General features: G+C 65.1%; 52 protein-coding genes (1 of these 52 running past the window's edge). 31 read left to right on the top strand and 21 right to left on the bottom strand.

The window, feature by feature from the left end; translation table 11 throughout:
• From PCE31106_RS24170 to PCE31106_RS24030, 3 genes are all read left to right on the top strand, one after another.
• Positions 1-195: hypothetical protein (locus PCE31106_RS24170; protein WP_217425914.1), on the top strand; the 195-nt coding region annotated here is incomplete at its 5' end.
• A 416-nt stretch (positions 196-611) separates the two neighbouring features.
• On the top strand, positions 612-1421 hold the full coding sequence (locus PCE31106_RS16475; protein WP_150564018.1) for a MetQ/NlpA family ABC transporter substrate-binding protein: 810 nt from the start codon (positions 612-614) through the stop codon (positions 1419-1421).
• Between the two features lie 167 nt (positions 1422-1588).
• Positions 1589-1750 carry a hypothetical protein gene (locus PCE31106_RS24030; protein WP_017233377.1) on the top strand — a complete coding sequence of 54 codons (162 nt, stop codon included), beginning with the start codon at positions 1589-1591 and terminating at the stop codon, positions 1748-1750.
• 28 nt (positions 1751-1778) lie between these two features.
• Here PCE31106_RS24030 and prpR read toward each other — a convergent pair whose 3' ends face one another.
• The gene (gene prpR, locus PCE31106_RS16480; RefSeq protein ID WP_254441105.1) at positions 1779-3914 is read right to left on the bottom strand and encodes a propionate catabolism operon regulatory protein PrpR; all 2136 of its coding nucleotides are present in this window, start codon (positions 3912-3914) and stop codon (positions 1779-1781) included.
• 353 nt (positions 3915-4267) lie between these two features.
• Between prpR and prpB the strand changes: the two genes are divergently transcribed.
• From prpB to PCE31106_RS16505, 5 genes are all read left to right on the top strand, one after another.
• Positions 4268-5158, top strand: coding sequence for a methylisocitrate lyase (gene prpB / locus PCE31106_RS16485; protein ID WP_150564019.1), 891 nt, complete (start codon positions 4268-4270; stop codon positions 5156-5158).
• A gap of 28 nt (positions 5159-5186) precedes the next feature.
• Positions 5187-6338, top strand: coding sequence for a bifunctional 2-methylcitrate synthase/citrate synthase (gene prpC / locus PCE31106_RS16490; RefSeq protein ID WP_017233381.1), 1152 nt, complete (start codon positions 5187-5189; stop codon positions 6336-6338).
• Between the two features lie 143 nt (positions 6339-6481).
• Complete coding sequence (acnD, locus tag PCE31106_RS16495; RefSeq protein WP_150564020.1) at positions 6482-9082, top strand: Fe/S-dependent 2-methylisocitrate dehydratase AcnD; 2601 nt, start codon at positions 6482-6484, stop codon at positions 9080-9082.
• Positions 9083-9102: 20 nt separating this feature from the next.
• Entirely contained in the window at positions 9103-10293 is a 1191-nt protein-coding gene (gene prpF, locus PCE31106_RS16500; RefSeq protein WP_150564021.1) for a 2-methylaconitate cis-trans isomerase PrpF, read from the top strand.
• Positions 10294-10449: 156 nt separating this feature from the next.
• Positions 10450-11898: a bifunctional 2-methylcitrate dehydratase/aconitate hydratase gene (locus PCE31106_RS16505; protein WP_150564022.1), complete on the top strand. Its 1449-nt coding sequence runs from the start codon at positions 10450-10452 to the stop codon at positions 11896-11898.
• Positions 11899-12020: 122 nt separating this feature from the next.
• Here PCE31106_RS16505 and PCE31106_RS16510 read toward each other — a convergent pair whose 3' ends face one another.
• Positions 12021-13172, bottom strand: a complete 1152-nt coding sequence (locus PCE31106_RS16510) for a glycerate kinase (protein WP_150564023.1) — start codon at positions 13170-13172, stop codon at positions 12021-12023.
• Positions 13173-13556: 384 nt separating this feature from the next.
• Here PCE31106_RS16510 and PCE31106_RS16515 point away from each other — a divergent pair, with 384 nt between their 5' ends.
• The 4 genes from PCE31106_RS16515 (at position 13557) to glpK (ending at position 18282) form a co-directional block, all read left to right on the top strand.
• Positions 13557-14069 carry a hypothetical protein gene (locus PCE31106_RS16515; protein WP_150564024.1) on the top strand — a complete coding sequence of 171 codons (513 nt, stop codon included), beginning with the start codon at positions 13557-13559 and terminating at the stop codon, positions 14067-14069.
• A 130-nt stretch (positions 14070-14199) separates the two neighbouring features.
• Entirely contained in the window at positions 14200-15024 is an 825-nt protein-coding gene (locus PCE31106_RS16520) for a DeoR/GlpR family DNA-binding transcription regulator (RefSeq protein ID WP_017233387.1), read from the top strand.
• A 177-nt stretch (positions 15025-15201) separates the two neighbouring features.
• A complete protein-coding gene (gene glpD, locus PCE31106_RS16525; protein WP_150564025.1) occupies positions 15202-16740 on the top strand; it encodes a glycerol-3-phosphate dehydrogenase in 1539 nt (512 codons plus the stop codon).
• 30 nt (positions 16741-16770) lie between these two features.
• Positions 16771-18282, top strand: a complete 1512-nt coding sequence (gene glpK, locus PCE31106_RS16530; protein WP_150564026.1) for a glycerol kinase GlpK — start codon at positions 16771-16773, stop codon at positions 18280-18282.
• Positions 18283-18975: 693 nt separating this feature from the next.
• On the opposite strand, the gene PCE31106_RS16535 is transcribed toward glpK, so the two are convergent.
• Entirely contained in the window at positions 18976-19680 is a 705-nt protein-coding gene (locus PCE31106_RS16535) for a fumarylacetoacetate hydrolase family protein (RefSeq protein WP_150564027.1), read from the bottom strand.
• 110 nt (positions 19681-19790) lie between these two features.
• Positions 19791-20246: a VOC family protein gene (locus PCE31106_RS16540; RefSeq protein ID WP_437343827.1), complete on the bottom strand. Its 456-nt coding sequence runs from the start codon at positions 20244-20246 to the stop codon at positions 19791-19793.
• A 143-nt stretch (positions 20247-20389) separates the two neighbouring features.
• Between PCE31106_RS16540 and PCE31106_RS16545 the strand changes: the two genes are divergently transcribed.
• Positions 20390-21307 (top strand): LysR family transcriptional regulator, encoded by a 918-nt coding sequence (locus tag PCE31106_RS16545; protein ID WP_150564029.1) that lies wholly within the window; start codon positions 20390-20392, stop codon positions 21305-21307.
• Here PCE31106_RS16545 and PCE31106_RS16550 read toward each other — a convergent pair.
• From PCE31106_RS16550 to PCE31106_RS16565, 4 genes are read right to left on the bottom strand one after another with little or no spacing between them, the layout of a single operon-like run.
• The gene (locus PCE31106_RS16550) at positions 21304-22812 is read right to left on the bottom strand and encodes an efflux transporter outer membrane subunit (RefSeq protein WP_150564030.1); all 1509 of its coding nucleotides are present in this window, start codon (positions 22810-22812) and stop codon (positions 21304-21306) included. The two genes, PCE31106_RS16545 and PCE31106_RS16550, sit on opposite strands and share 4 nt — an antisense overlap.
• Before the next feature lie 7 nt (positions 22813-22819).
• On the bottom strand, positions 22820-23962 hold the full coding sequence (locus tag PCE31106_RS16555; RefSeq protein ID WP_150564031.1) for an ABC transporter permease: 1143 nt from the start codon (positions 23960-23962) through the stop codon (positions 22820-22822).
• Positions 23959-24942, bottom strand: coding sequence for an ABC transporter ATP-binding protein (locus PCE31106_RS16560; protein ID WP_254441107.1), 984 nt, complete (start codon positions 24940-24942; stop codon positions 23959-23961). The genes PCE31106_RS16555 and PCE31106_RS16560 overlap by 4 nt, the downstream gene beginning before the upstream one ends.
• Entirely contained in the window at positions 24939-25904 is a 966-nt protein-coding gene (locus tag PCE31106_RS16565) for an HlyD family secretion protein (protein ID WP_254441109.1), read from the bottom strand. The genes PCE31106_RS16560 and PCE31106_RS16565 overlap by 4 nt, the downstream gene beginning before the upstream one ends.
• 182 nt (positions 25905-26086) lie before the next feature.
• Here PCE31106_RS16565 and folE point away from each other — a divergent pair, with 182 nt between their 5' ends.
• A complete protein-coding gene (folE, locus tag PCE31106_RS16570; RefSeq protein WP_150564032.1) occupies positions 26087-26653 on the top strand; it encodes a GTP cyclohydrolase I FolE in 567 nt (188 codons plus the stop codon).
• Between the two features lie 78 nt (positions 26654-26731).
• Here folE and PCE31106_RS16575 read toward each other — a convergent pair whose 3' ends face one another.
• The 4 genes from PCE31106_RS16575 to PCE31106_RS16595 all read right to left on the bottom strand — a co-directional run bounded on the left by PCE31106_RS16575 (position 26732) and on the right by PCE31106_RS16595 (position 30877).
• Positions 26732-27310 (bottom strand): YbhB/YbcL family Raf kinase inhibitor-like protein, encoded by a 579-nt coding sequence (locus PCE31106_RS16575; RefSeq protein WP_254441111.1) that lies wholly within the window; start codon positions 27308-27310, stop codon positions 26732-26734.
• Between the two features lie 180 nt (positions 27311-27490).
• Entirely contained in the window at positions 27491-28489 is a 999-nt protein-coding gene (gene cydB, locus PCE31106_RS16585) for a cytochrome d ubiquinol oxidase subunit II (protein ID WP_150564034.1), read from the bottom strand.
• A 40-nt stretch (positions 28490-28529) separates the two neighbouring features.
• On the bottom strand, positions 28530-29975 hold the full coding sequence (locus PCE31106_RS16590; RefSeq protein WP_150564035.1) for a cytochrome ubiquinol oxidase subunit I: 1446 nt from the start codon (positions 29973-29975) through the stop codon (positions 28530-28532).
• A 230-nt stretch (positions 29976-30205) separates the two neighbouring features.
• Positions 30206-30877 (bottom strand): DUF1345 domain-containing protein, encoded by a 672-nt coding sequence (locus PCE31106_RS16595; protein WP_150564036.1) that lies wholly within the window; start codon positions 30875-30877, stop codon positions 30206-30208.
• A 471-nt stretch (positions 30878-31348) separates the two neighbouring features.
• On the opposite strand from PCE31106_RS16595, the gene PCE31106_RS16600 reads away from it, so the two are divergent.
• Positions 31349-32737: an MFS transporter gene (locus tag PCE31106_RS16600; protein WP_017233402.1), complete on the top strand. Its 1389-nt coding sequence runs from the start codon at positions 31349-31351 to the stop codon at positions 32735-32737.
• 173 nt (positions 32738-32910) lie between these two features.
• Here the strand turns inward: PCE31106_RS16600 and PCE31106_RS16605 are convergent, their stop codons facing one another.
• The gene (locus tag PCE31106_RS16605; RefSeq protein WP_150564037.1) at positions 32911-33735 is read right to left on the bottom strand and encodes an isocitrate lyase/PEP mutase family protein; all 825 of its coding nucleotides are present in this window, start codon (positions 33733-33735) and stop codon (positions 32911-32913) included.
• A gap of 255 nt (positions 33736-33990) precedes the next feature.
• Between PCE31106_RS16605 and PCE31106_RS16610 the strand changes: the two genes are divergently transcribed.
• The 4 genes from PCE31106_RS16610 to mnmH are packed head-to-tail and all read left to right on the top strand — an operon-like array spanning position 33991 to position 37845.
• Positions 33991-34623, top strand: a complete 633-nt coding sequence (locus PCE31106_RS16610) for a cytochrome b (protein ID WP_437343828.1) — start codon at positions 33991-33993, stop codon at positions 34621-34623.
• Positions 34620-36125 (top strand): glycosyltransferase family 2 protein, encoded by a 1506-nt coding sequence (locus tag PCE31106_RS16615; protein ID WP_174975243.1) that lies wholly within the window; start codon positions 34620-34622, stop codon positions 36123-36125. Before PCE31106_RS16610 ends, PCE31106_RS16615 begins: the two co-directional genes overlap by 4 nt.
• Positions 36126-36148: 23 nt before the next feature.
• Positions 36149-36793, top strand: a complete 645-nt coding sequence (locus PCE31106_RS16620) for a tetratricopeptide repeat protein (protein WP_150564038.1) — start codon at positions 36149-36151, stop codon at positions 36791-36793.
• The gene (gene mnmH / locus PCE31106_RS16625) at positions 36790-37845 is read left to right on the top strand and encodes a tRNA 2-selenouridine(34) synthase MnmH (RefSeq protein WP_150564039.1); all 1056 of its coding nucleotides are present in this window, start codon (positions 36790-36792) and stop codon (positions 37843-37845) included. The genes PCE31106_RS16620 and mnmH overlap by 4 nt, the downstream gene beginning before the upstream one ends.
• A 30-nt stretch (positions 37846-37875) precedes the next feature.
• Here mnmH and arsH read toward each other — a convergent pair whose 3' ends face one another.
• The 5 genes from arsH to PCE31106_RS16650 all read right to left on the bottom strand — a co-directional run bounded on the left by arsH (position 37876) and on the right by PCE31106_RS16650 (position 41443).
• Entirely contained in the window at positions 37876-38640 is a 765-nt protein-coding gene (gene arsH / locus PCE31106_RS16630; RefSeq protein WP_150564040.1) for an arsenical resistance protein ArsH, read from the bottom strand.
• The gene (gene arsC, locus PCE31106_RS16635) at positions 38637-39059 is read right to left on the bottom strand and encodes an arsenate reductase (glutaredoxin) (RefSeq protein ID WP_150564041.1); all 423 of its coding nucleotides are present in this window, start codon (positions 39057-39059) and stop codon (positions 38637-38639) included. Before arsC ends, arsH begins: the two co-directional genes overlap by 4 nt.
• Positions 39060-39068: 9 nt before the next feature.
• A complete protein-coding gene (arsB, locus tag PCE31106_RS16640) occupies positions 39069-40133 on the bottom strand; it encodes an ACR3 family arsenite efflux transporter (protein ID WP_150564042.1) in 1065 nt (354 codons plus the stop codon).
• Positions 40130-40465, bottom strand: coding sequence for an ArsR/SmtB family transcription factor (locus PCE31106_RS16645; RefSeq protein ID WP_150564043.1), 336 nt, complete (start codon positions 40463-40465; stop codon positions 40130-40132). Before PCE31106_RS16645 ends, arsB begins: the two co-directional genes overlap by 4 nt.
• A gap of 87 nt (positions 40466-40552) precedes the next feature.
• Positions 40553-41443 carry a LysR substrate-binding domain-containing protein gene (locus PCE31106_RS16650; RefSeq protein ID WP_150564044.1) on the bottom strand — a complete coding sequence of 297 codons (891 nt, stop codon included), beginning with the start codon at positions 41441-41443 and terminating at the stop codon, positions 40553-40555.
• A gap of 174 nt (positions 41444-41617) precedes the next feature.
• Between PCE31106_RS16650 and PCE31106_RS16655 the strand changes: the two genes are divergently transcribed.
• The 8 genes from PCE31106_RS16655 to PCE31106_RS16690 are packed head-to-tail and all read left to right on the top strand — an operon-like array spanning position 41618 to position 48785.
• The gene (locus tag PCE31106_RS16655; RefSeq protein ID WP_017233413.1) at positions 41618-42685 is read left to right on the top strand and encodes an ABC transporter substrate-binding protein; all 1068 of its coding nucleotides are present in this window, start codon (positions 41618-41620) and stop codon (positions 42683-42685) included.
• A gap of 23 nt (positions 42686-42708) precedes the next feature.
• A complete protein-coding gene (locus tag PCE31106_RS16660; protein WP_017233414.1) occupies positions 42709-43788 on the top strand; it encodes an ABC transporter ATP-binding protein in 1080 nt (359 codons plus the stop codon).
• Complete coding sequence (locus PCE31106_RS16665) at positions 43785-44723, top strand: ABC transporter permease (protein WP_254441113.1); 939 nt, start codon at positions 43785-43787, stop codon at positions 44721-44723. Before PCE31106_RS16660 ends, PCE31106_RS16665 begins: the two co-directional genes overlap by 4 nt.
• Before the next feature lie 5 nt (positions 44724-44728).
• The gene (locus PCE31106_RS16670; RefSeq protein WP_017233416.1) at positions 44729-45550 is read left to right on the top strand and encodes an ABC transporter permease; all 822 of its coding nucleotides are present in this window, start codon (positions 44729-44731) and stop codon (positions 45548-45550) included.
• The gene (locus PCE31106_RS16675; protein ID WP_369751573.1) at positions 45551-46654 is read left to right on the top strand and encodes an NAD(P)/FAD-dependent oxidoreductase; all 1104 of its coding nucleotides are present in this window, start codon (positions 45551-45553) and stop codon (positions 46652-46654) included.
• Positions 46632-46940 (top strand): (2Fe-2S)-binding protein, encoded by a 309-nt coding sequence (locus PCE31106_RS16680; protein WP_150564045.1) that lies wholly within the window; start codon positions 46632-46634, stop codon positions 46938-46940. Before PCE31106_RS16675 ends, PCE31106_RS16680 begins: the two co-directional genes overlap by 23 nt.
• Entirely contained in the window at positions 46937-48370 is a 1434-nt protein-coding gene (locus tag PCE31106_RS16685) for an FAD/NAD(P)-dependent oxidoreductase (RefSeq protein WP_150564046.1), read from the top strand. Before PCE31106_RS16680 ends, PCE31106_RS16685 begins: the two co-directional genes overlap by 4 nt.
• 58 nt (positions 48371-48428) lie before the next feature.
• On the top strand, positions 48429-48785 hold the full coding sequence (locus PCE31106_RS16690) for a RidA family protein (RefSeq protein ID WP_017233420.1): 357 nt from the start codon (positions 48429-48431) through the stop codon (positions 48783-48785).
• Positions 48786-48931: 146 nt separating this feature from the next.
• Here PCE31106_RS16690 and PCE31106_RS16695 read toward each other — a convergent pair whose 3' ends face one another.
• The 3 genes from PCE31106_RS16695 to PCE31106_RS16705 all read right to left on the bottom strand — a co-directional run bounded on the left by PCE31106_RS16695 (position 48932) and on the right by PCE31106_RS16705 (position 53283).
• Entirely contained in the window at positions 48932-50248 is a 1317-nt protein-coding gene (locus tag PCE31106_RS16695; RefSeq protein ID WP_150564047.1) for an MFS transporter, read from the bottom strand.
• A gap of 93 nt (positions 50249-50341) precedes the next feature.
• Entirely contained in the window at positions 50342-51532 is a 1191-nt protein-coding gene (locus tag PCE31106_RS16700; RefSeq protein WP_150564048.1) for a CaiB/BaiF CoA transferase family protein, read from the bottom strand.
• Positions 51529-53283 (bottom strand): acyl-CoA dehydrogenase family protein, encoded by a 1755-nt coding sequence (locus PCE31106_RS16705; protein ID WP_150564049.1) that lies wholly within the window; start codon positions 53281-53283, stop codon positions 51529-51531. The genes PCE31106_RS16700 and PCE31106_RS16705 overlap by 4 nt, the downstream gene beginning before the upstream one ends.
• Positions 53284-53425: 142 nt before the next feature.
• Between PCE31106_RS16705 and PCE31106_RS16710 the strand changes: the two genes are divergently transcribed.
• The 4 genes from PCE31106_RS16710 to PCE31106_RS16725 all read left to right on the top strand — a co-directional run.
• Positions 53426-54319 carry a LysR family transcriptional regulator gene (locus PCE31106_RS16710; RefSeq protein WP_017233432.1) on the top strand — a complete coding sequence of 298 codons (894 nt, stop codon included), beginning with the start codon at positions 53426-53428 and terminating at the stop codon, positions 54317-54319.
• A 186-nt stretch (positions 54320-54505) separates the two neighbouring features.
• A complete protein-coding gene (locus PCE31106_RS16715) occupies positions 54506-55015 on the top strand; it encodes a MaoC family dehydratase (RefSeq protein WP_150564050.1) in 510 nt (169 codons plus the stop codon).
• A gap of 112 nt (positions 55016-55127) precedes the next feature.
• Complete coding sequence (locus PCE31106_RS16720; RefSeq protein WP_150564051.1) at positions 55128-55451, top strand: hypothetical protein; 324 nt, start codon at positions 55128-55130, stop codon at positions 55449-55451.
• Positions 55432-56882 carry the 5' portion of an amidase gene (locus PCE31106_RS16725; RefSeq protein WP_150564052.1) on the top strand. 61 nt of this gene lie beyond the right edge of the window, so the window shows 1451 of its 1512 coding nt (coding positions 1-1451); its start codon is at positions 55432-55434; its stop codon lies beyond the right edge, outside the window. The genes PCE31106_RS16720 and PCE31106_RS16725 overlap by 20 nt, the downstream gene beginning before the upstream one ends.

The following is a 56882-nucleotide window of genomic DNA, read 5'->3' on the forward strand; positions in this document are numbered from 1 at the left end:
GGCGGTGGCAACGCCCCCGGCGGCAGTGCCGGCGCCAGCAGCGGCGGAGGCGTGGGGGCTTCCGGACCGGGCGGTCGTGGCATCGGTGGCGCGGCCGGCGGAAACGGGCTTGCCGCGTTCGGCGGCCCCAGCGGTTTTGGCGGTGGCGGTGGATGTTCGATGAACGGCTTGAACGGTGAGGAGACGTGCCCCTGAGTCAGTCCCGCGCGGGCCGTCCGCGTTCGGCACAACGCGGGCGGGCGCTTGCCTGCGGCATTTGCCGATGCCTGCCAACGTGCTTTGCAGGTTTATCGTCGGTTCCTGATGCGACCGGCTGACGGCCTCGCCGTCAGCCGTGCCACCCCCCCGGCCCGTGATCAGGCAGTTCTCCCGGCGACACGCCCCTTCGGATGACCGAAGGGGCGTTTTTTTATGCGACCGATGAATCGACGCGCGGAGGATATCGAAATGCCGATTGTGTATTTCGCGTAAACCCGTATCTATGGCAGCATCCTGGGTCTGGGCCGTGCAAGGGCGTTGCCGTCCCTTGTGCGACCGTTGTGGACCCATCAAGTCCGCCCCGTCGAACGGGCGCTCAACAGGCGCCAAATGAGCAATAGGAGAAATCGCACATGCTGTCCCGTCAACTGATTCACGCGTTCCTCGGCGCCACGTTTGCGCTGGCCTCTCTCGGTGCCACGGCCCAGACGGCCGCCAAGCCCCTGAAGGTCGGCACCATGGCCGGCTCGGATGCGCAGATCTTCGAAGTCGTCAAGAAGGTCGCCCATCAGCGCGGCCTCGAGATCAAGATCATCGAGTTCAGTGACTACGCACAGCCGAACGCCGCGCTCGACGCCGGCGACCTGGACGCCAACGGCTTCCAGCACAAGCCGTTCCTCGACAGTCAGGTCAAGGATCGCGGCTACAAGATCGTGAGCGCCGGTCTCACATACGTCTCACCGCTGGGCTACTACTCGAAGAAGTACAAGTCGCTGAAGGATCTGCCGAATGGCGCCAAGGTCGGTATTCAGAACGACCCGTCCAACGGCAACCGTGCGTTGCTCCTGCTGCAGAAGGAAGGCCTGATCAAGCTGCGTGCCGGTGCTGGCGTCAATGGCAAGAACGCGACCCCGCTGGACATCGCCGAGAACCCGAAGAAGCTGAAGATCGTGGAACTGGAAGCGGCGCAACTACCGCGTGCGCTGCCGGATCTGGATGCCGCCTCGATCAACACCAACTTCGCGGCACAAGCCGGTCTCGTGCCGAAGCGCGACGCGATCGCCATCGAAGATCTGAAGGGGCCTTACGCCAACCTGATTGCCGTGCGCGCACAAGACCTGAACAAGCCGTGGGTCAAGCAACTGGTCGACGCCTATCACTCCGACGAAGTGAAGGCATTCATCGAGACGCAGTTCAAGGGCGCGCTGATTCCCACGTGGTAATCGTCGGCGTTCCGTGCGATGCGCATCGCGCGCGTCGTTCGTCGTAGGTCATGGACCGGGGTTTCGACCCCGGTTTTTTTATGTCGTCGCGACGGACATATGGCTACGCAGGCATGACATCGTTTGACTAGAATGGAAAGTGAGATTCGGACCGACGGGAGGTCGCCATGTCCATGCTCAACGTTTCGATGATGCTTGTGGCGCTGCTTGTCGGCTTCGCCATCGGCATGTTCTTCGACCATTTCTGGGTAACGCATCACGACGAGCCGTCCCAGCACAGGCGCCTGGATTGGCACGAGATGTGGGACCGCATCCGTCACCAGCACTGACGAGCGGGCCGTACCTGAAGCGCAAGCCTCAGCCGTCGACCGTGTCGCGCAGTTTGCGCCAGAGCGTGGAGCGGCTGATGCCGAGTGCCTCGCAAGCGGCGCCGCGGTCGCCACCGCACGCCGCCAACGTGGCGTGAATGCGGGCAAGGTCTTCGGCTGCGCGACGGGCACGACCTGTCAGCGGCGCTGGCGCTGAGTGTGATGTTTCGACGCCCGCGCCGGGGACGCGGGCGCGATGGGTGTCGTGCGCGCCAAATTCGCGTCCGTTGGTCGTGTTGATGACATCGGGCGGCATCGGCGTGCCCAGTCCATCGGTCATCGCGCCCAACTCCGGGGCAATCTCGACCAACCTTGCACGGCTGATCTCGTGCGCGTCGACGACATCCGCGCATACGACGGCAATGCGTTCCAGCAGGTTTTCCAGTTCGCGGACATTGCCCGGCCAGCGATAGGTCGCGAGCAGCGGCATGAGCGACGCCTGCAGCGCGTCGACGCTCATGCGCGCTCCCGCGCGGGCGAGTGCGCGTTCGAGAAAGAGGGGGGTGAGGCGCGGCAAGTCCTCCATGCGTTCGCGCAGTGCCGGCAGCACCATGCGCAGGATGTTGAGCCGGTAGTACAAGTCTTCGCGGAACCCCCCGGCGGCCACCCGCTGGCGAAGGTCGCGGTGAGTGGCCGCAATCACGCGCACGTCGCAGGGCACGGGCTCGGTCGCGCCAAGTCGCAGCACCTCGCGCTCCTGCAGCACCCGCAACAGACGCGTTTGCAGCGGCATCGGCATTTCACCGATTTCGTCGAGAAAAATGGTGCCGTTGTGCGCCGTCTCGAACAACCCCGCCTTGCCGCCGCGCCGCGCGCCCGAGAAGGCGCCGTCCTCATAGCCGAACAGTTCGCTCTCGAGCAGCGTTTCCGGAAACGCCGCGCAGTTGATGGCGACGAACGGATAGTCGCGCCGTCGACTGGCATTGTGAATGCCTTGTGCGAGCAGCTCCTTGCCGGTGCCGCTCTCGCCGTGGACGAGTACGGTCGAGTCGGTCTGGGCGTAGCGGCGTGCCAATGCACGCACCTGCGACATCGCGTCGGAATCGCCGATCAGATCGTCGAGGCGATAGCGTGCCACGAGATGGCGTGGGCGATGGCGCGAGCGTAGCGAGCGATCCACGCGCGCAAACGACTGCGAGTCCTGGCACGTCAGCAGCGCGCCCGTGAGCGTGCCCTGGTCGAGCAAGGGAATGCGATTGATGACCCACGTTTTGCCAGCCATCGAGACAATGGCCTCGAGTTCGGCGCTCGCGCTCTCCAGCGTGCGCGCGATGTCGAGCGCCGGGGCGATGGCATCGAGCGGACGGCCGACCGCATCGGCAACGCTCACGCCGAGCATGCCCGCCATCGGGGCGTTGATCGCTTCGATGCGCCCGTTCAGATCGACGGCAGCGACCCCTTCGTGCAAGTGTCGCAGCACGGTATCGAGCCGCTCGCGGCGTTGCGCTTCGATGCGTCCGAAGCGCGCGACTTCGAGTGCCGTGTCGAACGCGGCGCGCACCGAATCCTGCGAATAGAGAAAGACGCCCGCGAGTCCGGCTCGCTCGGCCAGTTCAGTCACCAGCCCGGGGCCGACAATGACCTCGATGCCTTCGTCGCGCAGCCGGTGCACAAGGTCGTCCGCATCGTGGCGGTCAAAATAGGCGTGTTGCGAGATGTCGAGGTGGAACGCGCTCTTGAAGCGCTCAAATTCTGGCGCGGGTCGGGCATACGACACCAGCGCGATACGCGACGCGGGCGAGGGCGCAGGCCGCGCGCGGCGCGCCCGTGCCAGCGCATGCATCACGTCGAAGCCCGTCACTTTCACGAGCACCACGGGCAGGGCAAGGCGCTCGCGCAGGAAGGCACCGTTCGAACCAGCGGCGACAATGCCGTCAACACTGCCCGCGGGCAGGCGCTCCAACGCTTCGATGACGGCTTCATAGCCTTTGTCGATGATCTGCACCTCGGCTTGCGCGGCGTAGTCCGGCACGATGTCGCGGTACAACTCGCCGAGCTTGCTGATGCCCACGGCCCAGATCACGGGTTTTCGAACGGCGGTGACCGGTTGCGCAAACCCCGCGCGCGCGGCGCTCGGAGCCGCCGTCGACAGGCGAGGGGGTAACGCGGGGGAGAAATTTGGCATGACCGGACTCATCGATAGGTGCGGGCGGGTGCGCGGCGCACGGACGCGGGCCACCGCAGGAGACTGACTCGAATCGTAGCATAATGCAACTATACGTTTCATATTATGTTTCAATATGAAACGTAGTGCGACGAATGCCCGGCGCGAAGCGACGCATTCGACTTGACGCGCGCGTCACATCCGAGAAGAATTTCCGCTGCGAAATGAATGTCTTAGCGATGCGACGGTGCAGTTGGCGCGCGTCCGGATAGCGGGCTGGCACGGCCATTGCTAAGTACCTTGCCATCACTCAACCCATGTGCGATTTGGCAGCTTCCACCGCCGGCCGCACACGACACGATCGAGGCACTCACGTGACGCAAACCCATCGTTCGGCCGGCGCCGCTTTTCGCGAGGCCGTCAAGACCGAGCAACCCTTGCAGGTTGTCGGCGCCATTAACGCGAATCACGCCTTGCTGGCCAAGGCGGCTGGTTTCAAGGCGATCTATCTCTCCGGCGGCGGTGTCGCGGCGGGGTCGCTCGGCCTGCCCGATCTGGGCATCTCCACGCTCGACGACGTGCTCACCGACGTGCGCCGCATCACCGACGTATGCGATCTGCCGTTGCTCGTCGACGTCGATACCGGCTTCGGGCCGTCGGCGTTCAACATCGCGCGCACGGTGCAGTCGCTCATCAAGTTTGGCGCGGGCGCCATGCATATCGAGGATCAGGTCGGCGCGAAGCGTTGCGGCCATCGTCCTGGCAAGGCCATTGTGAGCCAGCAGGAGATGGTCGATCGCATCAAGGCGGCGGTCGACGCCCGCACCGACGAGAACTTCGTCATCATGGCGCGCACCGATGCACTGGCCGTGGAAGGTCTGCAGGGCGCCATCGATCGCGCATGCGCCTGCGTCGAAGCCGGCGCCGACATGATCTTCCCGGAAGCGATGACCGAGTTGCCGATGTACCGCCAGTTCGCCGATGCCGTGAAAGTGCCGGTGCTCGCGAACATCACAGAGTTCGGCGCGACACCGCTGTTCACTGTGGACGAACTCAAGAGTGCGCAGGTCGGTCTTGTGCTGTACCCGCTCTCCGCCTTCCGCGCCATGAACAAGGCGGCGCAGAACGTCTATCAGACGATTCGCCGCGACGGCACGCAAAAGGCCGTGCTCGACACGATGCAAACCCGCGCCGAACTCTATGAGAGCATCGGCTACCACGCTTACGAACAGAAGCTCGACGCGCTGTTCGCCCAACAGAAATAACTGAATCCCTGATCCTGGAGGAATGAGCATGAGCGAGACGACTGCCACCGGCTTCAAGCCAAAGAAATCCGTCGCCCTGTCGGGGGTGACTGCGGGCAACACCGCGCTGTGTACGGTGGGCCGTTCGGGCAACGATCTGCATTACCGCGGCTACGATATTCTGGATCTGGCCCAGACCTCGGAGTTCGAGGAAATCGCGTACCTGCTCGTCTATGGCAAGCTGCCGAGCGTGGCGGAGCTGCGCGGCTACAAGGCCAAGCTCAAGGCGCTGCGCGGCCTGCCGGCCGCTGTCAAGGACGCGCTCGAGACCGTACCGGCCGCCGCCCACCCGATGGACGTGATGCGCACGGGCGTCTCGGTGCTGGGCACCGTGTTGCCGGAGAAGGACGATCACAATGTGCCGGGCGCTCGCGACATCGCCGACCGTCTGATGGCCAGCTTCGGCTCGATGCTGCTGTACTGGTACCACTTCAGCCACAACGGCGTGCGCATCGATGTGGAGACCGACGACGACAGTATCGGCGGCCACTTCCTGCACCTGCTGCACGGCGAAAAGCCGTCGGACCTGTGGGTGCGCGCCATGCACACGTCGCTGATCCTTTACGCGGAGCATGAATTCAACGCGTCCACGTTCACCGCGCGCGTGATCGCGGGCACGGGCTCGGACATGCACTCCGCCATCACCGGCGCCATTGGCGCCTTGCGCGGCCCGAAGCACGGCGGCGCGAACGAAGTGGCGTTCGAGATCCAGAAGCGCTATGACTCGCCCGACGACGCCGAGGCCGATATCCGCCGCCGCGTCGAGAACAAGGAAGTGATCATCGGCTTCGGTCACCCGGTCTACACCGTGAGCGATCCGCGCAACAAGGTCATCAAGGAAGTCGCGCACGAATTGTCGAAGGATCAGCAGAATACGAAGATGTACGACATTGCCGAGCGTCTGGAATCGGTGATGTGGGACGTCAAGAAGATGTTCCCGAACCTGGACTGGTTCAGCGCCGTGAGCTACCACATGATGGGCGTGCCCACCGCGATGTTCACGCCGCTGTTCGTGATTGCGCGCACGTCGGGCTGGAGCGCCCACGTCATCGAGCAGCGCATCGACAACAAGATCATTCGTCCGAGCGCCAATTACACCGGTCCGGAAGATCAGCAGTTCGTGCCGATCGACAAGCGCTGAGTCTGCCTGCGTCGGGCCTTCCTTGCCCGGAAGGCCCCGGGGCGGCGGTCGCTTCGCCGCTGTCCCGCGCAGGCATCCGGCACGCAGGCGCATCGTCTGCCTACGGGTTACGCTGCCATCCACCGGGCCGATACTTTCCTCACATGATGAATTCCGAATACCGTAAATCCCTGCCCGGGACGTCGCTCGATTACTTCGACGCCCGCGCCGCTGTCGAGGCCATTGCGCCGGGCGCCTACGACACGCTGCCCTACACGTCGCGCGTGCTGGCCGAGAACCTCGTGCGCCGCTGCGATCCGGCGGCACTGACCGACGCCCTCAAGCAACTGATCGAGCGACGCCGCGATCTCGATTTCCCCTGGTTTCCTGCTCGCGTGGTGTGTCACGACATTCTCGGCCAGACCGCGCTGGTCGATCTCGCCGGGCTGCGCGACGCCATCGCGGCGCAAGGCGGCGATCCCGCGCTCGTCAATCCGGTCGTGCCGACGCAACTCGTCGTCGATCACTCGCTCGCCGTCGAGTGCGGCGGCTTCGATCCCGACGCGTTCGCCAAGAACCGCGCCATCGAAGATCGTCGCAATGAAGATCGTTTCGACTTCATCAACTGGACGAAGCAGGCGTTTCGCAACGTCGACGTGATTCCGCCGGGCAATGGCATCCTGCACCAGATCAATCTTGAGCGCATGAGCCCGGTGATCCAGGTCTCGGACGGCGTGGCTTATCCGGACACGCTCGTGGGCACCGACTCGCATACGCCGATGGTCGATGCGCTGGGCGTGATTGCCGTCGGTGTAGGCGGTCTGGAAGCCGAGAGTGTGATGCTCGGGCGCGCGTCGTGGATGCGTCTGCCGGATATCGTCGGCGTGGCACTGACGGGCAAGCCGCAGCCGGGGATCACGGCGACGGATATCGTGTTGGCGCTCACCGAATTCCTGCGCAAGGAGAAAGTGGTGTCCGCCTACCTGGAGTTCTATGGCGACGGGGCGGCAAACCTCACGCTGGGCGACCGCGCCACGATCTCGAACATGGCGCCCGAGTTCGGCGCCACGGCGGCGATGTTCTACATCGACGCGCAAACGATCAAGTATCTGAAGCTCACCGGTCGCGAGGACGCCCAGGTCGCGCTGGTCGAGACCTATGCGAAGCAGACCGGCCTCTGGGCCGACACGCTGACGCACGCGCAATACGAGCGCGTGCTTACGTTCGATCTGTCGAGCGTGGTGCGCAACATCGCTGGCCCATCGAATCCGCACAAGCGTGTGCCGACGAGTGAGTTGGCCGCGCGCGGCATCAGCGGCAAGGTCGAAAACGAACCGGGCCGGATGCCCGACGGCGCGGTCATCATCGCGGCGATCACGAGCTGCACGAATACCAACAACCCACGCAACATGATTGCGGCGGGATTGTTCGCGCGCAACGCCAATCGCGTGGGCCTCACGCGCAAGCCGTGGGTGAAGAGTTCGCTCGCCCCGGGGTCGAAGGCCGTCACGCTGTATCTGGAGGCCGCCGGGTTGCTGCCGGAACTGGAGGCCCTCGGCTTCGGCGTGGTGGCCTATGCATGTACGTCGTGCAACGGTATGTCGGGCGCGCTCGACCCGGTCATCCAGCAGGAGATCATCGAGCGCGACCTCTATGCCACGGCTGTGCTCTCGGGCAACCGTAACTTCGACGGTCGCATTCATCCGTACGCGAAGCAGGCGTTTCTCGCGTCGCCGCCGCTGGTGGTGGCCTATGCCATCGCCGGGACGATCCGTTTCGACATCGAGAAGGATGTGCTCGGGGTCGATGCCAACGGCAAGCCGGTGCGCTTGGCCGACCTTTGGCCGAGCGACGAAGAGATCGACGCGATCATCGAGCGCAGCGTCAAGCCAGAGCAATTCCGTCGCGTCTATGAGCCGATGTTTGCCGCGTCGGTCCACGCGGGCGAGACGGCCGATCCGCTGTACGACTGGCGCGAGATGAGCACCTATATCCGTCGTCCGCCGTATTGGGAAGGGGCGCTCGCGGGTGAGCGTACGTTGCGCGGCATGCGCGCGCTGGCGGTGCTGGGCGACAACATCACGACCGACCACCTCTCGCCGTCGAACGCGATCATGGCCGACAGCGCGGCCGGTGAATACCTCGCGAAGATGGGCCTGCCGGAAGAGGATTTCAATTCCTACGCCACGCACCGCGGCGACCACCTGACGGCGCAGCGCGCCACGTTCGCCAACCCCACGCTCAAGAACGAGATGGTCGTGGTCGACGGGCAGGTCAAGGCGGGGTCGCTCGCGCGTATCGAGCCGGAAGGCAAGATTACCCGCATGTGGGAAGCGATCGAGACGTACATGGCGCGCAAGCAGCCGCTCATCGTCATTGCCGGGGCCGATTACGGCCAGGGTTCGTCGCGCGACTGGGCGGCCAAGGGGGTGCGGCTGGCGGGCACTGAAGCCATCGTTGCCGAGGGTTTCGAGCGCATTCACCGCACCAATCTGGTCGGCATGGGCGTCTTGCCGCTCGAATTCAAGCCGGGCACGAACCGCAAGACGCTCGGCATCGACGGCAGCGAAACCTTCGACGTGACCGGTGAGCGCACGCCGCGCGCCGATCTCACGCTGGTCATCCATCGTCGCAATGGCGAGCGCGTGGAAGTTCCGGTGACGTGCCGTCTCGATACGGCCGAGGAAGTGTCGATCTACGAGGCGGGCGGGGTGCTGCAGCGCTTCGCGCAAGACTTTCTGGAATCGTCACAGGCGGCTGCCTGACCTGCCCGAGGAGAGACGTGATGGCGCATCAGCCACAAATTCGAATTCCCGCCACCTACATGCGTGGCGGCACCAGCAAGGGCGTGTTCTTTCGCCTGCAAGACCTGCCCATCGCCGCACAGGTGCCGGGCACAGCGCGCGATGCGCTGCTCATGCGCGTGATCGGCAGCCCGGACCCTTACGGCAAGCAGATCGACGGCATGGGCGGGGCGACGTCGAGCACGAGCAAGACGGTCATCCTCGCGAAGAGCGAGCGACCGGAGCACGATGTGGACTATCTGTTCGGGCAGGTGTCGATCGATCAGACGTTCGTCGACTGGAGCGGCAACTGCGGCAATCTGTCGGCGGCCGTCGGCCCGTTCGCGATCAGCGGCGGCTTGGTGGATCCGGCGCGGGTGCCGCGCGATGGCGTGGCCGTCGTGCGTATCTGGCAAGCCAACATCGGCAAGACGATCATTGCGCACGTGCCGATGACGGACGGTGCGGTACAGGAGACGGGGGATTTCGAACTCGACGGCGTGACGTTCCCGGCCGCCGAAGTCCAGCTCGAATTCCTCGATCCGGCCGCCGAGGACGACGGTGAGGGGGGAGCCATGTTCCCGACCGGCAACCTCGTCGATGACCTCGAAGTCCCCGGTGTGGGCACATTCAAGGCGACGATGATCAACGCCGGCATTCCCACCATCTTCCTCAATGCCGAGGACATTGGCTACCGGGGCACGGAGTTGCAGGACGCCATCAACAGCGACGCGAAGGCGCTGGCGATGTTCGAGACGATTCGAGCGCACGGTGCGATCCGCATGGGGCTGATCAAGGACGTGTCCGAAGCCGCGACGCGTCAGCACACGCCGAAGGTCGCGTTCGTGGCGAAGCCGGCGGGTTATACGGCCTCGAGCGGCAAGCAGGTGAACGCGGGCGATGTCGATCTGCTGGTGCGCGCGCTGTCGATGGGCAAGCTGCATCACGCGATGATGGGCACGGCAGCCGTTTGCATCGGTGCGGCAGCGGCGATACCGGGCACGCTCGTCAATCTCGCGGCTGGCGGCGGTGTGCGCGACGCCGTGCGCTTCGGGCATCCGTCGGGCACGTTGCGCGTGGGCGCGCAAGCGACGCAGGAAGGCGGCGAGTGGACGGTCACCAAGGCCCTCATGAGCCGCAGCGCCCGGGTATTGATGGAAGGATGGGTGCGCATTCCGGGCGACGCGTTCTGAGGGGGTAACCTTCGCCCCACGATGGGCGTGGGGCGGTGAGGCGATTCCGGCGGCCGGCGAGCGTTGCGCTCTCCGGCCGCTTATCATGGGAGGTCTCGGCAAGCCGCTTCGTCTTGACAGGATGGCGGCTTTCGTCAACGTCACAGGAGGCCGTCCATGTCCGCAGGCATCTCGAATGTGCGTCCCGCGCCCGACAAGGTGCTGACCGATATTGTCGACTATGTTCTCACCTATGAGATCCGCAGCGATCTCGCCTTTGAAACCGCTCGCCACTGTCTGATCGACACCCTCGGGTGCGGCTTCGAGGCGCTGTCCTATCCCGCGTGTACCAAGCTGCTCGGCCCCATTGTGCCGGGTACGGTCGTGCCGAACGGGGCAAAGGTTCCCGGCACGCCGTATCAGCTCGACCCGGTGCAGGCGGCGTTCAGCCTGGGCGCGATGATTCGCTGGCTCGACTTCAACGACACGTGGCTGGCGGCCGAATGGGGGCATCCGTCCGACAATCTCGGCGGCATTCTCATGACGGCCGACTGGCTCTCACGCACGGCGGTGGCGCAGGGGCAGCCGCCGCTGACGATGCGCCATGTGCTCGCCGCGATGATCAAGGCGCACGAGATCCAGGGCTGTCTGGCGCTGGAGAATTCGTTCAATCAGGTCGGACTCGATCATGTGGTGCTGGTGAAAGTCGCGTCGACGGCGGTCGTTGGGGAAATGCTCGGGCTTTCGCGCGATGAGCTGATCAACGCGCTCTCGCTCGCGTTCGTCGACGGGCAGAGCCTGCGCACCTATCGTCACGCGCCGAACACGGGCAGCCGCAAGTCATGGGCGGCGGGCGACGCCACCAGCCGCGCGGTGCGACTGGCCCTCATGGCACGTTCGGGCGAGATGGGCTACCCGTCGGTACTGACCGCCAAGACGTGGGGCTTCTACGACGTTTTGTTCAAAGGCCAGCCGTTCGCGTTCCAGCGGCCGTATGGCGAATACGTGATGGAGAACGTGCTGTTCAAGATTTCGTTCCCGGCGGAGTTCCATGCGCAAACGGCGGCAGAGGCGGCGATGACGCTGCACGCTCAGTTGCAGGCGATGGGACGCAGCGCGCAGGACATCCGGTCGGTGAAGATTCGCACGCATGCGGCGGCGATTCGCATCATCGACAAGCAGGGGCCGCTCGCCAATCCGGCGGATCGCGATCACTGCATCCAGTACATGGTGGCGGTGCCGTTGCTGTTTGGGCGACTGACCGCGGGCGACTACGAGGAGGCAGTTGCCACCGACCCTCGCATCGATGCGCTGCGTGCGAAGATCGTCTGCGAGGAAGATCCGCAATTCACGCGGGATTATCACGATCCCGACAAGCGATCGATTGCCAACGGGCTGACCGTCACCCTGAGCGACGGGACGGCGCTCGACGAAGTGCTGGTCGAATACCCCATTGGCCACAAGCGTCGCCGAGCCGAGGGCATTCCCCTGCTCGTAGAGAAATTCAAGACGAATCTGACGCGGCGCTTCGCGGCGCGCGCGCAGGCCCGCATTCTCGACGTCGCGCTCGATCAGCAACGACTCGAGGCGATGCCGGTGCATCAATTCGTGGATCTGATGGTGTGAGCGCCGGGAGGCGTGCGTCGCACGCGCTGTGTTGTGCTGCGGCGGCGCTCGGGGTGGCGGATGTTTGATTGACGAGCGCGCGAGCGGCCCAATGACTGTCGGGCCGTCGCGGCGACTCGGATTCAGCCCTTGTGCGTGTAACGCAGGCGCGTCATTTGTTCCGCGCTGTCGGCCAGCAGGCCGGCCGCATCGGCAATCGCCTTCTCCAGCGTGGTCGGGCCGAACGTCAGCGAGAAGCATCCCGAGAACACGCGCGACAGGCTGTCGAGCGCGCTACGGTCGATGGCGCCCGAGAGCAGCGAGGCCGTCGCCCCGGCCTTGATCGCCACCTGCGCGGCAATCATCGGGGTCTTGCCGGAGAGCGTCTGACCGTCGCTGCGGCCTTCACCGGTGATGAGCCAGTCGGCCCCTTCCACCGCTTGCGGCAGCCCGACGCGCTCGGCCACGACTTCCGCACCAGAGCGAAACTTCGCACCCAGCAGGTGCAGCGCAAAGCCCAGGCCGCCCGCCGCCCCTGCGCCCGCGCGGCTGGCGGCTTCATTGGCGTTGAACGCGCGATGCGCATGGCCGGCGAAATGCGCGATGGCACGGTCGAGCGGCTCGACCTGCGCGTCGCTCACGCCCTTCTGCGGCCCGAAAATCGCCGTGGCGCCTTGCGGCCCGTTGAGCGGATTGTTCACGTCGGACATGGCGATCAGTTCGCAGTCCTTCAGGCGGGCGTCGAGTCCGTTCAGATCGATCGACGCCACGCGATGCAGCGCGGCGGGCACAGGCGGCACCGCTTCGCCCGACGCGTCGAGCAATCGCGCACCGAGGCCGACGAGAAGGCCCGCGCCACCGTCGTTGGTGCTGCTGCCGCCCAGGCCGATGAGCACGCGGCGTGCGCCGGTATCCAGCAGTGCGCGCAGCAGTTCTCCCAGGCCGACTGTCGAGCGCTCGGCCACTGGCGTCTGCATTCCGACCGGGTCGGTAATGCTCACCACGTTGGCGCTTTCCAGCACACCCGTGCCGTCGGGCATGAGGCCATACTCGGCCATGACCGATGCCTGGCCGGCGCCACGCACCGAGAGTGGTACACGGCGTCCGCCTGCGGAGAGCAGGGCGTCGAGCGTGCCTTCGCCGCCATCTGCCATCGGACGCAAGCGCAGGTCGGCCTGCGGCAGTACCCGCGCAATGCCGGATGCGATGGCGCGCGCCACTTCCGGGGCACTCAGCGAACCTTTGAACGAATCGGGGGCGATGACGATGATTGGGGCTTGCGCATTGCTGGACATGGAAATCGGGACAGTCGCAAAAAGGTATACGGGTTGGCAGGATTCACGTGCGCGTCATGCCCGCGAGTTGTTATCGCTTATGACTTACCGGCCGGACGGTTGATCCTGGGCCCGGTAGACGGGATGGCACGTCGGCTCGCAGCAGGGTGGGGCGCGAGACGATGCGACGCAGTGTGACAGAAACCAGCAATATACGCGATTCGGGCCAGCGCGCATTGCGCGAATTGCCATGCTATGAATAACGCGGGTAAGATGAGCGCCAACTGACCGTGCGTCGCCCGAAAGGCCGCGCGGCCCGTGCAAGCCGGCGCCGACGCCTGGCTTGTTGCGGCAGAAGAACGACAATGCGTGTGCAACAGCCATTTGCGAGCGTGGAGCGGGGGCATGAACCGGGGCAAAGACAGGAATTCGGGCACGTCGCGCGTGTCGCGGCGCAGGGCGGCGCGCGCGATGGCCGCATCGGCCGCAGCGAGTATCGGGCTCGCCGTGTTGCTGGCTGGGTGTGCGCAAACGACGCCGGTCGTCGCGCACGACGATCCGCCGGTGGGCAGCGTGGCCGACGTTGCACCGGAAAATGTAAAAGTCGAGACGTTCCCCGCCTATCGCGACACCGTTGCGGATGCCCGTGGCAATGGTGCCGTCTGGCAAGGATCGTCGAAGAAGACCACCGCCCGCGTGAGTACCTGCACGGCGCATTTGTGGAAGCGGCAACTGCCGCATGCAAGGGTGCAACGCTCGAAGGCAGGCACGGGTCAGACCCTTGAACTCTCCTCCAGCAACGACGGCGTGCTCGCCGTGCTTGACCTGGCGCCGCACAAGCCGGGTAGCGAAGGCACGTTGTATCTCGGTTCGACTGCCTCCCAATCGCTGGCCGATGCCGTGCGCCGGTGCCTCTGACGGCGTCGCGCCAGGCGACGAGGCAGGCGCTCATGCGACGGTCACGATAACGTCATACCCCGTCGGGGTATCATGACGGCGAACGCGTGGCCGGCCGGGCCGCGCGAAGGCTTTTACTGCGTGCGTGCCGATGTCTCATACTGAACCGATCGACGTCTCCGAGGCGCAAACGAATGCCGGCGATGCCGAGCAGGCGTCGCTGAATCCGCGCCAACAGGCGCTTTTCGACGCCGTTCGTCGCGATGGCTTTCTCACGGTCGATGAACTCGCCGCACGCTTCGAGGTAACGCCGCAGACGATCCGGCGGGACATCAACTTCCTGGCCGAACGCAAGTGGGTGCGTCGCTACCACGGCGGCGTCGGGCTGCCGGGCGGGGCCGAGAACGACGCCTACGATGCCCGTCAGACCCAGTTGGCCGACGAGAAGCGACGCATCGCCGTACGTCTTGCCGAACAAATTCCCGATCACGCCTCGCTCTTCATCAACCTGGGCACCACCACGGAAGCCGTGGCCCGCGCACTGTCGCGTCATCGTGGGTTGCGCGTCATTACCAACAATCTGCACGTCGCTGCCATGATGAGCGGCTATGCGGACGCCGAAGTCATCATTGCCGGCGGCGTGGTGCGCGCACGCGACCAGGGCGTGACGGGCGAAGCGACGCTCGATTTCATCCGTCAGTTCAAGGTCGATTTCGGCATCGTCGGTATCTCTGCCATCGATGCCGACGGCACGCTGCGCGACTTCGACTACCGCGAAGTGCGCGTGGCCGAGGCGATCATCGCGCACTCTCGTACCGTCTTTCTGGCCGCCGATCACAGCAAGTTCGGGCGCCCGGCGCTCGTTCGCCTGGGGCACCTGTCACAGGTTGATGCCCTGTTTACCGATCGCCCGGTGCCCGCTGGCATGGCCGACGTGATCGCCGAGGCCGGTACTCTGGTACACGTCGCGGACTGACGAGGGGGCATCAACCCCCGTCAGGCGCGTATTCGCGCATCGGGACCGTAGAATGCGCGAATTCGAAGCTCCAGTACGCCAATCTGTTAGAATTCGAACATTGATGTTCGTAAACGAATATAAAGCGAACATTTTCGAACTTTTCCTGATTTGACGCTCAACCCCCGGAGTGACGACGTGCAGACACCCGCTCAATCGCCATCGGACAACACACGGCCTCCCTACGACCTGCTGGTCGTGGGCGGCGGGATCAACGGAACGGGCATTGCGCGCGACGCGGCCGGTCGCGGCCTGCGCGTGTTGCTCGTCGAGCAGGACGATCTGGCGTCCCACACGTCATCCGCGAGTACCAAGCTGATTCACGGGGGGCTGCGCTATCTTGAGTATTACGAATTCGGCCTGGTGCGCAAGGCGTTGCAGGAGCGCGAGGTGCTGCTGCGTGCCGCGCCGCACATCATGTGGCCGCTGCGCTTCGTGATGCCACACATGCCGAACCTGCGACCGGCGTGGATGATTCGCGCGGGGTTGTTTCTCTACGATCACCTCGCCCGGCGTGAAATCCTGCCCGGCTCGCGCGGTATCGATTTGCGCCAGCATCCGGCGGGCGCTCCGCTGCGTCGCGATTTGACGCGCGGCTTCGTCTACTCGGACGGCTGGGTGCAGGACGCGCGTCTGGTCGTGCTCAATGCGCAGGACGCGGCCGAGCGCGGCGCGACGATTCTCACGCGCACGCGGCTCACGGGCGCCGAGCGTGGCGAGCGCCTGTGGACGGCCCAACTCGAGACGTCCGAAGGTGCGCACCAGACCGTGCGTGCGCGCGCCATCGTCAACGCGGCCGGGCCGTGGGTCGGTCATTTGCTTGGCGACGTGTTGCACCAGCAGGCCACGCATCGCGTGCGCATGGTCAAGGGCAGCCACATCGTGACACGCAAGCTGTTCGATCACGATCACGCCTACATCTTCCAGAATCCCGACAAGCGCATCATCTTCGCGATCCCCTACGAGCGCGACTTCACCCTGATCGGCACGACCGACATCGAATATCACGGCGATCCGGCGAACGTCGCGATCAGCGACGACGAGATCGCCTATCTTTGCCAGTCCGCCAGCCAGTATTTCACCCGACAGATCGCGCCTGCGGATGTCGTCTGGACTTACGCGGGCGTGCGTCCGCTGATGGAGGAGGAAGTCTCCAACCCGTCGGCGGTCACGCGCGATTACAAGCTGGAACTGGACGCGCCCGGCACGCGCGCCCCGCTGTTGTCGGTGTTCGGCGGCAAGATCACGACCTACCGTCGACTCGCGGAAGAAGCGATGTTGCATTTGCGCGGCCCGCTGGGTTTCGCGCACGGCGATTGGACGGCGGGCGCGCCGCTGCCGGGCGGCGACATGGCCGAGCCGGATGCCGGTGCGTTCGAAACATCGCTGCGTGCGCAGACGCCGTGGCTGCCGCCGGCGCTCGCGCATCGATACGCACGCACCTACGGCACGCGCACGCATGTGCTGCTGGGCGAGGCGAATTCGCTCGACGGCCTGGGGCGGCGCATCTGCGGCGATCTCTACGAGGCCGAGCTGCGCTATCTTGCGCAATACGAATGGGCGCGCACGGCGCAAGACGTGCTGTGGCGCCGGACCAAACTCGGTCTGCATCTCGGCAAGGATGGCGAAGCCAGCGTGCAACAGTGGTTTGCCCAGCAGGCGGAAATGGCGGCCTGAGTTCCGCTGAATAAACAGGAGACAACGGCAATGTCAGGAGGCGCGTACATCCTCGCGTTCGATCAGGGCACGACCAGCTCGCGAGCGTTGCTGTTCCATCGCGATGGCCATGTCGTGGCGACCGCGCAGAAGGAATTCCGTCAGATTTATCCGCATCCGGGCTGGGTCGAGCACGACCCGCGCGACATCTGGGCGACGCAGGCCGGGGTCGCGGCGGAAGCGCTGACGCACGCCGGTGTGGGGGGGCGCGACATCGCGGCCATCGGCATTACGAACCAGCGTGAGACGACCCTCGTATGGGATCGTCGTACGGGCGAGCCGGTGTATAACGCCATCGTCTGGCAGGACCGCCGCACGGCGGATTTCTGCGATGCGCTGCGTGTGCAAGGGCACGATGATCTCGTCGCAAGCCGTACCGGGCTTCGGCTCGACGCCTATTTCTCGGGCAGCAAGATCCGCTGGATTCTCGACAACGTGGCCGGTGCGCGCGACGCCGCCAACGCCGGGCACCTGGCCTTCGGCACCGTCGATAGCTGGCTCGTGTGGCATCTGACCGGTGGCAAGTTGCATGTGACCGACGTGTCGAACGCGTCGCGCACGATGCTGTTCAACATCCACACGCTCGACTGGGACGACGAACTGCTCGCGCTGCTCGATGTGCCGCGCAGCCTGTTGCCGGAGGTTCGTTCATCGAGTGAGGTGTATGGACATACGGCCACGTCGCTGTTTTCCGTGCCGGTGCCGATTGCAGGCATCGCGGGCGATCAGCAGGCGGCGCTCTTCGGGCAGATGTGCCTCTCGCCTGGCATGGTGAAGAACACCTACGGCACGGGGTGCTTCATGGTGATGAACACCGGCAACAAGCCGCACGCGTCGCGCCATAACCTGCTCACGACGGTGGCCTGGAAGATCGGAGACCGCGTCGACTATGCCCTCGAGGGCAGCATCTTCATCGGTGGCGCGGTCGTGCAGTGGTTGCGCGACGGGCTGGGCATCATTCGCCATTCGCGCGATGTCGAGGCGCTCGCGACCAGCGTGCCCGACGCCGATGGTGTCGTGCTGGTGCCCGCGTTCGCCGGACTGGGCGCGCCGCACTGGCAACCGCGCGCGCGTGGCACGCTGTTCGGCGCAACGCGTGGCACGACGGCGGCGCACGTGGCCCGTGCCGCGCTCGACAGTATCGGATTCCAGACGCTCGATGTCTTGCGCGCGATGGAGGCCGACGCGGGGCTGCATGTGTCGGAGCTGCGTGTCGACGGCGGCGCCGCGGCCAACGATCTGCTGATGCAATGGCAAGCGGATCTGTTGGGCGCGGACGTGGTGCGCCCCAAGGTCATCGAGACGACGGCGGCCGGCGCCGCCTATCTGGCGGGGCTGGCCGTCGGCTTTTGGCCGGACATCGACACGTTGGCGCACCAATGGGAATTGCAGCAACGTTTTTCCCGCAAGCTGTCCGCGCAAGACGTCAGTCGTGCCGTCAGCGGCTGGCAACGCGCGGTGCGCGCGGCGAAGTGCTGGGCGGAAGACGGCGAGGCTCCCTGACGAGGGTGAGCCTCAGCGCAATGCCCGACCGGGCGCGACGTGGCGCCGATCGACGGCGGCGTCGTGTCGCCGATGACGCCAGCTCGCACACCGCTCGCGCGGATGACGGCGGGCCGATTTGGCAGGACTCGCGGGCGCGAGCGATCTGACGCAGGGACTTAGGGCGCAAGGCCCCGTGCGGCGCATTTGCATGATCCCCTCCCTGACGATTTCCCATCGTCTGAACCGAATCGATCATCGGTGCAATCCGTCCGCGCTCGGGGCGCTCCCAGCGAGGGATAGGCATCGGGCGTGCCGGGGCCATGTGGCGTGCATGGCGTGATTCCCGAGGCAGTTGGCCCTGGCGATGAGGCTTCCCTGAGGGCGGACGGCTTGCATCATTCATGACGCGAGAAGCGTGCCAGTGATAACAACGCCTTGAATCAAAAGGGAACTTGAACGCTCGACGCGAAGCGTATCTCGTCGTTCGATGAAAAACGTTTCAGGAATGAACGGCGGGGCGGGGAGGGCATGCTGAATGTGTCGCGGGTGACGGCAAATTAGGCAATGGACTTGACACCTAATGCCAGCGGGCGTTTGCGCCGTCGGCGGGACACTTATGCATAGGGTTATCAACAGTTGCTGTGGATATCCCGGTCGAGGTGTCCCGGCCGACGCACCGGTGCCGCGTTCGAAGCGATCGAACGACGCGCGTCAGGCGGCAGGCTTCTGGCCGATGGCGAAGGCGATCTCACCCACACCGGCCACACCGGCGCTGACCTTGTCGCCGGGTTCGAGCGGCCCGACGCCGGCGGGGGTGCCGGTAAAGATCAGGTCGCCCGCGGCGAGCTTCACGCTGCGCGAGATCTCGGCAATCAGATCGGGGACCGACCAGATCAGTTCGTTGAGATCACCGGTCTGGCGGTTCTCGCCGTTCACGTCAAGCCACACGCGGCCTTCCTTCGGATGGCCGACCTCGGCCACGGCGTGCAGCGGGCCGCATGGGGCCGACGCATCGAACGCCTTGCCCCAGTCCCACGGACGGCGCGTGTCCTTGGCTTGCTGTTGCAGGTCGCGACGGGTCAGATCGACGCCAACGCCATATCCCCACACCAGCGAGAGCGCCTGATCCGCATCGACGTTCTCGCCATCGGCGCCGATGGCGACCACCAGTTCAATCTCGTGGTGCAGTTCGCTCGTGAGCGGCGGGTAGGGCAGCGTGCCGTTGGCGGCCACGACAGCGTCGGCCGGCTTCATGAAAAAGAACGGCGGCTCGCGATCCGGATTGCTGCCCATCTCGCGCGCGTGCGCAGCATAGTTGCGGCCGACGCAGAACACGCGACGCACGGGGAAACGGGCATCGCTGCCCGCCACGGCGACCGACGCCTGGGGCGGCGCCGAAATAACGAATTGGCTCATGAGAAGACTCTCGGCTGATACGAAACAATGACGGAAAAACACAGGCGCCGACACGAGGCGGCGCCTTGCATGCCGTCGCGCCTGACCGCGCGAACGACGGCGCAACAGTATTACTTGGCAAAGACCTGCGACATATCCGAGAACGCTTTGAACTCCAGCGCGTTGCCGGCCGGGTCATAGAAGAAGAGCGTCGCTTGCTCGCCCACCTGCCCGGCGAAGCGAATATGCGGCTCGATCACGAAGCGGGTGCCCGCGGCACGCAGGCGATCGGCCAGCGCGTGCCATGCCGGCATGTCAAGGATAACGCCGAAATGCGGGACGGGAACCTCATCGCCGTCGACCGGGTTCGTGATTCGCTTGCCCGCGTCTTCCGGCGCGAGATGGGCCACCAGTTGATGACCGAAGAAGTCGAAGTCGATCCAGTGATCCGAACTGCGGCCTTCTGCACAGCCCATCACGTCGCCGTAGAAGCGGCGCGCCGCATCGAGGTTGTCGACAGGGAACGCGAGATGAAAGAGCGGTGTTGCCATAGGAAACTCCAATGCCATGCGGGGATGAGCGAGCACCGAATCCGGCGAGCGCTATCGGAAATGCTGTCCTGGGTCATCGGTGGCGTGAACGGCGTCACCGATTTGCGGTAAATTCTATCCATCAATAAAAACAATCCAAAACGAATAATTCGAACGCTCAGGCAGAAAATTTTCGATCCATGATCCGCTATCTGAAAACCTTCGTCACGGCAGCCGAAACCGCTTCGTTCTCGGCGGCGGGGGCGCGACTCGGATTGACCCAGTCGGCCGTGAGTGCGCAGATTCAGCGACTTGAAGACGATCTCGGTGTGCGACTCTTCGAGCGCACCGCCCGCGCCGTGACCTTGTCCGACGATGGCCGTCGATTGCTCGCCCAGGCGCAGGGCGTGATTGCCGGCTATCAGGCGATGCGCGGCGAGGCGGGCGCATACGGCGGGCAGGCGGCGCTCGCGCCGATCCACGTCGGCGCGATCCTCACGGTGCAACTGGGCCTCCTGCCCGGCGCGATGTCGCGCTGGACCGCGCTCGGCGCGATGCCGCATCTGAACATCGTGCCGGGCATGTCCGTGCAGCTGCTCGCGCAACTCGATGCCAAGGAACTCGATCTGGCGGTGATGATCCGCCCGCGTATCGGCGTGCCGGCCGATATGAAATGGCTCACCCTCATGCACGAGCCGTACGTGGCGATCGCGCCCAAAGGCACGGGCGGAACGGTGGCCGACTGGGCGCAAGCCCTGCCGTTCGTGCGTTACAACCGGCGCTCTTATGGCGGCGAGCTCGTCGAGCGTTATCTGCGACGTCACCGGCTCTGGGTGCGCGAGGGCGTGGAGCTGGACGAGCCCGAAGTCATCTTGCGCATGGTGCGGGCGCGACTGGGATGGTCGATCGTGCCCGCGACGCTCATCGGTTTGCCGGTTGGCGCCAACGCGGGGGCGAAGCTTGCCAAGGGCAGCGCAACGGGCGTTCAGGTCCTCGCACTCAGCGGCGCGCCGCTCACGCGCGAGTTGGGGGTGTTGGTGCGTCAGCCAGCGCTTGGCCGCCCACCGGTCGCCACGCTGATGAAGTGTCTTGCGGACGAGGCGCAGTCGCGCGGCTAGGGCGTCGCCTGAACACTGGACGGCTCGACCATCGCCCCGCCCAACGCTTGCCACAATGCGGCCGTGTCCGTCAGGCGAGCCCCTTGCGCGTCGAGTCGCGCGCGCGTGGCGTCGAGCGCCTGACGCTGCACGTCGAGCCAGGCGAGATGACTGATGCCGCCCACCCGATATCGCTCGCTTGCGATCCGGAGCGCGGTTTCCGCTCGCCGGGCCGCGTCGGCACGTGCGGTCAGGGTGTCGGCATCGGAGGCCAGCGCGCGCAGGGCATCGGCGACCTGCGCGAGGCCGAGCAGCACGGTGTCCTGATACGACGCCAGTGCGGCGTCGTATGCCGCGATGGCCGAACGCCGTTGCGCCTGCAATGCGCCGCCGCGAAAGAGCGGTTGCAGCAGGTTCATCCCGAGGTTCCAGATATTGATGCCATCGCCCAGATCGGCCAGTCGCATGCGCTGCGTGCCGAAGCTGCCGGAAAGTGTGAACTGGGGGTAGAGGTTCGCGGTGGCGACGCCGACATCGGCACTCGCCTTGTGCAACAACGCCTCGGCGGCGCGGATATCCGGTCGGCGCCGGGCCAGCGTCGACGGTAGCGAGACGGGAACCGTCCGCGGCAAATGCAGGGTGTCGAGATCGATGACGGGCGACGCGAACGCGCCCGGCGGCTGACCGGTCAAGCGTGCCAACTGATGATCGTATTGCGCGATTTGCGTGCGCAACGCGGGCAACTGGGCTTCAGTCTGGGCGACGAGTGTCGCCTGATTCTCGACGTCGAGCGTCGATACGCCCCCCGCGCGCTCGCGTGAGCGTGTGATATCGAGCTGCGCTCGTTGCGCCGCCACGATACCTTCGAGCGCCGAGAGCTGTGCCCGGGCACTGGCCTGGTGCAGGGCGGCCGTCACCACGTTGCCCGCGAGCGACAGCCTGGCGGCGTCCAGCGTGAAGCGTTGGTAGTCGATCTGGGCGGCGAGCCCTTCCAGCGCGCGGCGATTGGCGCCGAACACGTCGAGCGTGTAGGACACGTCGACGCTGGTGTTATACAAGGTGAACGGCCCGGGACTTGGCAAGCTCGTAATGCCGAACGACGCCGGATCGACCCGTTCGCGCGTGCCGGAGAGCTTCAGATTCGCCGAGGGCAGGGAGCGCGCGCCGTCTTGAGCACGAAAGTCCTCCTGCGCCTGACGCAGCTTCGCCTCGGCCTGACGTAGCGTTGGACTGTCGGTCAATGCCTGCGCGACGAGGGCGTTGAGCGCGGGCGAGCCGAAGCGGGTCCACCAGGCGGACGGCACGTCCTCGCCGGCGACGAAGATCTGCGCGGCGCTTTGCGCACCCGCCGCCCCGGCCGTCGTCGACGGTTGTGTGCCCGTGGTGTATTGCGCGACATGCGTAGCGTCGGGGGTGCGCCAGTCCGGTCCGAGCGCGCAGGCGGCGAGCATCGCGCTCAGCCCGAGCGCCAGCCACCGCGACCCGTAGGCGGGGCGGCGGCGATGCGCAAGTTGGGCAAATCGCATGAGCGCCTCAGTCGAGGGTACGTTTGTAGAACTTCACGGCCACCATCATGAGGATGGCAGAGAAGGCCAGCAGCGGCCACAGATCGTGCCACGCATCGGCCCAGCCGTTGCCCTTGAGCAGAATGCCGCGAATGAGCCGGTTGAAATACGTCAGCGGCAGCAGGTTGCCGATGGCTTGCGCCCACGCGGGCATGCCGCCAAACGGGAACATGAAGCCCGAGAGCAGCATGCTCGGCAGAAAGTAGAACACGGTGAGCTGCATGGCCTGCAACTGGTTCTGTGCAAACGACGATAACGCGATCCCGACGATCAGGTTGGCCGCGATAAACACCAGCGCGGCGAGATAGATCGCGACGACACTGCCTTCGAACGGCACATGAAAGGCGAAGCGCGCGGCGATCAGGATGATGGTCGCCTGAAGCAAGCCAATGGCGACGTACGGCACGATCTTGCCGGTCATGACTTCGATGGGCAATACCGGCGTGGCGAGCAGGTTCTCCATCGTGCCGCGCTCGCGCTCGCGCACGATGGCAATGCCGGTCATCATCGCAAGCGTCATCGTCAGAATCACCCCCATCAGGCCGGGAATGATGTTGTATTGCGTGATGCCCTCCGCGTTATAGAGACGATGCACCTGCACGTCGAACGCCGTCTGCGAGCCGGCCAGATTCGCAAGCGGCCCCGTCAGGTCCTTTTGCGCGACGGACTGGGCGATGGCTGGCAAGGCGCCGAGCGCGGAGGCCATTGCCATCGGATCCGTCGCATCGGCCTCGATGAGCACGGCGGGCCGCTCGCCGCGCAACAGACGGCGAGTGAAATCGGCAGGAATGTTCAGCACGAACTGCGCGCGCCCCTGCGCGAGAGCGGCGCGTCCGGCATCTTCGCTGGTCAACGCCTCGGTAAAGCGAAAGTATCCCGAATGCTCCATCGCGGCCATGAAGCTGCGCGTGAACTCGCTGTCGTCGGCCACGAGCGTCGCGGTCGGCATGTGCTTGGGATCGGAGTTGATGGCGAAGCCGAAGAGCGCCAGTTGCACAAGCGGCACACCCACGATCATCGCAAACGTCACGCGGTCGCGGCGCAGCTGCAGGAACTCCTTGCACACGATGCTCCACCACCGGGCGATCGAGAACCCGAGCGGCGCGCTCATGCCTTGTCTCCGAAGTTGTCTTTCGCGTGGCTCATCAGGTAAATGAACACGTCTTCCAGGCTCGTGTCGATGGGCGCGACCCGCAGCCCTCGTTCGCTGGCCAGGTCGTGGAGCAACTTGTCCAGGGCGGTGGCATCCCGCCCGCTCACATGCAGCGTATCGCCAAAGGCGACCGTCTGCGCCACGACGGGTTGCGCGCGCAGTTCGCGCGCCAGATCGATGAGGTTCGCGCCGTGCACCCGCCACGTCGACAGCTGCTGGCGAGCGGTGACCTCGGCGGCCGTGCCTTGCGCGAGCAGTTCGCCATACGAGATGTAGGCGAGCTTGTGACAGCGCTCGGCCTCGTCCATGTAATGCGTGCTCACGAGAACCGAGATACCGCGCGAGGCCAACTCGTGCAATTCCTCCCAGAAGTCGCGCCGGGCGGTCGGGTCGACGCCGGCGGTCGGTTCGTCGAGCAGCAGCACCTGCGGCTCATGCAGCATGCACGCCGCGAGCGCCAGGCGCTGCTTCCAGCCGCCGGAGAGCGACCCGGTCAGTTGCTTTGCGCGGCCCGTCAGGCCGAGCCGCTCGATGGCCCGCTCGACGGCGTCTCGCCGGTTCGGCATGCCATACACGCGCGCCACGAAGTCGAGGTTCTCGCGAATAGTCAGGTCTTCCCAGTACGAGAAGCGTTGCGTCATGTAGCCCACGTGACGCTTGATCTGCGCGCTCTCTCGCACGATATCGAAACCGAGGCACGTGCCGCTGCCCGAGTCGGGGGTGAGCAAGCCGCACATCATGCGAATGCAGGTTGTCTTGCCGCTGCCGTTCGGCCCGAGAAAACCGAAGATTTCGCCGCGCTGCACTTGCAGCGACACATCCTTGACAACATGCTTGTCGCCGAAGCGTTTGTTCAGACCCTTCACATCGATCGCGAGACGGCCCTCGTCGGCCGAGGGGGCGACAATCTCACGCGGGCGCGCATCGCGGCCGTTCATGGGCGCGTCACCTGCACCGGCTGCCCGGGATTGAGTTTGAGGGCGTCTGCCGCGGCGGGATGTGCTTCGATCATGTAGACGAGCTTGTCGCGCGTGTCGTTGCTGTAGATGACGGGCGGCGTGTACTCGGCCTGATGGGCGACGTACGTGATGCGGGCGGGCACGCCTGCGCCACATCCGTCGCAGGCGATGTGCACGGTCTGCCCCGCGCTCAGGGTACCCAAGGCGGTCTCCGGCACGAAGAAGCGCACCTTGATGTTGCCCGGCGGCAGCAGACGCACGACGGGGCTGCCCGCCGCGACCCATTCGCCGATGCGGTACATCGTGTCGTACACGCGCCCGGCGGCGCTCGCGACGGCATGCTTCTGCGCGAGTTGCCAGTCGGCCTGCGCAAGCGCCGCGCGTGCCACATCGACCTGAGCGGCTTGCGCCTGGCGCTGCGCGTCGCGGCCCGGCAGTCGCGCGACCGCCAGACTGCTCTGCAACTCCTGCACGCGGGCGCTGCTGCTGCGGGCGTCGGCGCGGCTGGCGTCGAGTTGTTCGCGGGCAATTCCGCCGGCGGCGTATTGCGCCTGATCTCGGTCGAACTGCGCAAGCGACTTGTCGCGCACGGCGACGGCTTGCTTGAGTTGGGCGGCGGCGACGGCGATCTCGTCGGGGCGCTTGCCGGTTTCGAGATCGCGCAGCTGGGCCTCGGTGCTGGCGAGCGTCTCGCGCGCGTGGGCCTGTGCGGCCAGTTCATAAGTGGCGTCGAGATCGAAGAGGGCCTCTCCCGCCTTGACCTCCTGGCCGCGGGTCACCGACAGCGTAATCAGGGTGCCGGCCTGCGACGAGGCGACATAGACGAATTCGCCCTCCACATAGCCTTGCCACGGCCGGGCGGAGTGGTCGCCGCAGCCAGCCAGCGCGGCCATGGCGGCAAGGGTGATCGCGTTAGTGCACATGCGGGGGCTTGCCGGCATGACGCGCCTCGTGCGTTGCGGTTGTTCGCTGCCACCTTAGCGCAAAAGCGGGGCAACGAGCAATCCGTCGCCATGCGCGGGCAGGGACTCTCTGCTATTGTGCGCACATGTCCGGCGGCGCACGGGGCGCGCGAACCTTAACAGCGCAGCGCACCGGACCTCATGCAAGGAGCTTGATTGATATGTCTCACGACACGTTCGACGAAAACGACTGGAAGCGATTCCTGAAACACATCGGCGAAGACCCGAACCGCCCCGGTCTTCACGAAACGCCGTCGCGCGTTCAAAAGGCCTGGCGTCAATGGACGTCCGGTTACGGCCAGGATCCGGCCGAAGTGCTCAAGGTCTTCGAAGACGGCGCCGAGCAATACAACGAACTGATCGTCGTACGAGGGATTCCCGTCTACAGCCATTGCGAGCACCATCTCGCCCCGTTCTTCGGCAAGGCGACCATCGGCTACCTGCCCAACGGCAAGATCGTCGGATTGTCGAAGCTCACGCGTCTGGTCGACTGTTTTGCGCGCCGCCTGCAAGTGCAGGAGCGCCTGACTACGCAGATCGCCGAAGCGCTGATGACGCATCTGCAACCAAAGGCAGTCGGGGTGGTGGTGTCGTGTCGTCACATGTGCATGGAAAGCCGGGGTATTCGCACGGCAGGGGAAGAGACTGTGACGTCGGCGATGCTCGGTGAGTTGCAGCCGAACCTGGCGTTGCGCACGGAGTTTCTCGCGCTCGCTCGCGACAAATAGTCGCAGGAAGGCGTACCCACGAAAAGCGCTGGCGGGGATGTCCCGCCAGCGCTTTTTTTGCTGTGCGACGGCGAGCGCTTACCGGCCGTACCGCGCCACGACGGTCGAGCCGTTCAACGTGTGACCGGCCAGCGCAGCAGTCAGACCGTTGGCGTCGAGCCCCGGTGGCAGACGGCCCGGTTCCAGATCGGTGGCCGTCACCGTAATGATGTAGTGATGCGGCGAATCGCCGACCGGCGGACACGCGCCGCGATAGGCCATTGCGCCGCTGACGTTCTTGCCCAGCGTGACGTGCTCGTTCGTTTCATTGCCCGCCCCGGCCGCGAGCGACGAGACGGTCGCCGGAATGTTATAGGCGAGCCAATGCACCACGCCGCCGCCTTTCGCGCCGTCCGGGTCCTTCATCGTGATGACCACGCTGCGCGTGGCTTGCGGCAGATGCTGCCACGCGAGCGGCGGGCTCACATTCTTGCCCCCGCACTCGCCCAGCCCGGCGTGGATCGCTGGCAGCATGCCGCCGTCGGCGAACGCGCTCGACGACACGCTCATGCCTTCGGCACAGGCCACCCCGGCGCCGGTGGCGAGCGTCACGGCCACGGCTGCCGCGCCGGCGATTCGCAACGATGGCTTTCCCGTAGCGGATGAAAGTCGATTCATAAGCACGCCTCCTATTTGGCAGATGCAATGATGAGCTTGAATGGTAGTGCAAGGAGGGCGGTGCCGGCCGCACCGGCGCACCAGAGCGCGACAAACCATCCCCAGCCAATCAACCGCGCCCGCCAGGCGGGGTGGGCGACGGCTCGCTCGCGCCGCTGGCGCACGGCGGGCCGCACGAGGTCAGTGATAGTGCGCATCGTGAGCCACCTTGCCGCGAAATACCCAGTAGGCCAGCATCGTATAGCCGAGGATCACCGGAATAATGAAGGCCGCGCCCCATAGCGTGAACGACAGACTCGACTGCGGGGCGGCGGCGTCCCACAGCGTGATGCCTGGGAGAATCGCGTACGGATACGCGCTGATCAGCAGCCCGCTGTACCCCAGAAACACGAGTCCGATGGCGAGCCAGAAGGGCGTGGCATCGTGCGAGCGGCGCAACACGCGGCGCATGACGAGCGTTGCGCCCGCCACGAGGAACGGCACCGGCAGGCAGCGCCAGAACCACTGGTCGGCGAACCAGCGATCTGCCACGAGCGGCACGCGCAGCGGTGTCCACAGCGACACGACGGCCATCGTGGCCACGAGCGCGAGCGTCAGCGGCCAGGCGAGCACACGCAAGCGTCGCTGCAGATCGCCCTCGGTCTTGCCGATCAGCCAGCAGGCGCCGAGCAGCGCGTACGTCACGACCAGGCCCAGCCCGGTGAACAGGTTGAAGGCGGTGACCCAGGCGAAGGCGTCGCCCGCGAACTGGCCGTTCTCCACCGGAATGCCCGACAGATACGCGCCGAGCGAGACGCCCTGAAAGAACGTTGCGCCGGCCGAGCCACCGATGAAGGCGAGATCCCACCACGGCCGGGTGCGCTGCGACTTGCCGCGAATCTCGAACGCCACGCCTCGGAAGATCAGGCACACGAGCATGAGCACGAGCGGAAGATACAGCGCCGAGAGGAGTACCGAATACACCATTGGGAACGCGGCGAGCAATCCGGCGCCCCCGAGTACGAGCCATGTTTCGTTGCCGTCCCAGACGGGGGCGACGGAGTGCATCATCGTGTCGCGTTCGCGCGCGTCGGGGAAGAACGGGAAAAGAATGCCGATGCCGAGGTCGAAGCCGTCGAGCACCACGTAGAGAAACAGGCCGAGCGCGATGATGGCGGCCCACGCCAAAGTCAGATCCATGAGAAATCTCGGTAACGTCGATGTCGTGATGGGGGGGCGATCAAGTGGCGTGCGCGCCGTCGGTGTCCATTCGTCCGGATAGCCCGGACAGGGCGGGGGCGGTTTGCGCCGCGAGGTGGCCGCGTGGCGACGTGTGATCGCTGCTGGACGTCGCCGACGGCTCGCCGGGCAACACCGGACCGACGCGCAGCCACTTGAGCAGGTAATAGATGCCCGTGCCGAACACGAGGCAGTAGGTGAGCACGAGCACCAGCAGCGAGACCTGCACCTGTTGGGCGCTCACCGGCGACACGGCGTGCGCGGTGCGCATCACCCCGTAGACGACCCACGGCTGGCGTCCGGCTTCGGTGGTGACCCAACCCGCCAGCAACGCAACGAAGCCGGTCGGCGATAGGACGAGCATGGCGCGGGCGAAGCGGCGCGACGTGAAGAGCGTGCCGCGACGGCGCAGCCACACGGCGGTTAGCGCAGCGGCGATCATGGCGAGGCCGAGACCGACCATGATGCGAAAACTCCAGAACACCAGCGGCACGTTGGGGCGTTCGTCCTTCGGGAATTCCTTCAGACCACGAATCTCGCCGTCCCAGCGATGCGTGAGGATGAGGCTACCCAGGTGCGGTACTTCAAGCGCATAACGCGTGGTCTCGGCGGCCATGTCGGGCCAGCCGAACAGGTTGAGCGGCGTGCCGCCGGTCTTCGTCTCCCAAAGCCCTTCGATGGCGGCGAGCTTGGCCGGTTGGTATTCACGTGTGTTCAGGCCATGAAGATCGCCGACGACGGCCTGCAACGGGGCGAAGATCAGCAGCAGCCACATGGCCATGGAAAACATGGTCTTGACGGCCGGGTCGCGGCGCCCGCGCAGCAGGTGCCATGCACCGGTGCCCGCCACGACCAGCGCGGCCACGACGAACGCCGCGATGCTCATATGCGCCAGCCGATACGGGAAGGACGGGTTGAAGATGACGTCCCACCACGACAGCACGACCACGCGGCCGTCGACGATCTCGACACCCTGCGGCGTTTGCATCCAGCTATTCGACGCGAGAATCCAGAACGTCGAAATCAACGTGCCGACGGCCACGCACAAGGTCGCGGCGAAGTGCGCACGCTCGCTGACGCGGTTCCAACCGAACAGCATGATGCCGAGAAAGCCCGCTTCGAGGAAGAACGCGGTCATCACCTCGTAAGTGAGCAGCGGCCCGGTGACCGCGCCGGCGAAACTCGAAAAGCCCGACCAGTTGGTGCCGAACTGATAGGCCATCACCACGCCGGAGACGACGCCCATGCCGAAGCACACCGCGAAGGCCTTCGACCAGAAGCGACACAGATCGAGATAGTGCGGCTGACGTGTTTTGAGCCAGAGACCTTCCAGCACGGCGATGAAGCTCGCCAGACCAATGGAGACGGCGGGAAATACGATGTGAAACGAGACCGTGAACGCGAATTGCAGGCGCGCGAGGTCGACAGCTTCTGGAGCGGCAGTCATGTCGTGATCAATGTAGGCAAACCAACCCTGTCTATAGGGCGACCCTCACTGCCGACCGCCCCTTGTTTGCCTGCATGGTAGGACGTGCTGCACCGCAGCACGCGTGACAAGACGTCACATGCGGCGCATTGACGCGGCATCAATTGCCACGTCGATTTGCGCTAGTGGCCTGTTTTTGTGGGGATTCGCGTCCTCGCCGGGTGCGACCTCATGTCACACGCAGGCGGGCGCTACGCGAGCAATCCGGCGCCGATATTGATCGACAGGCCGAGCACGGCGAGATTGAAGAAGAACGAGAGAACGGCCTGCGCGAGCGCGGTGCGTCGCATGCGGCGCGATGTCAGCGCGATGTCTGCGGTTTGCGAGGCGACGGCGATGGTGAACGAGAAATACAGGAAATCCCAGTAATCCGGATCGCAGTCGCGCTCGGGCCAGGCCAGCGCGAAGGGCGACTCCGTATCCGTGAAGTACAACCGCGCGTAATGCAGCGTGTAGATCGTCGGCACGAGGAACCATCCGGCGATGAGCGTGGCGGCCGCGAACAGCACATGCTCCGAGGCCTGATGCGGGGCGCCGGTCTTGGCGCTCGCCAGCACGTGGATGATGGCGGCCACACTGGCGATGGCCGACAGGCTGACCACGGTGAGCACGATGGCCGCGCTCTGGTCTTCCTGCTCGGCAAAGCGCTCGATGCTGCGCTTGGGGGCGGTGACCATCATGAGCCAGATCATCGCGAGATAGGACCAGGCGCCTGTGTTCCAGCCGATCAATATGCGCGTTATCGTGCTGGACTCCCCGCTCACGAAGACCTGGACGAAGAGTCCGGCAAGCACGCCGAGAGCGATGGCGATGAGCAGTCGCGGATGGAAGCGAAGCAGATGCGGGAAAAGCTTGGCGTTCATGAGCAATGTCTGGACGGTGGCGATAGGCGGTTCGATTATCCACCAACCCGGTCATTCACCGGTCGTGGGCGGAAATGCGGCCTGCTCGGCAGGCGGGCGGCACAGTTGTGGTGCGCCGCCGCATCGCGATGCGGCATCGTGCCCGTTGCGGTGTCACCGGGGGCGTCGCGAGCACAACGCCGCGCGGCCGATTGCGCGATTTTTCTGATGACCTCGACATCCTGCCTCGCCTTGTCCTGCGGGGCTCTGCCCAGTCTCGAGCCTATTCTGGCAAGCACATGGCACGCCATTTGCTAAGCAGTAGGCAAGGCCAACGACGGCCGAGAGAAGACAAGCGAATTTTCTGCACCGCATGTATGACTTCCGCGCGAGCGCGGACTTCGGGGCAACGGCGTCCCGAAGCCATAGGCCTGTTCACAGGCATACGGCTTCGGGGCGCTTTTTTTTTGGCATACGAATACGAGGGTATCCATGAGCACGCTCACGCAATCGTTGAAAAGTGGCAACTGGCGCGCGCTGGTTGCGTGTTTTCTCTACTTCGACACGGGTTTCACCGTCTGGGTGATGCTCGGCCCTCTGGCGCCGTTCATCAGCAAGGACATTGCGATGACGCCCGCACAAACGGGCTTTCTCGTGGCGGTGCCGGTGCTGGGCGCGGCGATTCTGCGCGTCACGCTGGGCAACCTGTATCAGGCCTACGACGGTCGCAAGATCGCGTTGATGGGGATCACCTTGTCGGCGATTCCGTCGGTCGTGCTGCTGCTGATGCCGGGTGCGCCGTCGTACACGCTGCTGCTCGTACTCGGTGTGCTCCTCGGCATCGGCGGCGCGAGCTTCGCCGTGGCGTTGCCGATGGCAGGCAGCAACTATCCGCCGAAGGTACAGGGGCTGGTGTTGGGTCTCGCCGCGGCGGGCAACATTGGCGCGGTGCTCGATGGCTTCATGTTCCCGGGACTGGCCGAGCACTACGGCTGGGCACGTGCGGCCGGTGCCGCCCTGCCGTTGCTCGCGCTTGCCGCGCTGGCGCTGGTGTTCTGGGCAAAGGATCAGGGTGTGAAGTCGGGCAGCGCGCCGCGCGCGTTCACGAGCTTCTTCATTACCGTGTTCGGTCTAATCGCGCTCGTGTTGTGCGTGCATGCCGGCGCATTCGGCGAAGGCAAGGCCGGTGTGTTGCTGCTGCCGGTGCTGGGCGCGTTGCTGGCGATTGCCGTGTTGCCGCGTCACTATCGCGGCGTGCTCGGCGAACGGGACACGTGGGTCATCATGCTGGTCTACAGCATCACGTTCGGTGGTTTTGTCGGCATGTCGTCGTATGTGACCACGCTGCTCATCTCGCTGTACAGCATGCCGCGCATCGAGGCGGGGCTGTTCATGTCGCTGCTCGCGTTCCTCGGTGCGCTGGTGCGTCCCATCGGCGGAATGGTGGCCGACCGAATCTCTGGCGTGCGCGCGCTGGTGCTGCTGCTCGCGGCGATTTCGGTCATCGATTTTGTCTTTGCCGCGTGGATGCCCCCGCAAGGTGCCGGTGTCGCTCTGCTCGTGCTGATCTACCTGTGCTTCGGTCTCGGTAACGGCGCCACGTTCCAGCTCGTGCCGCAACGCTGGCAAGGCAAGACGGGGCTGATGTCGGGCATCATCGGCGCGGCCGGTGGCATTGGCGGCTTCTACCTGCCGGTCATCATGGGCATGGCCAAGGAATCGACGGGCAGTTACCAGATGGGCTTCGCCACGTTCGGCGCACTGGCGGCGCTGGCGTTCTTGCTGGTCGTCGCCCTGCGCACGCGCTGGATGTCGTGGGCACTGCCCGCGGAGATGGTCGGTGGCGCGGTCCTCGCAGGCGGCGTGGCGCACGTCGAGTAAGCGAAACGCGTCCGCGCACTCGCGGCCCGTCGATGCTTCGGCACGACGGGCCGTTTGGCTTTCTGGCGCAGCTTCGCACTCGATGTCTCAATCCAGACCGGCCGGCGCGTTTCCCCATCCATCGGCCCCTGTAGCCCAATGGCACCGTGCCTGTGCGCCAGAAGCATCACACGTCACACGCCCTGCCGGAACAGCCCGTTGAGCGTGGCGCCGCTGGCGGCGCCGTCGAACCCGTCGAAGCGTCCTTGGGCGAGCGCCTGCGCGGCGTGCATGAAGCCTCCCCATGCCGCGCGAGCCAGTGCACCGCCCACGCTCACGCGCCGCACGCCAAGTTCGGCAAGCGCCTGCAATGTCATCGGCGACGTCGCGCCAATCAGCACGTTCACCGGTTTGGGCGCCACGGCCGTGACGACGGCCCGGATTTGCTCGACCGATTGAATGCCCGGTGCGTAGAGGCAGTCGGCACCTGCCTCTGCATAGGCTTGAAGGCGTGCAATGGCGTCGTCGAGATCGGGCACGCCCGCGAAGAAATTCTCCGCACGACCGATGAGGAGGGTGTCGCCGCCCGTCTCGTCGATCGCCCGGCGCGCGGCTTTCATGCGCGCGACGGCTTCGTCGAGCGGGAAGAGCGGCGCGTTGACGTCGCCCGTCGAGTCTTCGATCGACAAGCCGGCGACGCCTGTTGCCACGGCCATCTTGACGCTGTGCGCGACTTCTTCCGGCGTGCTGCCGAAGCCGCTTTCGAAGTCGGCATTGACGGGCAGATCGGTGGCGTCGACGAGCGTGCGCAAATGCGCGAGTACGGTGTCGCGTGTCACGCCATTGTCGGGTTGCCCGGTCGACCAGGCGAAGCCCGAGCTGGTCGAGGCAATCGCCTTGAAGCCCGCGTGTTCGAGATACCTCGCGCTGCCGGCGTCCCAGGGGTTCGGGATGACAAAGCAACCGGCGAGGTGGAGTTCGCGAAACGCGACGCGTTTTTCGGCCGTACTACGTGACATGGTGTGTCTCCTGTAGGGGGCGCAGCTCCGCTCACGCCGCGCACGCAAGCCCGATCATCGCGGTTTTGCACCGGCCTCGCAAGGCAGCCCCAAGGCGATCCAAGGCGTAATATCGACCGTCAGATGTTTTTATCTCGTACACCCGCGCGCAGCATGTAATCCCGTGTAACAAGTTTTTCGGGGGAACTTCAGGAATAAGCGCGATTCCATTGGCGTTATGTAATCATCCTCTTCTGTATTGTCAGGATCACCGACGTGAATTCTCAGCCCCCCTCCGCGACGTCCGCGTCTGCCCCCCCGCGCGGCGTGGCCTTGCACGACGACGCCAAGTACACCCGTGTGGCGATGGTATTGCACTGGGCGGTCGCCTTGCTGATGCTCGGCAACATCGCGATCGGCCAGACGATTGCCTTGCTGTCCGACGCCACGCTCGAAAAAATCGACGTGCGCTTCTGGATCGATCTGCACAAGTCCATCGGCATTACCGTGCTGGGGCTCGCGGTTCTGCGCGTGCTGTGGCGCGCGACACATCGTCCGCCCGCGCTCTCGCACGTGTTTGCATCATGGGAGCGCACGGCGGCGCATCTCGCGCATTGGCTGCTTTATGTCTTGATCGTCGTGCTGCCGCTCACGGGCTGGGCGCACGATTCGGCGTGGGTCGCCGCCTCGACCCATCCGCTGGTGCTGTTCGGCATCGTGCCGTTCCCGCGCATGGGTTTTCTGATGGCGTTGAGCGATGCGAGCAAGGACTACTGGCACACCTTGCTGGGTAACGTCCATACCTACTGTGCTTATGTCTTGTACGTGCTGCTGGCGTTGCACATTGGCGGGGCGCTCAAGCATCAGTGGATCGACCGCCACCCGGTGCTTGGCCGGATGCTGCCGTGAGCGCGGAAACAACGGGGAAGGCGTCGCGGCTCGAAGTGGCCCGCGAGATTCACTCACCGCGCTTCACGCGACCGCCGACGCCGCTGGCCAGTTGGCTGGTGCATACGGGCGTGGCAGCGCTGTGGTGTCTGTTGTTCGCGCAGGCATTCTTTCTCAAGGGCGTGTTCGCGTGGGGCACCGGGGTCGCCTATGTCGCGTACGACACGGTGCTGCTGGCATTCGTATTCTGGCAAGCGTGGCGTCTGATGCGCCCCGACCCCGACGAGACTACTTCTGGCGCAGGTCATGAAGGCGCCGCCGTTCGATTGACGCTCGGCGTGGTGGTCGCGGCGCACAACGAGGCGGCGGCGTTGCCGGTCACGTTGCGCGCGCTGATGGCGGGGCGACGGGTCCCGGACGCCATTGTCATCGCCGACGACGGCTCGCGCGATGGCACGTTCGCATTGCTCACGGGCGAGTATGGGCTCATCGACCCCGGCGAAGGCGGGCTGAGCGCACCGAGTGCGCGCTATCCGAATCTGCAATGGCTACGCGTGCCGCACGGGGGCAAGGCGCGTGCGCTCAACGCGGCGCTCGTGGATATCGATACGGACATCGTGATGACGGTCGACGCCGACACATTGCTCGATGCCGAGGCGTGCGCCGCGATGCACGCTGCGTTTGCGCGGCGACCCGGGCTCGTGGCCGCGACTGGCGTGCTCACACCGGTGTGCGGCCGCACGGCGAGCGCGCGCGTGTTGCAGCTTTTCCAGACGTACGAGTACATCCGAAACTTCATCTCGCGTTATGCCTGGATGCACGCCGACGGCCTGCTGCTGATTTCTGGCGCGTTCGCGTGTTTCCGGCGCGAGGCGGTGCTGGCTGTTGGCGGATTCGATCCGGCATGTCTTGTCGAGGACTACGAACTGATCCATCGCCTGCGTCGCTATTCGGTCACGCATGGGCTTGGATGGGAGGTGCGCGTGGTGGGCGGTGCGCAAGCGATCACCGATGCGCCGAGCACGCTCACGAGCTTCCTGCGTCAGCGTCGCCGCTGGTTTGCGGGGTTTCTCCAGACGCAATACTGGTATCGCGATATGGTCGGCAACGGCCGCTATGGCAATCTCGGACGCTGGATGTTGCCGGTAAAGGCATTCGATACGCTTCAGCCGATCTACGGGCTCACCGCGTTCGCGCTGCTCGTCTCGTTCGCCTTCGACGGTCATGTCGGCGTGCTGCTGCCGGTCTCGGGCATCATTCTCGGCAAGATCGGCATCGATCTCGGCTTTCATCTCTGGTCGGTGCATGCGTACCGCCGCTGGACTGGACACAACACCGGTACGAGCTTCGGATGGGCGCTTGTCGCGGCAGTATTGGAGCCGTTTTCGTTCCAACTGATGCGACACACGGGCGCCGCGCTGGGCTGGGGGCACTTCCTGACCGGACGCCAGCGTTGGGGCGTTCAGGTGCGACGCGGTATCCTGTCGGGCGAGCGCGGGACGGGGGTGTCCCGCGACGAATGATTTTCCGGCAGCGTTTTCTTCAAATGATTCGATTTTCAACGGGGTGGGTGATGGGATGCGCGCTCAGCGGTCTGTTGAGCGTGGCCGGGTGTAGTGTCCCCGAGCGCAAGCCGTCCGGTCCCGACTACGCTGCGCTGGGGGGCGCGGCCGAGGTGCGCGGCGACTGGGACGGCGCACGCCGGGCCTTCGGGCAGGCGGTGCTTGTGGCGGACCAGTCGGGCTGGCCGGCGTCGCATCGCGCGGCCATGCACTTCGACTATGGCCGGGCGCTGGGGGTGACCTGCTACTACCCCGAAGCCGAACGCGAGCTCAGCCTCGCGTACGATCTCGATATCCTCACCGGGCACTACCGGTATCCGGCGTTGATCGAGTTGGCGCGACTGTCGCTGGTTCAGCGGCAGTACGCCGCGTCGGTGAAGTACTTCAGCCGGGCGCTGGACGCGCTCGATCGCATGGAGCTGGCCCGCAAGGTGCCGTTCGCTTACGCCGAGGTGCTCGACGACTACGCGCTGGCCCTGGGGGGCGCGGGCGACGCCGACGCCGCCACTCACATCATCGATCGCGCCGCGAAAGTGCGCGCAGGCCTGGACGAGGCCGTGCGTGCGCAGGCGACATCGCGCACCCCGTACGGGAAGCACTGCGGGCAACTGGCGGCGGGGGCACGATGAACCCGATGCGCGTTTCCCTGGAAAGCGCGGGCGACTTCGACGACATCATTGACGTTCGCACACCGCTCGAATTTGCCGACGACCACATTCCCGGGGCGATCAACGCGCCGGTGCTCAGCAATGAAGAGCGCGTCATCGTCGGTACGATGTACAAGCAGGTATCGCCGTTCGATGCTTCGCGCGTGGGGGCCGCCATGGTGGCGCGCAACATCGCTGCCCATCTCGATACGACGTTCGCCGACCGGCCGCGCAATTGGCGGCCGCTCATCTATTGTTGGCGGGGCGGCAAGCGATCGGAGTCGATGACTCTCATCATGAACATGATCGGCTGGCGTGCGCGCCAGCTCGACGGCGGGTACAAGGCGTACCGGCGCGACGTTGTGGCGTCGCTCGGCACGCTGCCCTCGACGCTCGATTACATCGTGCTGGCCGGGCATACGGGCAGCGGCAAGACCCGTCTGCTGCACGCGCTGGCCGGCGTGGGTGCCCAAACGCTCGATCTCGAGGCGCTGGCGAAGCATCGCGGGTCACTGCTTGGGGCAATGCCGGGCGTCGCGCAGCCGTCGCAAAAGGCGTTCGATACCTCGCTGATCGGCGCGTTACGCGGGCTCGATCCGACGCGGCCGGTGTTCGTCGAAGCGGAGAGCCGCCGGATCGGACTGATTACGCTGCCCGAGTCGTTGATGTCGTCGCTGCGCGGGGCCACGATGTGTGTCGAGGTTCGCGTGGCGCTCGACGCGCGGGTCGACCTGTTGATGCAGGAGTACGGCCATTTGCTGGCGCGGCCGGAAGACTTTCGCACGCAGCTTCTCCGGCTGGTACCGCTGCATGGACGGGCGGTCATCGACCAATGGCTGACGTTGCTCGACGAGGGGCGGCAACGCGAACTCTCGGAGGTGCTCATTACCCGGCACTACGATCCGGCGTATTCGCGAAGCTCGCGCAAGATGTTGCAGGGGGTGCGCAACGCCCTCCCGTTTCCGTTTCATCCGACGGCGCAAGATCTGGGCGCACAGGCGCGGGCATTGCTTACGCAGTGCGGGATGGCTTGACCCCATCGTTCGCGCCTTGCTTGACGTCGCCTATTCGACTTCGCCGCTGTCGGTGTCGCCGATCTGCGCGTCTCGCTCATGAGACATGGCGGCCGCGGCGAGTGCCGTCGCGGTGGCTGGGGCTGCGTCCTTGCGCTCGCTATACCGGTTCGTGAGGTATTCGGTGCGGTCCCTGACCAGAAGGGTGAACTTGTACAGTTCTTCCATCACGTCGACGACCCGATCATAGTAGGACGATGGCTTCATGCGGCCCGTCGTATCGAATTCCTGATAAGCCTTGGCAACCGAGGACTGGTTAGGGATCGTCACCATGCGCATCCACCGGCCGAGTATGCGCAGCGCGTTGACCGCGTTGAAGGATTGCGAGCCGCCGCAGACCTGCATCACGGCGAGCGTGCGCCCCTGTGTTGGCCGAAGGCTGCCGATCTCCAGCGGCAGCCAGTCGATCTGGTTCTTGAAGACGGCGCTTAGCGTGCCATGGCGCTCCGGGCTGCACCATACCTGGCCTTCCGACCACGCCGAGAGCTTGCGAAGTTCGACGACCTTCGGATGATCGGCCGGCACGCTATCGGCCAAGGGCAACCCCTTGGGATCGAAGATGCGCGTTTCGGCCCCGAAGTGCTGCAGCAGGCGCTCGGCTTCCTGCACCAGCAACCGGCTGTACGACGTCTCGCGCAACGAACCGTAGAGCAACAGGATGCGGGGAGGGTGGGGGCTGACGCTTCGGGGCTCGAGTTTGCGAAGATCCGGCATGTCGAGCACCGCGCTACTGACGTTGGGCAGCGTGGTGCTCATTTCACTCGCCGTCCGCTGGCGTCGACAACGACCTCGCCATCCTCTTTCGTGAAGGCCCCCTTTTGCGGCGAGGGCAGGATATCGAGCACGACTTCAGAGGGGCGGCACAGCCGCACGCCCAGCGGCGTGACGACGAACGGGCGGTTGATCAGGATCGGGTGCGCGAGCATGGCGTCGAGAAGCTGGTCGTCTGTGAGGGCCGGATCGGCGAGGCCCAGTTCGGCATAGAGCGTGCCATTCTCCCGGAGCGCTTCGCGCACGGTAAGTCCGGCGTCGCGAATCAGGCTTTGCAGTACCTCGCGCGTCGGAGGGGCACTCAGGTACTCGATGACCGTGGGTTCGATGTCTGCGTTGCGGATGAGCGCCAACGTATTGCGCGACGTGCCACAGGCCGGGTTGTGATAGATAGTGACGGACATGACGTTTCCTTATTTCGATTCGTACCAGGGCCGCGAGCGATTGACGACCCCGACCACGAGCAGCATCACGGGCACCTCGATCAGCACGCCGACGACCGTGGCGAGTGCTGCGCCCGACTGAAAGCCGAAGAGGCTGATGGCGGTGGCGACCGCCAGCTCGAAGAAGTTGCTGGCGCCTATCAGTGCTGACGGACCGGCGACGCAGTGCGCCACACCGAGCTTGCGGTTGAGTAAGTACGCCAGACCTGAGTTGAGCAGCACCTGAATGAGGATCGGGACGGCCAGCAGCAGGATGATCAGCGGTTGCTCGACGATGGCATTGCCCTGGAACCCGAAGAGCAGCACGAGCGTGGCGAGCAGCGCCGTGATGGCGTAGGGTCCCAATGCCCCGACAACACGTTGATACGTCGCTTCTCCTTGGGCCAGCAGGGCGCGTCGGATGGCTTGTGCGATCACGACCGGGGCGACGATGTAAAGCGCGACCGAAGTGATGAGCGTATCCCAGGGGACGGAAATCGACGACAACCCGAGCAGCAGGCCGACGACCGGGGCGAAGGCCACGACCATGATGGTGTCGTTGAGGGCTACTTGAGAGAGCGTGAAGTAGGGATCACCCCTGCAGAGCTGGGACCAGACAAAGACCATGGCGGTGCAGGGCGCGGCGGCCAGAAGGATCAGGCCCGCAAGGTAGCTGTCGAGTTGGTCGGCGGGCAGCCACGCGGCAAACACATGGCGCACGAAGATCCACCCCAGCAGCGCCATCGAGAATGGCTTGACGAGCCAGTTCACGAACAGCGTGACACCGATGCCTCGCCAATGGCCGGCGACCTGGCCCATCGCGCTGAAGTCGATCTTGATCAGCATCGGGATGATCATCACCCAGATGAGCAGCCCCACGGGCAGGTTGACCTGCGCGACTTCCATACCGCCGATGGCGTGGAAAAGGCCGGGTAGCCATTGACCGAACAAGATGCCCGCGATGATGCATAGCGCGACCCAGGCGGTCAGATACCGCTCGAAGAAGCTGATGCTCGGGGGTTGCAGCGCGGGCGCGGCTTTGGGTGAGGCACTCATTGGTTGGACTCCGCAACGACGTTGCAGAACGGGGCGGGCGTGCAGGGGACACCGCCACAGCAGTTCTGCGTGAGGTAGCCGAGCAGCCCGTTCATGGTTTCAAAGTGCGCCATGTAGATGATCGAGCGACCTTCCTGGCGGCTGGCGAGCAGCTTGGCGCGATGCAGTTCCTTGAGGTGGAACGACAGCGACGAGGCGGGCATGTCCAAGAGTTCCGCGATGCGCCCGGCGGGCAGGCCCTCGGGGCCGGCCTGCATCAGAAGGCGGAACACCGCCAGGCGAACGGCGTGGGCGAGTGCGGCAAGCGCTTCGAGCGCGGTATTGGTTTCCATATTTCGAATGTAGTGGAAATATGGAATTATTGCAAATTGTTGTCGCGATCCGATGTTGGGCGAGGAAGCGCGAGCGTTGGGAGCGTCTCAATCGCCGAACGCTTCGATCATGCGCTGTTTCGTGAACTCGACGAAGGCCTTCGCGAGTTGCGAGGGCGGGTGCTGGTTCGACGTGACCAGCGAGAAGCCCGACAAGACCGATGGCTCGAACGGCTTGACGATGACGCGTCCCGCCGCGTACCGGGCCGTCACCTGGTCGATGATCGACACGCCCGCGCCGTGTTGCACAAGCACGCAAATCGCCGCGGACAGTTGCGACTCCGCGCTCATCACCCGATCGATCCGTCGCTCGGCAAAGATCTGGTCGATATACATCCGCCCATCGAACTCTTTCGGGTACGACACGAACGATTCGCCGCGCAAATCCTCAGGATGGATCACGTCGCGATCCGCGAGTCGATGTCCGTGCGGCAGGATGCAACGCATGGGGGCGCGGTGCAGCGTTTCAATGTTCACGCCGGCATGCGTGATCGGGTGCGCGATGAACCCGACATCGCAACGCCGCCCGACCACCATATCGATAACGATGCTCGACGCGTGAATCAGCAACGTCGTGCTGATGCCCGGATGCTCGCGCATGAACTCCGTCATCGTGGTGGGCAGGAACTCCAGCGCGAGCGCGGGAGCGCCAGCGACATGCAGCGAACCGCGCCGCAGCGACTTGATCTGCTCGGCCGTCTGCGCAATGCGATCGATGCCCGCAAACGAACGCTCAACCTCCTCGAACAGCACCATCGCTTCGGGCGTCGGGTTCAGTCGGCCGTTGCTCCGGTCGAATAAGGAAAACCCTATATCCGCCTCGAGATCGTTGATCAGACGTGTGACCGCCGGTTGCGAAACGTGAAGCATGTCCGCCGCCCGAGTGACCGTCTGGCGCAGGATCAGCGCGCGAAATGCCTCCAACTGCCGGATCTTCATGGGAACCTCATCCCCCTCGCGCCATAACATTTATGTATGGGCGGGCGAAAAAATGTGATTTGACGGTGCTTGCGTCGAAAATGAACCTACGCAAACCACGCAGCCGGTTGTGGGTTTTTTGAAATTGCCGGGCCATAACATCACATAACCCTACTTCACGCAAGGAGCTTATCGATGAAGACTGTCGTTCCCCAAACGCTTCGCAAGCTTGCCCGCGCCGCGGCCATTTCGGTCGGTGTCGCCGGAACGGTATTCGGCGCCAGCGCTGCCTACGCCGACACCACGTTGTACGTCGGCGCTTACGGTGGTTCGTTTGAACAGATGCTCAAGAAGGACGTCATTCCCAGTTTCGAGCAGGCGAACCCCGGCACGAAGGTGGTGATCGTGCCCGGCGATTCGACGACCAACCTCGCGAAGTTGCAGGCGCAAAAAGGCAAGGCCGGCATGGATGTCGTCTTCCTCGATGACGGCCCCATGTACCAGGCCCTCCAGATGGGCTTTTGCGGCAAGCTCGCCGACGCGCCCGTCTATCACGATCTGTACGACATCGCGAAGTTCAAGGGCGGCAACGCCGTGGCGGCCGGCCTGATCGCCACAGGCATCGCCTACAACACGCGCGTGTTCCAGGCGAAGGGCTGGCCTGCGCCGACGTCGTGGCAGGACCTGTCGGATCCGAAGTACAAGGGCAGGCTCGTGATGCCGAGCATCAAGAACACGTATGGCCTGCACGGGCTGCTGGTCGAATCGAAGATCAACGGCGGCAGCGACAGCAACATCGAACCGGGCTTCCGCGCGATGGAGAAGATCGCGCCGAACGTGCTGTCGTTCGATCCGTCGCCGGGCAAGATCGCCGAGCTGTTCCAATCGGATGAGGTCGCCATCGCCGTGTGGGGCAACGGCCGCGTTCAGGCGTTGCGCCAACAGGGCATTCCGGCCGAGTTCGTGTATCCGAAGGAAGGGGCGGTGGCGCTTGCCATGGGCATGTGCGTGGTAGACAAATCCGCCAACGAAGCGCTGGCGCAGAAGTTCGTCCAAATGATTCTCTCGCCGCAGGCCCAGGCCATTCTTGCCGAAAGTGCAGGCGTTGCGCCGTCGAACAAGAAGACGCAACTCTCGATGGCGGTGGCTGCACGTGTGCCGTCGCCCGCACAGATCGACAAGCTCATCCGTGTCGACTGGGATGTCGTCAACGCGAAGCGTGCTGAGTGGACGCAGCGCTGGAACCGTCAGATCGAGCGTTAAGTCGCACGGAGACCCTAAGCGTCATGAGCACTCCATATTTGCGTCTCGAGCAACTCGGCAAGCGCTTCGGTGAGACCGTCGCGGTCGAGGGCGTCGATCTTTCGATTGAACAGGGCGAATTCATTTCCCTGTTGGGCCCGTCCGGCTGCGGCAAGACCACCACGTTGCAGATGATCGCCGGATTCGTCGCCCCCAGCAGCGGTCGTATTCTGCTGGAGGGCCGCGACCTCACGCCGGTACCGCCGGAAAAGCGCGGACTCGGGATCGTGTTCCAGAGCTACGCGCTGTTCCCCCACATGACCGTGGCGCAGAACGTCGCGTTCGGTCTGGACATGCGCCGCGTGGACCCCGGGCAGAAGCAGCGCCGCGTGCAGGACGCGCTGGAGCTGGTGCATCTCGGCCAGCACGCGCAGCGTTATCCGCGCGAACTCTCAGGCGGCCAGCGTCAGCGTGTGGCGTTGGCCCGGGCGCTGGTGATCGCACCGCCCGTGCTGTTGCTCGACGAACCGCTCTCGAATCTCGACGCCAAGCTGCGTGAGCAGATGCAGGACGAGTTGCGCGCGATTCAACGCAAGGTCGGCACGACCACCGTCATGGTGACGCACGATCAGGCCGAGGCGCTTGCGATCAGCGATCGCGTGGTGTTGCTCAACGCTGGGCATGTGGTGCGCATCGATACGCCACATGAGGTCTATGAAGACCCGCGCGCCACGTTCGCCGCGCATTTCATCGGGCAGACCAATCTCATCTCCGGTCAACTCGATGTGCGCGGCGGCGTGGCGGTGCTCGACGCACAAGGGCACCGGCTCGCCGTGTCGCCCGCGCATGCGGGGCAGGCATCGGCGGCGCAGGGCAATGGCCCGGCGACATTCAGTCTGCGGCCAGAACGCATTCGCCTGACGTCGGCGACGGCGGGGCGGCTCGCGGGCCGAGTGGGCCAGCGCAGCTTCCACGGCAACCATTGGGTGCTTACCGTATCGACGGCCCTGGGCGAGCTGCGTGTGCTCGTGTCCAACGATGGCGTGGTGGCAGCCAACGACGGCGAAGCGGTGGGGCTGGACTGGGCCGACGATGCCTTGCGTCTCGTGCGGGAGGGGGCATGAATGCTGCGACGTCCACGCCACCGGAGGCATCGGCCATGCCGGAAATGAAAGCGACGGCGGCAATTTCGCCGGAGATCGCCAGCCAGCGCCGCGCGGCCTGGGCGCTCGTCATGCCGGCGACGCTGTACTTCCTCGTGCTGCTCGCGGTACCGCTCGTCCTGACGTTCGTGTTGAGCCTGCATGGCTTCGACGCGAACCTGGGCGGCGTGCTGCCGACGATCTCGCTGCAGCACTATGCCGACATTCTCACGGACAGTTATTTCTACGAGATCTTCCTGCGCACCTTGCTGCTCTCGGTCGGCGTGACCGTGCTCTGCGTGCTGGTCGGCGTGCCCGAAGCTTACTTCCTGTTCCGCATGCGCGATCCGTGGCGCTCGCTCTGCCTGGTGCTCGTGCTCGGGCCGCTGCTCATCTCGGTCGTTGTGCGAACGCTGGGTTGGTCGATCCTGCTGGGCCGCGAGGGGCTGGTGAACACGGTGCTCTTGAAGCTCGGGCTGATTGGACATCCCTTGCAGCTGCTCTTCACGATGGGCGCGGTGACGGTGGCGCTGGTGCATGTGCTGGTGCCGCTCATGGTGCTCTCGGTGTGGACCTCGCTCACCCGGCTCGATCCGGCCGTCGCGCATGCGGCGCGCTCGCTCGGGGCAGGGCGTGCGACGGTGATGTGGCGGGTGGTGTTGCCACAGATCACGCCGGGCATTCTCTCCGGCAGTCTGATCGTCTTCGCGTTGACGGCGAGCGCCTTCGCAACGCCGGCGCTGATTGGTGGCCGTCGCCTCAAAGTGGTCGCGACCACGGCTTACGACGAGTTCCTCGGTTCGCTGAACTGGCCGCTGGGGGCCGCGATTGCCATCGTCCTGCTGATCGTGAACGTGGCCATCATCACCGGATACAACCGCGCCATCGAGCGGCGCATTACGCGCCGTCTGGGCTGAGGGGAATGCAGATGAATCAACAAGACTCTCGGTACGACCGCAATGGCGTGGGGGCGATCGCGTTTCACGTCGTGTTTCTCGTCTTCATCCTCGCGCCGCTGGTCGTGGTGTGTCTGGTCGCCTTCACGCCGGACGACTTCCTGTCCATTCCGACGCGGCACTTTTCGTTGCGCTGGTTCGCGTCGCTCATGAACGATGAAGACTTTCTGTCGGCGCTGCGCACGAGTCTGTGGCTGGGGGTGACGTCGGCCACCGTGTCGACGGTGTTGGCAGTGCCGGCGGCGATGGGGCTGGCGCGCTACCGCTTTCCGGGGCGCGCCGCGATCAACTCGTTCCTGCTCTCGCCGCTGATGATTCCGCCGGTGGTGCTCGGCATTGCGTTCCTGCGGCTGTTCACGTTGATGAACATGGGCGGCTCGTTCGTGAGCCTCGTCGCTTGCCACGCGCTGCTGATCTTCCCGTATGCGCTGCGCCTGATCATGGCGGCGCTCGTGGGGCAGGCCGACGAAAGCGAACGTGCGGCGCGCTCGCTCGGCGCCGGGCGCTGGACGACGTTCCGCCGCATCACGCTACCGGCGATCCTGCCGGGGCTGGCGGGCGGATGGGTGCTCGCTTTCATCAACAGTTTCGACGAACTGACGGCCACGATCTTCGTGACGGCGCCCACCACGATCACCTTGCCGGTGCGCATCTACATGAACATGAGCGAGACAGTGGACCCGAGTGTGGCCGCCATCTCCACGCTGCTCATCGGGCTGACGTTGGCGGTGATGCTGATCCTCGATCGCGTCTACGGGCTGAACAAGGTTCTGATCGGAAATCACTAAATCATGCAAAAAACGTACGATATCGCCGTCATCGGCGGCGGCCTGGTCGGCATGGCGATTGCCTACGGGCTTGCCAAGCGCGGGCAACGCGTCGTCGTGTGCGATGGCGAAGACAACTCGCTGCGAGCCGCACGCGGCAACTTCGGACTGGTCTGGGTGCAGGGCAAAGGCGGCACGTGCACGGACTATGCCCGCTGGTCGCTGCACTCCGCCAACCTGTGGCAGAACCTGGCTGACGAGCTCTTCGCACGCACCGGCGTTTCCATCGGCTTTCAACGTCCCGGCGGGTTCAACATCGCCCAGACGCCGGAGGAGCTGGCGAGCAAGGTCGAGAACATGCGCAAGCTGCAGGAGGCCGAACCGACCCTCCGGTACGAAGTGCTCGATCACAAGGCGCTTGCCGAGCGTCTGCCGGCCATCGGCCCCGACGTGGTGGGTGCCATCTATTCTCCGAACGACGGTCACGTCAGCCCGCTTTATACGCTGCGCGCGCTATTCGCCGCGTTCGAGCAGGCGGGCGGCGAGTATGCACCGAACCTGCGTGTGACCGATATTCGTCAGACGGGCAGCGCGTTTCGCGTGAGCATGGGCGACGTGTCGCTGGAAGCCGGCCGCGTCGTGCTTGCGGCCGGTCTGGGCAATCGCGATCTCGCGCCGATGGTGGGTCTACGCGCGCCAGTCAAACCGTTGCGCGGCCAGATCATCGTGACCGAGCGCGTCAAGCCGTTTCTCGACTATCCGACCATCTACGTGCGTCAGACCGTCGAGGGCTCGGTCATGCTTGGCGACTCGGCCGAAGACGTGGGCTTCAACGACGGTGTGACGCCCGACGTGCTCGCCGATATCGCCCGGCGCGGTATTGCACCGTTCCCGCTGCTCAAGAACGTGCGCGTGGTGCGCGCGTGGGGGGCGTTGCGGGTGATGACGGACGACGGTCTGCCGATCTACGAGGCCTCCGAGGCCTGTCCGGGCGCGTTCCTCGCGACCTGTCACAGCGGCGTGACGCTTGCCGCTGCGCATTGTGAAACCCTCGCGCCGTGGATTCTCGGCGCGCCGCGTCCTGCGCTACTGGATCATTTCTATGCCAAACGTTTCGCTGCTTAAGTCGCTGGCGCGCAAGGATGGCGCGACGGTGAAAGTATTTATCGAGGGCACGCCGGTCGATGTGCCGAGCGACATGAGTGTGGCGGCCGCGCTGCTCTTCGTGGGCGTGACAGCGTGTCGGACCACACCGGTCACCGGCAGCGATCGCGCGCCGTTCTGCATGATGGGCGTGTGCTTCGATTGTCTCGTCGAGATCGACGGCGTGCCCAACCGGCAGGGGTGCATGACACCGGTGCGCGAAGGCATGCAGGTGCGTCGAATGAACGGTGCGAGGAGTGTGGCATGAGCACGAAAGTCGTGGATTTGTTGGTCGTCGGGGCTGGGCCTGCAGGATTGGCGGCGGCGCTCGAAGCGAAGCGTCATGGGCTCGAGCCGCTCGTCGTCGATGAGAACGGGTTGCCCGGCGGACAGATTTATCGCAGCGTGAGCCGCTCGCCGCTGGCCGACCCGGGCGTGCTCGGGCCGGACTATCTTCGTGGGCGTGGGCTCGTGGATGCCTTTACGTCGGCCGGCATCGCCTATTGGCCGCAGACGCTCGCGTGGCAGATCGGCGCGGACAGACGCGTGTCGGTCACCCGCCAGGGCGCGGGCGGCGGAACGCTGCAGATCGAGGCCGGCGCCATCGTGCTCGCTGGCGGCGCGCAAGAACGACCGTTCCCGATTCCCGGCTGGACGTTGCCCGGCGTAATGGGCGTGGGGGCGGCGCAAACGTTGCTCAAGGCGTCGGCGCTGGTGCCCGACTCCCCGGCGGTGCTCGCCGGCTGCGGCCCATTGCTCTATCTGTTTGCCTGGCAGCTCATCAATGCCGGCGTGCCGGTACGCGCCATTCTCGACACGGCCGAGGCAAGCGGGCGCCGCGAGGCGTTGCGTCACGCGGGCGGGGCGTTGCGCGCGCCGTCGTATCTGATGAAGGGCTTCAAGCTGCTGCGGGCCATTCGTGCGGCGGGCGTGCGGCACGTCAAACATGTCGAAGCGCTGCGCGTGCTGGGAACCACGCACGCCGAGGGCATCGAGTATGTCGCGGGCGGGCGTGCCGAGCGCATCGACACGTCGCTGGTGTTGCTGCATCAAGGGGTGATTCCGAACACGCAGGTCACGCGCTCGATCGGGTGCGAGCATGCGTGGGACGACGCGCAACTGTGTTGGCATCCGAAGACGGACGCCTGGGGCGAGACGAGCCTGCCGGGCATCTTCGTCGCGGGGGACGGTGCGGGTATCGCCGGTGCGCTTGCCGCCGAACCGTCGGGACGACTCGCTGCCGTGCAGGCCGCGGTGAAGCTCGGCAAGCTCGACGCGGCGAAGCGCGACTCGCGCGCGCTGTCGCTGCGCCGTGAGCTGGCGGCACATACGGCGATCCGCCCGTTCCTCGATGCGCTGTACCGGCCGGCCGAGGCGTTTCGCATACCGGCCGACGACAGCACCCTCGTGTGTCGCTGCGAGGAGGTGACGGCGGGCGACGTGCGGCGCATGGCGGGCTTGGGCTGTGTCGGTCCGAATCAGACGAAGAGTTTTTCGCGTTGCGGCATGGGGCCATGTCAAGGCCGGTTCTGCGGCTTGACCGTGGCCGAACTGCTGGCGCAATCGCAGGGCTGTGCGGTGCCGGAGGTCGGGTACTATCGCATCCGTCCTCCCATCAAGCCGGTGACGTTGGGCGAGTTGGCCACCGCGGTCGACGGCGCCGACGTCCTGAGCGAACGTGCCGGCTTTCCCAAGTAGGTGAGGGGACTCGCGCCTCCCACCCGCTACTTTTTTGATTCTTTTGGAGATGTGGTTAATGAGCGATATTCAACGCCATCACACGAACGCACGGATGAGCCGTGTCGTGGTGCATAACGGGACGGTCTACATCGGCGGCCAGACTGCAGACGATCGCAGTCAGGACATCACGGGGCAGACGCAACAAGTGCTCGCAAAGATCGATGGTTATCTGAAGGATGCCGGCATCGACAAGTCGCGTTTGCTCTCGGCGCAGGTCTGGGTGAAGGACATCGAGGCCGACTTCGCCGGCATGAACGCCGTGTGGGATGCGTGGACGAGCCCGGGCAATACCCCGACGCGCGCTACGGTAGAGGCGCGTCTGGCAGCGCCCGATCTGCTCGTCGAGATTGCCGTGATCGCCGCTGCCAAGTAATCGGCAATAACCGCACGGTGTACGAACGAAAGGCCCGCGAGTGTTGAATTGAACCCCGAGAATCGGACGTGGATCCGACGCTTTGGGGGCAGTTCAGTATTCGCGGGCCTTTTGACTCTTTTCGGGCTATGAAAACTGCCGAGGGCTTACTCCGGCACCGCCATCGACGCCGGCGCGCGATAGATGGACTTCTTCCATTGCAGCCCAATGAGGCAAACCAGCGACACGGCGGCAAGGGCGCTGTAGAACAGTGCCAGCGGCCACCACTGTCCCGGCCACGCGTGGGCCAGCACGGTGCCGATCAATGGCGTCAGACCGCCGGCGATCGCCGCGCAGCACTGGTACGACAACGAAATGGCGGAGTAGCGATAGCGTACGTCAAACGCATCGGTCATGAGCCCAGCCATCACGGCATACGAACCCGACATGCACACCACCGCAATCCCGATGCCGATGACGATGGCCACAGGCCGCCCCGTCGACACCAGGGCGAACATGGGATACGGCGACAGCATCGCGAGCCCGGCGGCCCACGCGAGAAACTTGACCGGCCCGACGCGCTGCGCGATCCACCCGGAAAAGAGCTGGTTGAAGAAGTGAACGAACGCCACCACGAACAGGCAGTCCAGGATCATCTCGCGACTCAAGCCAAGCGTCTGGGTGGTGAAGCTGAGCATGAATGTGTTGAGGAACCATGCGCCGGCCACGCCGATCACGTTCGCGCCCAGGCACAGCAGGACGGTGCCCCATGCATTGCGCAGCACGTCGACGATGGGAAGGCGCGCGGGCTTCTCCCGTTCGATGGCTGCAGTGAACTCCGGGGACTCCGATACGCTCGCGCGGATGAATACACCAATGACGAGCAGTACCGCGCTGGCCAGGAAGGGCAGGCGCCAGCCCCAGCCCATCAGCGTTTCGCGCGGAAGATGTCCCACCGTCTTGAAAGCGAGCAGCGCGAGAATCAATCCGGCTGGGCTGCCGAGCTGAGCGAATGACGCAAGGAAGGTGCGCTTGCGTTGCGGCGCATGCTCGCCCGCCATCAGCACCGCGCCGCCCCATTCGCCGCCGATCGCAATGCCCTGGGCGATGCGCAGCACGACGAGCAGCGTGGGCGCCAGTACCCCGACGCTCGCATAAGTCGGCAGGAAACCGATGCCGACCGTGCCGATCCCCATGATCGCCAGCGTGGCGACCAAGGCTTTCTTTCGGCCGATCCGGTCGCCGATGTGGCCAAAGATCAAGCCCCCGAACGGACGCGCGAAGAACCCGACCGCAAACGTGCCGAACGATGCCAGCGTGGCGTAGAACGGATCGCCTTGCGGGAAGAAAAGCTTGTTGAAAATGAGCGCCGACGCCATCGCATAGATATAGAAGTCATACCATTCGATGGTGGTGCCGACGAAAGCGGCGAAGGCGGCACGGCCCGGCTGACGCGCCGGGCTGCCCTGAGCGTGGTTCTGCATGAAATGTCTCCAGGTAAGGATGGCCGGTCTCGATCGCCGGCTTGTTTCGAATGGGGGCTTCGAATGCGTGTTTCGGATGATCGGTCAGCGCGTTCAGCCTTTGAGTACCCCGGCGTCGAACAACCGCTGCTGCGTTTTTGCGTCGACACCGAGCGCGTCAAGCACGGCGCGGGTATCGCCGCCGAGGGTGGGCGGGGGCGTGCGATACGTCGCTGGCGTTCGCGAGAGCTTGATCGGGGTGCCGGTGCCGCGGTACGCGCCGATTTCGACGATCAGTTGGCGGTGGCGCGTATGCGGGTGCCGGGCGACGGCATCGACGGTTTGCACCGGCCCGCACGGCACGCCGCCACGAATCAGCTCGGCCGCGAGCGGCTCGCATGCATGGGCTTGCAGAAGCGTTTCCAGGATTTCCTTCAGCTCGCGGCGATGTTCGCAACGACTGCGGTTGTCCACGAAACGCGCGTCTTCGGCGAGTTCCGGCGCGTTCAGATGCGACATCAGCTTCGCGAACTGCCGGTCGTTGCCGACAGCGAGAAAGATGGGCTCGGTCGCGGTTCGGTAGCTGTCGTACGGCGTGATGTTCGGATGGGCATTGCCGGAGCGTTGCGGCGTGCGGCCGTTGCCGAAGTAGTTGGGCAAGTGCGGATGCAGCAACGAGACGGCACAGTCGTACAGCGCAATATCGAGCGACTGACCCCGACCGCTCTTTTCGCGTTCCGCGAGCGCCAGCAGAATGCCCGACAGCGCATTGAGCCCGGTGACCATGTCCACCACCGGAAGACCGACGCGCAGCGCGGGCCCTTCACTTTCGCCATTCACGCTCATCAGTCCCGTCATCGCCTGAATGGCGGCGTCGTAGCCAGGCAGGCCGCCGAGGGTGCCGTCCGGCCCGAAGCCCGAGATCGCGCAGTGAATCAAGCGCGGATAGCGCTCGGCGAGCCTGGCGTATTCCATCCCCCAACGCTCGAGCGTGCCGGGTTTGAAGTTCTCCACGAGCACGTCGGCGCCGTCGAGTAGTTGCCACAGCACTTCGCGACCTTCCTCGCGCGACAGGTCGACGCAAATCCCTTGTTTGTTCCGGTTGACGCCCACGAAATACGAGGCCGTCTCGCCAACGAACGGAGGGCCCCAGCCGCGCGTTTCGTCGCCGCCCGGGGGTTCGAGCTTGATCACTTGGGCACCGTGGTCAGCGAGCGCCTGCGTGCAGTACGGGCCGCCCAGCACCCGGCTCAGGTCGATGACGCGAAGTCCCTGAAGGGCGCCGGTCACACGAGCGGCGCTCATCGCGCACCGCCTTCCTGCGTGGGCATGAGCGACATCGCGGCGTCGAGGGAGACAGGCGTCTCGTCGACCAACTGTCGAAGCAGCGATGCATCGTCGCGGACGTCCTTCGGCGCGAGCGGGTCGCGCGGCAGCAGCTTGTGTTCGACGATGAGGTGGGCAAGGGCAAGCCGGCGAAAGTCGGGGGCGAGGCGCGCCGCTTCCGTCGCCATGAACACTGCCGTTGTCGCGTTGTACACGGCGCCTGCCGCCTCGCGCACGTTCTCGTCGCGGCCGCACTCCGCCACGCTGTCGAGCGCGGCGCTGGCGCGCTCGAATACGTTGCGCAGCAAGGCGACGGTGGCCGGCGGCAATGCCGTATCGTCGAGCAGCGTATGAACATATTGGCCGAGCGATGCCAGCGCGCCTTCACGTCGCGTGGCCCGTGCCACGTCCAGCGCCACGATGTTGCTCGTGCCCTCCCAGATGGAGCCCAGATGCGCGTCGCGCACGAGTCGCGGGTCGGCCCACTCCTCGATATAGCCCACGCCGCCGCGCACTTCCATCGCGTCGCCGGTGGCCTGGCGAGCGTCTCGGCACGCGCGCAGCTTCACGAGCGGCGTGAGGATACGCACGCATTTGGCCGCCAGCGCTTCGCCACGGTCGGCGCGGGGAAGGAGCATCGCAATTTGCATGAACATCGATCGTGCCTGTTCCGCCGGCAACATGATCTTCAGCAACTGGCGCTGCATCAGCGGCATCTCGATGAGCTTTCGACCGAAGGCCGAACGATGTCTCGCCACATGAAGCGCTTCGGTGAGGGCGCGGCGCATCAGGCCGGCCGCACGTACGCCATTGGACAGACGCGACATGTTGATCATGTCCGCCATCTGCTGGAAGCCGCGGCCCACTTCGCCGATGAGATAGGCCTCGGCGCCGTCGAGCACGATTTCGCCGCTTGCCATCGAGCGGCTGCCGAGTTTGTCTTTCAGCCGAACGATCTGATAGCGGTTGCGCGTGCCGTCTTCAAGCACCTTCGGGAGCAGGAACAGCGCCAGTCCCTTCATGCCTTCGGGCGCGCCGTCCGGACGGGCGAGGACCATGGCCAAATCGGCATCGGCGTTCGAGCAGAACCACTTGTCGCCGGTCAGCTTCCAGACCTCGTTGCCGTCGGCATCGACGCCGCGGGTCGCGCGCGTCACGATGCGTCCGGTATCGGAGCCTGCCGCCTGCTCCGTCATGAACATCGCGCCCTGGAAGAGCGTGTCGAAGTCCTGCGACACGAGCCTCGGCAGATAGCGGTCCACGAGCGCCTTCGACCCGAACTTGCACAGCGTGCGCGTGAGCGAATCGGTCATGCTGACCGGGCAGCAGAGGCCGAATTCGGCCTGGACGAACAGGAACGTGAGCGCGTACTTGACGAGCGGCGGCGGTGCGTCGCTGCGATGACTCATCGAGGCGAGGCCGAGTTCGCTGTACGCCACGCGTTCGAGCGCGACGTAATCGGGGTGTTTCTCTATGTGCTGGATCGCCTCGCCGCGGCGCGTGCGCGGGCGAAGCGCGGGCGGATGGTGATCGGCGGTCGTCGCCCATGCATCGAGTTCGTCAGACGCGCGTTGTCCCAGTGCGACGAGTCTGTCCTGGACCCCATGGAACACCGTCTCGCCCAGGTAGCTCTTGAGCAGCGCGCCGAACGATGGGTCGCTAAGGAAGAAATTGATGCCGCGGCTATCGGGGATGTTGGACGTCTCGGGCGTTTGCCGAAGTTCGAGCATTCACTGTCTCCTGGATTATCGTGCGGTGCCTCGGCACCGTACCTTCTTGGAGACCAGCGTACGTTTCAGTCTGATAATCGTCCAATACAATTGATGGCACGTACGATAAGATCTATTTATCGTTATCCGGGGGAGCGCTTTCATGGAACTGAGGCAACTCAGATACTTCGTCGCAGTCGCGGAGGAATTGCATTTCGGCCGGGCGGCGCGTCGGCTCTTCATCTCGCAACCCGCCTTGAGTTTCGACATTCGCCGTTTCGAAGAACAACTCGGCGTGAAGCTGCTCGAGCGCAGCAACAAGTCGGTGGCGCTGACCAATGCGGGGCAAGTGCTCCTGGGCGAAGCCCGGCGGCTGTTGGAGCAGGCGGAGGACGTGGCCAAGGTCACGCTGCAGTCCGCGCACGGGCTGGCGGGACGCCTGCGCATTGGGTTCGTCAATTCGATGCTCTACCGGGGGCTACCCGAAGCCGTGCAACAGTTCGAATCGGCGCATTCGTCGGTGGAGATCGTGCTCAAGGAGATGAACACGGCGGAGCAGGTGCGAGCGTTGCAGCAGTTGCAGATCGACCTGGGATTTGCCCACTGGGGGCACTTTCCGGCCGAAGTCGAGACGCAGGTGTGGATGTCGGAGGCGTTGCTTTGTTGCCTGCCCGTCGATCACAAGCTGGCGAAGCGGCGGCGCATCGACTTGCGTCAACTCTCGGACGAGCCGTTCATCCTGTTCCCGCGCACGGTGTCTCCGCATTACCACGACCAGATCATTGCCACCTGTGTCGAGGCGGGGTTCAGTCCCCAGATCCGACATGAAGCAAGGCTGTGGCAAACGGTCGTGACAATGGTTGAATTTCAGATGGGGGTCGCCCTGGTGCCGGAAGCCTTGGCGCGCACCCGGTCTCAGCGGGCCGTCTTCATTCCGCTCGCGCGAAACACGTTCTCCTCGCAAATTCTGCGGTTGACGCGCGCCGGCAGCCAACTGGATCTGACCGAACGCTTTCTCGCCGCGCTCACGACGGACGATCGATCAAGGGCGCGCTGAATCCGCACCCCCACCGGATAGGCGACGGCCAACCGGCTGGATCGGCTGTACTCCCCCCACCTCTAAGGGTTTCCCATCATCTTGACTTCGGCTTTTCTTTCGCCAATACTTTGTCCGTACAAAGTAATAAATACCGAACAAAGTCGGTGAACCCAGCCAGGCGATCGAATTCAGGAGGAGGGAGACATGGACGCACTGCAACCCCAGGCGGAGACTACGCGCCGCATTCGTGCGAGCTACGGGCGCTATCTCGAGGAGTTCGAGGTTGGCGATATCTATGAGCACCGCCCCGGGCGCACCATCACCGAGGCCGACAACATTCACTTCTCGCTGCTGACGATGAACTTCCATCCGATGCATTGCGATGCAGCCCACGCGGCCAAGAGCGAATTCGGCCAGTTGCTCGTCAACAGCGGGCTGACCGTCGCCATCGTGCTCGGCATGACCGTCAACGACGTGAGCGGCAAGGCCATCGCCAACCTGGGCTGGAAAGAGATCAAGCTCACCGCCCCGGTGTTCTGCAATGACACGCTCTACGCCGAATCGCAGGTCCTGGAAAAGCGCGAATCGCGCTCGCGTCCCACGCAAGGTATCGTCACCGTGCACACCCGCGCCTTTAACCAGAACGGCGTGCAGGTCATGGAATTCGTACGCAGCGCACTGATTCCGAAACGCGGCCACGGCGTCGGCGACTGAGCCGGGCAGCGCGGCTCAGACGGTACGTTCCAATCGACATCACGCGGGCTGCGCCGAGACGCTCGGCACCCGCGGCACGGCTCGCCGTGATGGCACGGCGATGGAGGCAAGGATGCAAGGCAACATCCGGCAAGGCGATGCAATGCCGATACCCGACGCCCTCGGTCAACCCCGAGACGTCGGCCCGACCGCAAGCCATTCCACACCCCCTACCGACGGATCCGGGCGGGTCGACGCGACCAGCGCCGCGCGCTGGGTCGATCAGTTCGGCTCGGCGCCGCTGAGCCCAGTGCATGCGGTCGCACTCGCCAACGCCGCACATGGCATCACCGACGCCGTCGCCCGCGCAGCTCGCTCGCTCGACTGGCTGACGCCCGACGCCTTCGACGCCACGCTGCGCCAGCAGGAGACATGCGATGCGCACGCTGCATGTTGATGCACCGGTCTCTGCAACGGCCTCAGCGCCGGGCCGCGAGATGTCCGACGCCACTTGCGTTGAACGAACCGCCCTGGCGCTCGACGCTGCGGGTGTCGCCGGTCTGACGGGCGGCTTCGTGCGCCTGCGTGGCGATGCAGCGCTCGACCAGGCGCGCACCGTCGACAACGCGGTCCGTGACGACGTCGCGCTGCCCAACAGCCGCGTGCTGGGGGCGACCCTCGCGCACAAGGACATGTTCTTCCGCGCCGGCGAGCTGACCGAGTGCGGCAGCCGCATCCTCGCTGGTAATCGACCGTTGCATACGGCTACCGTGCTCGCGCGCCTCGATGCAGCAGGCGCGGTCGATCTCGGTGCCCTGCACATGGCGGAGTTCGCCATGAGCCCGACAGGCTTCAACGCGCACCTCGGGCATGGCCGCAACGCCTGGTCGCCGGAGCACGTCAGTGGCGGGTCGTCCAGCGGCAGCGGCGTGGCCGTCGCGCGCGGTCTGGCGTTCGCCGCGCTCGGCTCCGATACCGGCGGCTCCGTCCGGATCCCAGCCGCCGTCAATGGCGTCACCGGCATCAAGCCGACCCAGCACGCGGTCTCGACCTACGGCGTGATGCCGCTGTCGCCAAGCCTCGATTGTGTCGGCGTGCTGGCGCGTACCGCGGTCGATGCGGCGGCGGTGCTCGAAACCGTCTGGGGGCCGGACGCCAACGATCCCCATTGCCTCGTCAGCCAGGCGCGTGATTTCACGACCGCGTTGGCGCAGCCCTTGAGCGAGCGCGACGTCGTCGCGGTGCCCGAGTTCGACACCACGGCACCGATCTCCGACGAAATCCGTGCTGCCGTTGAAAGCGTGACGCAAGCGCTCGAAGCCTGCGGCGCGACCATTCGCAAAGTCGCGCTGCCCGATCTGCGCGAAGCCGGTGCGCTTGCCACGTTGGTGTTGGGCGCCGAGGCCGCCTCGATCCACGGTCAATGGCTGCGCGAGCGGCGTGACGAGTATGGCGAGCAGGTCTTGCGCCGGCTGGAGCGCGGCCTCCTGTATCCGGCCACTCGTTACGTCGACGCGCTGCGCCTGCGAGCCGGCTACACGCAGTCCTTTGTCGAGCGCTATCTGGCAGGCGCGCACGCCCTGCTGCTGCCGACGTTGCCGTACGCGGTGCCGACCATTGCCGAGACGCTCGACGGCGATGCGGACGAGATCGAACGGCGCTTCGGCGACTTCTCCTACTGGACACGTGGCATCAACTACCTGGGGCTGCCGGCGGTTGCCGTACCGGCCGGGCGCACGCAGAACGGATTGCCGACCGGGGTTCAGTTGATCGGTCGCGCGTGGCACGAGGACACGCTGCTGCGTCTCGCGCATCAGTTGCAACAACATACAGACTGGCACCTGCCGTCAGTGGACCGTCTCGGGCCGCTCGATCACGCAGCGATGCC

It is taken from the genome of Pandoraea cepalis, from assembly GCF_902459665.1.
GTDB lineage: Bacteria > Pseudomonadota > Gammaproteobacteria > Burkholderiales > Burkholderiaceae > Pandoraea > Pandoraea cepalis.

Coding starts and splice junctions, on each gene's coding strand:
- mnmH (WP_150564039.1), top strand. CDS start 36,790: ATGAACCCGATGCGCGTTTCCCTGGAAAGCGCGGGCGACTTCGACGAC.
- PCE31106_RS16700 (WP_150564048.1), bottom strand. CDS start 51,532: ATGAGCGCCGCTCGTGTGACCGGCGCCCTTCAGGGACTTCGCGTCATC.
- folE (WP_150564032.1), top strand. CDS start 26,087: ATGTCTCACGACACGTTCGACGAAAACGACTGGAAGCGATTCCTGAAA.
- PCE31106_RS16705 (WP_150564049.1), bottom strand. CDS start 53,283: ATGCTCGAACTTCGGCAAACGCCCGAGACGTCCAACATCCCCGATAGC.
- arsH (WP_150564040.1), bottom strand. CDS start 38,640: ATGAGCACCACGCTGCCCAACGTCAGTAGCGCGGTGCTCGACATGCCG.
- PCE31106_RS16655 (WP_017233413.1), top strand. CDS start 41,618: ATGAAGACTGTCGTTCCCCAAACGCTTCGCAAGCTTGCCCGCGCCGCG.
- PCE31106_RS16645 (WP_150564043.1), bottom strand. CDS start 40,465: ATGGAAACCAATACCGCGCTCGAAGCGCTTGCCGCACTCGCCCACGCC.
- PCE31106_RS16685 (WP_150564046.1), top strand. CDS start 46,937: ATGAGCACGAAAGTCGTGGATTTGTTGGTCGTCGGGGCTGGGCCTGCA.
- PCE31106_RS16595 (WP_150564036.1), bottom strand. CDS start 30,877: ATGAACGCCAAGCTTTTCCCGCATCTGCTTCGCTTCCATCCGCGACTG.
- PCE31106_RS16710 (WP_017233432.1), top strand. CDS start 53,426: ATGGAACTGAGGCAACTCAGATACTTCGTCGCAGTCGCGGAGGAATTG.
- PCE31106_RS16670 (WP_017233416.1), top strand. CDS start 44,729: ATGCAGATGAATCAACAAGACTCTCGGTACGACCGCAATGGCGTGGGG.
- PCE31106_RS16575 (WP_254441111.1), bottom strand. CDS start 27,310: ATGAATCGACTTTCATCCGCTACGGGAAAGCCATCGTTGCGAATCGCC.
- PCE31106_RS16535 (WP_150564027.1), bottom strand. CDS start 19,680: ATGAGCCAATTCGTTATTTCGGCGCCGCCCCAGGCGTCGGTCGCCGTG.
- PCE31106_RS16600 (WP_017233402.1), top strand. CDS start 31,349: ATGAGCACGCTCACGCAATCGTTGAAAAGTGGCAACTGGCGCGCGCTG.
- arsC (WP_150564041.1), bottom strand. CDS start 39,059: ATGTCCGTCACTATCTATCACAACCCGGCCTGTGGCACGTCGCGCAAT.
- PCE31106_RS16690 (WP_017233420.1), top strand. CDS start 48,429: ATGAGCGATATTCAACGCCATCACACGAACGCACGGATGAGCCGTGTC.
- glpK (WP_150564026.1), top strand. CDS start 16,771: ATGTCAGGAGGCGCGTACATCCTCGCGTTCGATCAGGGCACGACCAGC.
- PCE31106_RS16605 (WP_150564037.1), bottom strand. CDS start 33,735: ATGTCACGTAGTACGGCCGAAAAACGCGTCGCGTTTCGCGAACTCCAC.
- prpC (WP_017233381.1), top strand. CDS start 5,187: ATGAGCGAGACGACTGCCACCGGCTTCAAGCCAAAGAAATCCGTCGCC.
- PCE31106_RS16505 (WP_150564022.1), top strand. CDS start 10,450: ATGTCCGCAGGCATCTCGAATGTGCGTCCCGCGCCCGACAAGGTGCTG.
- arsB (WP_150564042.1), bottom strand. CDS start 40,133: ATGAGTGCCTCACCCAAAGCCGCGCCCGCGCTGCAACCCCCGAGCATC.
- PCE31106_RS16520 (WP_017233387.1), top strand. CDS start 14,200: ATGTCTCATACTGAACCGATCGACGTCTCCGAGGCGCAAACGAATGCC.
- PCE31106_RS16565 (WP_254441109.1), bottom strand. CDS start 25,904: ATGCCGGCAAGCCCCCGCATGTGCACTAACGCGATCACCCTTGCCGCC.
- PCE31106_RS16550 (WP_150564030.1), bottom strand. CDS start 22,812: ATGCGATTTGCCCAACTTGCGCATCGCCGCCGCCCCGCCTACGGGTCG.
- PCE31106_RS16650 (WP_150564044.1), bottom strand. CDS start 41,443: ATGAAGATCCGGCAGTTGGAGGCATTTCGCGCGCTGATCCTGCGCCAG.
- PCE31106_RS16515 (WP_150564024.1), top strand. CDS start 13,557: ATGAACCGGGGCAAAGACAGGAATTCGGGCACGTCGCGCGTGTCGCGG.
- PCE31106_RS16475 (WP_150564018.1), top strand. CDS start 612: ATGCTGTCCCGTCAACTGATTCACGCGTTCCTCGGCGCCACGTTTGCG.
- PCE31106_RS24030 (WP_017233377.1), top strand. CDS start 1,589: ATGTCCATGCTCAACGTTTCGATGATGCTTGTGGCGCTGCTTGTCGGC.
- cydB (WP_150564034.1), bottom strand. CDS start 28,489: ATGGATCTGACTTTGGCGTGGGCCGCCATCATCGCGCTCGGCCTGTTT.
- prpR (WP_254441105.1), bottom strand. CDS start 3,914: ATGCCAAATTTCTCCCCCGCGTTACCCCCTCGCCTGTCGACGGCGGCT.
- PCE31106_RS16695 (WP_150564047.1), bottom strand. CDS start 50,248: ATGCAGAACCACGCTCAGGGCAGCCCGGCGCGTCAGCCGGGCCGTGCC.
- PCE31106_RS16560 (WP_254441107.1), bottom strand. CDS start 24,942: ATGAACGGCCGCGATGCGCGCCCGCGTGAGATTGTCGCCCCCTCGGCC.
- PCE31106_RS16720 (WP_150564051.1), top strand. CDS start 55,128: ATGCAAGGCAACATCCGGCAAGGCGATGCAATGCCGATACCCGACGCC.
- PCE31106_RS16545 (WP_150564029.1), top strand. CDS start 20,390: ATGATCCGCTATCTGAAAACCTTCGTCACGGCAGCCGAAACCGCTTCG.
- prpF (WP_150564021.1), top strand. CDS start 9,103: ATGGCGCATCAGCCACAAATTCGAATTCCCGCCACCTACATGCGTGGC.
- PCE31106_RS16680 (WP_150564045.1), top strand. CDS start 46,632: ATGCCAAACGTTTCGCTGCTTAAGTCGCTGGCGCGCAAGGATGGCGCG.
- PCE31106_RS16510 (WP_150564023.1), bottom strand. CDS start 13,172: ATGTCCAGCAATGCGCAAGCCCCAATCATCGTCATCGCCCCCGATTCG.
- acnD (WP_150564020.1), top strand. CDS start 6,482: ATGATGAATTCCGAATACCGTAAATCCCTGCCCGGGACGTCGCTCGAT.
- PCE31106_RS16555 (WP_150564031.1), bottom strand. CDS start 23,962: ATGAGCGCGCCGCTCGGGTTCTCGATCGCCCGGTGGTGGAGCATCGTG.
- PCE31106_RS16590 (WP_150564035.1), bottom strand. CDS start 29,975: ATGACTGCCGCTCCAGAAGCTGTCGACCTCGCGCGCCTGCAATTCGCG.
- PCE31106_RS16665 (WP_254441113.1), top strand. CDS start 43,785: ATGAATGCTGCGACGTCCACGCCACCGGAGGCATCGGCCATGCCGGAA.
- PCE31106_RS16660 (WP_017233414.1), top strand. CDS start 42,709: ATGAGCACTCCATATTTGCGTCTCGAGCAACTCGGCAAGCGCTTCGGT.
- PCE31106_RS16715 (WP_150564050.1), top strand. CDS start 54,506: ATGGACGCACTGCAACCCCAGGCGGAGACTACGCGCCGCATTCGTGCG.
- PCE31106_RS16620 (WP_150564038.1), top strand. CDS start 36,149: ATGATTCGATTTTCAACGGGGTGGGTGATGGGATGCGCGCTCAGCGGT.